The sequence below is a fragment of the Pararhodobacter sp. genome (assembly GCF_034676545.1).
In the GTDB taxonomy this organism is placed as follows: Bacteria; Pseudomonadota; Alphaproteobacteria; order Rhodobacterales; family Rhodobacteraceae; genus Pararhodobacter.
On record NZ_JAUCBZ010000015.1, the window covers coordinates 3,341,194 to 3,397,902 of the forward strand.

Consider the following 56,709-nt stretch of genomic DNA (forward strand, 5'->3'; position numbering starts at 1 on the left):
CGCGTTCCATCGCGACGATGATATTGCGCATCCGCTCCTGCGGCTCGACGTTGATCGCCTGAATCGTCGCGTTTCCGGCAATGCCATCGGGGTTGATGCCATGGGCGACCTGAAATTCCTGCACGGCGCGCTGCACCGCACCGTCATAGCGCGCGGTGGCGACGCGCGGCAGGTAGCCCATCGCGATCAGCCGGTTGCGCAGCGCGATGAAGGCCGGCCCGCCCTCGCCCGGCGCCAGACTGCCCGCTTGAACGCGCGGCCCCCACCCGCCCGCGGCAATCACGGCATCCAGTTCGCGCTTGGCATGGAACAGGCGCGCGTATTCAGGCGCGTCGGGGGCAAGGTTGCGGATGAAACTGACGGGTTCCGAGGCGACAAAATCCCGCATCAATTCCGCCGGATCCGGGCGCGGCAATTCGCGCACGATATCCGAGATGACCGAAGACGGGTCCAGCACGCCGCTGTGGATGTCGCGCGCGTATTGCAGGAAGGTCAGCGAGGCCCGCGCCTCGACGAAACCACGGTCGCGCTCGGTCTGGACAGATTCGAAGGCCGCCAGAAGGCCGGGCAGGTCATACCGCTCGGGCGGCAATCCGTGTTCGGCGGCACGGCTCAGGGCCGAGACCAGGGCCGTGCGGCGCGCGGCATGGTCTGCGCCGGTCCAGACCTCGGAATAGCCGTTTTCGCGGTAAAAGGTCGAAAGCGCACGGCTCTCGCCGACCCCTTCGGCAAGCGCTTGGCGAAAGGCCGGGAACATCTGCGCCTGACTGGCGGTCGGTGCGACCATCATCACCGCGCCGGGCAGCACCGTTGCCACCCCCATCGCCATTGCCATCAACGCCGCGCGCGCCTTGGGACCTGTTCGCGTTGCCCTGTTCATTCCGACCTCCTCAAAACCCGTTCTTCGTATCCGTCGCGCGAAACCGCACTCTGGTTCACATACTTGTGCACATCTCGCAGGTTTGGCGTCGACTCACAATTGCGCGACCCTCCGATTCTGTTGCGCAAGGGTCGCAAAACGCGCGCGCCTCGGTTCCCCGGCCTCCGGTACCCGCATCACAACCCCACAGACACCGCAGAACCCGACGATTCGTCGCGCATTTCGCAAGTTTCCGGCGCCTAAACCGCTGAAAACAAAAATGGTTCCCCCGTGTTAAGGCAATTTCAGCAAAAACCCGCCTATTTTGGGGCACGATCCGCCAATTGCCCGAGAACAGACTTGGGCTGCGCACCCGATTGTGGCATGAACGCATCAGAAGATAACTATCTTCGTGAATCACTTGCCTTGATGGTGCCAGCCCGACCGGGCCGACCTCCAGAAGGGAGCGCTTCATGAAGCAAAGCCAAAATGGCACGACTAGAAATTGTGATGGGACAGGATCAGTAATGACCTCTTCGGAAAATTCCGGGTTCACTCGGCGCGGGCTGCTGGGTGTGTTTGCTGCGACAACATTGATTGCCGCTCCCACAATGTCAAAGGCGTTCGGCTTCAATCGCGGTGCTGGTGATATTCGACGCCTTCAGATGTATTCTGGCCGCACCGGCGAGACCATCGACACGATCTACTGGGTAGAAGGCGACTACATACCCGAGGCCCTCGACGAAATTAACCATTTCTTCCGCGATTGGCGCAATGACCATGTCCATCGCATCGACACCCGGACGCTTGATATCATGGCGGCCGCACATAACCTGCTCGAGTCCGATGAGCCCTATATGCTGCTCTCGGGCTACCGCTCTCCGGAAACCAACGCCATGCTGCGCCGCCGCTCCAGCGGTGTCGCCCGCAACTCGCGGCACATGGTTGGCCAGGCCGCCGACCTGCGCCTGCGCACCCGGTCGGTCAACCAGATCGCCCGCGCGGCAATGGCCTGCAATGCCGGCGGCGTCGGTCGCTACTCGCGCTCGAACTTCACACATATGGATTGCGGCCCGGTTCGCAGCTGGGGCGGCTGACCGCCCTGCAAGACCGGACGTTTCGGCCTTGAGACCCCGCACCCTTGACGGTTGCGGGGTTTTCATTTGTGCCGCACGGCTCTAGTGCGACAATATCGGCGCCACACCCTTGTGAAGCGCCCGCCGCACACCCTATCTTTGCGCAAATTCCAAGGACTTCCGCAATGCCCAGTTTTGACACCGCTCTCTTGCTGACCGCTGGCGCCATCATCGCGCTGCTGGTGCTGTCGGCGTTTTTCTCCGGCAGTGAAACCGCCCTGACCGCCTCGTCGCGGGCGAAATTGCGGGCGCAGGCGGATAAAGGGTCCAAGGGGGCGGAACGCGCGCTGGCCCTGACCGAAGATGGCGAGCGGCTGATCGGCTCTGTTCTGCTGGGCAACAACCTCGTCAACATTCTGGCCACCTCGCTGGCGACCGCCCTGTTCACACGGTTCTTTGGTGATTCCGGCGTGGCGCTGGCGACCCTGGTGATGACCCTGCTGGTGCTGATCTTTGCCGAAGTGCTGCCGAAAACCTACGCCATCACCAACCCGGAAACCGCCGCCTCCCGCGTGGCCACCCCGATCCGCCTGATCGTCCTGATCTTTGCGCCGATGGTTTCGGCCGTGCGCCTGCTGGTGCGCGGGATTTTGGGGCTGTTTGGCGTGCGCACCGACCCCGACAGCGCAATCCTCTCGTATCACGAGGAAATCGCGGGGGCGCTGGCGCTGGGTCACTCCGAGGGCACCGTCGACAAGGAAGACCGCGACCGCCTGCTGGGGGCCCTGGATCTGGCGCATCGCACCGTCGAGGAAATCATGTTGCACCGCTCGCAACTGCAAACCGTCGATGTGGACGCGCCGATTGCCGAGATCATCGCGCAAAGCGTGAATTCGACGCATTCACGCCTGCCCGCCTGGAAAGACGAACCGGAAAACATCGTCGGTGTGATCCATTCGCGCGACCTCATGCGCGAGGTGCACCGGCTGGTGACCGCCGGGGGCGGCTCGTTTGATGCCATCGAAAAGCTCGACATCATGTCCGTGGCCCGCTCACCCTATTTTGTGCCCGAAACCACGCCGCTTGATGAGCAAATGCGCCAGTTCCTGCAACAGCGCCGTCATTTCGCGCTGGTCATTGATGAATATGGCGCGCTTCTCGGCCTGATCACGCTCGAAGATATCCTCGAGGAAATCGTCGGCGAGATTGTCGATGAACACGACGTGCCCACTGAAAACCCGATCACCCGGCTGGAAAACGGCGCCATCGAGATCGAGGGCGCGATGACGATCCGCGATCTCAACCGCGCGATGGACTGGTCGCTGCCCGATGACGAGGCCAACACCGTCGCCGGACTGGTGATCCACGAGGCGCAGATGATCCCCGAGGCTGGCCAGGTTTTCCAGTTCCACGGGTTCCGGTTTTCCGTCGTGCATCGCGCCGAAAACCGCATCACCCGGTTGCGCATCCGCCCGATGTGACCGCTTGAGCGACGGTGCGTGCAAGCACACACCCTACGATGCGCCGTGTAGGGTGCGTGCTTGCACGCACCGGCCGCCGTGTAGGGTGCGTGCTTGCACGCACCGGCCCCAAAGTCACAGCGGTGGAATATCCCCCTCGGCCCGGCGCGCATGGAAATCCGCCTCGAACCCGGCGAAATCCCCGGCGGCAATCGCGTCGCGCATGCCCTGCATAAGCGTCTGATAATAATGCAGGTTATGCCAGGTCAGCAGCATCGAGCCGATGATCTCATCGGCGCGCACCACATGATGCAGATAGGCGCGCGAGTAGTTCTGGCAGGCCGGACACCCGCAGCCCTCTTGCAGAGGGCGCGGGTCGTCCTTGTGGCGCGCGTTGCGCAGATTGATCGCCCCGCGATCCGTCCAGCCCTGCCCCGTACGCCCCGAGCGCGACGGCAAAACGCAGTCCATCATGTCGATGCCCCGCTTGACCGCGCCGACAATATCATCGGGCTTGCCGACCCCCATCAGATAGCGCGGCTTGTCGGCGGGCAGGAACCCGGGCGCATAATCGAGCACGCCGAACATCGCCTCCTGCCCCTCGCCCACCGCCAGCCCGCCAACCGCGTAGCCCTCGAACCCGATCTCGACCAGCGCCCGCGCCGATTCCTCGCGCAGCTCGGGCGTGACGCCACCCTGCATGATCCCGAACAGCGCATGCCCCGGACGATCGCCAAACGCCTCGCGCGAGCGCCGCGCCCAGCGCATCGACAGCCGCATCGACTCTGCCACGACCTTCTCCTCGGCGGGCAAGGCCGGGCATTCATCGAACGCCATCACGATATCCGACCCCAGCAGCCGCTGGATTTCCATCGACCGCTCGGGCGTCACCACATGTTTCGAGCCGTCGATATGGCTGGAGAAGGTCACGCCCTCCTCGGTCAATTTGCGCAAACTGGCCAGGGACATCACCTGAAACCCACCCGAATCCGTCAGGATCGGCCTGCTCCCAGTGCATGAACCGATGCAAGCCGCCCAGCGCCGCGATCCGCTCTGCCGTGGGCCGCAGCATCAGGTGATAGGTGTTGCCCAGCAGGATATCCGCCCCGGTCGCTCGCACGCTTTCGGGCATCATCGCCTTGACCGTGCCCGCCGTGCCGACCGGCATGAAGGCCGGCGTGCGCACCGCGCCGCGTGGCGTGTGAATGACGCCGGTGCGCGCCGCGCCATCGGTGGCGTTCAACGTAAAGGAAAACCGCGTGCTCATGCCTGACCCCTGTTCTGACCGCCCCCTTTACCGCGCCACAACAAGCCTTGCCAAGCCTTGCAAAGCCTCACCGCACGCGCAACACTCGCGTCAAAGGAGCCCCCGATGACCGACCTGCTCTTGAAAACCCTCTCCGACGGCGTTCTGACCCTGACCCTCGGCAATGGCCGCGCCCATGCGCTGTCACACCGGCTGATCAACGCGCTACACACCGCAATCACCCAGGCCGCGCGCGATCCGCAAACCCGCGTCATCGTCATCGAGGGGCCGGGGCATATCTTTTGCGCCGGGCATGACCTCAAGGAAATCGCCCGCCACCGCGCCGACCCCGATCACGGCCGCGCCTATCTCACCGCCCTGTTCGAGGATTGCGCCACCTTGATGCTGGCCATCACCCATTGCCGCACGCCGACCATAGCCATGGTGGACGGCATCGCCACGGCGGCGGGGCTGCAATTGGTCGCCGCCTGCGATCTGGCCTATGCCTCGGATCGTGCGACATTTTGTCTGCCGGGCGTCAACAATGGCGGATTTTGCACCACGCCCGCGGTGGCCGTCTCGCGCGCGATCGGCCGCAAACACCTGATGGACCTCCTGCTGACCGGCCAGACGCGCGATGCGGCCTGGGCCTTGCGCGCAGGCCTCGTGAACGAAGTGCTTCCCGCCAACACATTGCGCGACCACGTTTTTTCCACGGCACACACCCTCGCTGGCCGCAATCCCGGCCCGATTGCCGATGGCAAAACCTGCACCATCGCGCATCTGGATCAGGATCTGGCGACCGCCTATGCGATGGCCACCACCACCATGATCGGGCATTTCATGGACCCAGGGCGGCTCGAGCACGAACGCAAGTCCCGGTTTACCGACCTTTGACAGAAAACCCAGCCACGCCCCTTTACGCACCGGCCACTTAATCTTATATCTTCACTCAGGAATAAGAGAAACCGAGGAGCGCATGGACGCCTCAACGCAACAGAACCCGGCCGAGGGCACGCCCCTCATTGCGCCATCAACGACAGATCATCCGCTCTACGAGAGCGTGGTCGAGGCCTGTCGCTCGGTCTATGACCCTGAAATCCCGGTGAACATCTATGATCTGGGGTTGGTCTATACGATCACGCTCGATGAGGAGAACGCCGTGAAAATCGTCATGACGCTCACCGCGCCGGGGTGTCCGGTGGCGGGCGAGATGCCCGGCTGGCTGGCCGATGCGGTCAATTCGGTGGCGGGCGTCAAGGATGTCGATGTTGAAATGACCTTTGACCCGCAATGGGGCATGGACATGATGTCGGATGAGGCGCGCCTCGAATTAGGATTCATGTAAAGATCATGTTCGGTATTCCCGGAAAATCCCCCATCACCCTGACCCCCGCCGCCGAGCGTCACGTTACCCGGCTCATGGGGAAACAAGGCAAGATGGGCCTGCGAATCGGCGTCAAGAAGGGCGGCTGCGCAGGGATGGAATACACGATGGAATTTGCCGATCAGATTGATCCACACGAGGAAGTCATCGAACAGGGCGACGCGCGCGTGCTCATTGCCCCGATGGCGCAAATGTTCCTGTTCGGCACCATCATCGACTATGAATCCGGGTTGTTGGAATCCGGGTTCAAGTTCAAGAACCCCAACGTCTCGGACGCGTGTGGTTGCGGCGAATCGATCAAATTCGAGGATGTCGAGACGTTGAAGGCCCGCATGGAAGGCGCCAAGGCCGCCGAGTAAGCGCGTCAGCGCCGCGCGGTCTTGCGCCATCGCCAGAGCAGGACCGCCAGGATAGCCGCCGCGATGATCATCAGGGCGGGGTAGCCCCCCACCATCGACAGGCCCGCGCCCGCCGCGACCGAGAGCACGGTAATCGGCAAAATTCCGACGGCTGTTGTCCACACAAAGCGGCCCCAGCGCACATCGGCAAGCCCGGCGGCGTAATTCACCAGATTGAACGAGACAATGGGCAAGAGCCGCACGGCGATCATGCCGGGCCAGTCGCCGGTTGTCACAAACCGATCAAAGCGCGACAGGTGCCGGGCCGTTCGGCTGCCCGCCAGGGCGACCCGCCCAAAGCGGCGCGCGACCCAAAACGCCAAGACCGCGCCGATCATCGCCCCGATCCAGATCACCACCACGCCCGGCACCAGCCCCATCGTGGCCCCAGCGGTAACCGCGATCAATTCGGCAGGCACGGGGACCACGTTATGCAGGATCATCAGGCCGATCAGTGCCACGCCGATCCACGGCCCCCAGCTTTCCAGGCGCCAGAACAGGGCTTGCCACGCCGTTTGCGACGGCCCCCAGATCCACAGCGCCACAAGCCCGAAGGCCGCAAGGCCCGCGCCCGCGATCATCAGCCAACGTCCGATCATCCGCGCGCCCTCCCAGTCATGGCAGCGGCCCTGCGTGTTTCGGGTCGCAAGCCGGGTCACATGGGCTGACATGGCTAACAAATTGTTAATCCTGCAAGCCAAGCCATTGAAATTGCTCTGTCCCCCGGGTGTCCCACGGGGGGACAACCGGGGGGACAACCGGGGGATCGTTTTCGGTCAGTCCTGTCCCGGCAGGATCCGGACCCCGCCCTTCGACGCCGACGAGGCCAGCAAGGCATAGGCTTTCAAAGCCGTCGAAACCTCCCGTTTGCGCACCTCTTTCGGCATCCACGGCAGCGGCCCTTTTTCCGCCCGCCGCGCCGCCAGAACCGCGTCATCGACCGCCAGATGAATCGTCCGGTTCGGAATGTCGATCTCGATCCGGTCGCCCGTTTCGACCAACCCGATCACCCCGCCTTCCTCGGCTTCCGGGCTGACATGCCCGATCGACAGCCCCGACGTCCCGCCCGAGAACCGCCCATCCGTCAGCAAGGCGCAGGATTTCCCCAGCCCCTTCGATTTCAGATAGCTGGTCGGATACAGCATTTCCTGCATCCCCGGCCCGCCGCGCGGCCCCTCATAGCGGATCACCACGACCTCGCCCTCGCTCACCTTGCCGGTCAAGATCCCGCTGACCGCCGCATCCTGGCTCTCATAAACCTTGGCCGTGCCGGTGAAGGTCAGGTTCGCCTCATCAACCCCCGCCGTTTTCACGATGCAACCGTTTTGCGCGATATTGCCGAACAACACCGCCAACCCGCCATCCTTCGAGAAGGCGTGCTCGACCGAACGGATCACCCCGTTCTGCCGGTCGCTGTCCAGTTCCTTGTACAGATTATCCGTGCTGAACGCCTGCGTGGTCCGAACCCCACCCGGCGCCGCCCGATAAAACGCATTGACCGCCGGATCGTTCGACTGCGTGATGTCCCACTTCGCGATTGCCTCGGCCATGGTTTCCGAATGCACCGTCCGCACATCCGAATGCAGCAACCCGCCACGCTGCATCTCGCCCAGAATACTCATGATCCCGCCCGCACGGTGGATATCCTCCATATGCACGTTCACCACCGACGGCGCGACCTTGCACAGCACCGGAACCTTGCGGCTGAGGCGGTCGATGTCGTCCATCGTGAAATCAACCTTGCCCTCATACGCGATCGCCAGCAGGTGCAACACCGTGTTGGTCGACCCCCCCATCGCGATATCGAGGCTCATCGCATTCTCGAACGCATCGAAATTGGCGATCTCACGCGGCAGGTAGCCGGGCTTTTCGTCCTCGTAATGCGCCTTGGTGATCTCGACGATCCGCCGCCCCGCCCCCAGAAACAACGCTTTGCGCTGCGCATGCGTCGCCAGAACCGAGCCATTGCCCGGCAGCGCCAGACCCAAGGCCTCGGCCAGACAGTTCATCGAGTTGGCCGTGAACATGCCCGAGCACGAGCCGCAGGTCGGGCAGGCGTTCTCCTCGATATGCTGGACCTGCTCGTCGGTGAACTTGTCATCCGCCGCCGCCACCATCGCATCCACGAGGTCGATCTTGGTCATTTCCAGATCGTCAATCGTAACCTTGCCGGCCTCCATCGGGCCACCCGAGACAAAGATCGTCGGGATGTTCAGCCGCATCGCCGCCATCATCATGCCCGGCGTGATCTTGTCACAGTTCGAGATACAGACCATCGCATCGGCGCAATGGGCGTTGACCATGTATTCCACGCTATCGGCGATCAACTCACGCGAGGGCAGCGAATAGAGCATCCCGTCGTGACCCATCGCAATCCCGTCGTCCACGGCAATCGTGTTGAATTCCTTGGCAACACCGCCCGCCGCTTCGATTTCGCGGGCGACCATCTGGCCCAGATCCTTGAGGTGCACATGCCCCGGCACAAATTGCGTGAAGCTGTTGACCACGGCGATGATCGGCTTGCCAAAGTCACTGTCGGTCATCCCGGTCGCGCGCCAAAGGCCACGCGCCCCGGCCATATTGCGCCCATGGGTGGATCGCCTGGAGCGGTAATGCGGCATGATCGTCTTCCTTGTGACTGGTCGTGAGATATGGGTGTTTTCGCCCAAGGAGATAGCCTGAAACAACCCCCAAGAACAGGGTCGGCAATGAAGCCGGGGCGAAAAAACACAGGCGACGCTCACCAATAGCAGGCTTTGCGTCTGGCGGGGCAATCGGGTTATCACTGTGCAAACCAAGGAGCGCCTCATGACGATCACCAAACTCGCCGCCGGAAACTGGAAGATGAACGGCACGTCCAAGCATCTTTCCGAAGCAAAAACCCTTGCCGCGATGCATCCGGCCTCGTCGGTCGAGGTGCTCCTCTGCCCGCCCGCCACCTTGCTGGCCTCGATGGCACGGATTGTCCTGGGCAGCGCCGTGCAACTGGGCGGTCAGGATTGCCACGCCAAAGCCAAGGGCGCGCATACCGGCGACATCGCCGCCGAGATGCTGTTCGACGCGGGTGCGGGCTATGTGATCCTTGGCCATTCAGAGCGCCGGGCGGATCATGGGGAAACCTCGGCCGATGTGGCCGCCAAGGTCGAGGCCGCATGGGATTCCGGATTGGTGGCCATCGTGTGCCTGGGCGAAACCGAGGCCCAGCGCGACGCGGACGAAACGCTGGCGGTGATCGGCGCGCAATTGGCGCAATCCCTGCCCGCAGGGGCAAATGCCGAGAATACCGTGATCGCCTATGAACCCGTCTGGGCGATTGGCACCGGGCGCACCCCCAGCGAGGCACAGATCGCCGAGGTTCATGCCTTCCTGCGCGAACACGCCCCCGATGCGGGGGTCCGGCTGCTCTATGGCGGATCCGTAAATCCCGACAATGCCGCGTCGATCTTTGCCATTGCCAATGTCGATGGGGCGCTGGTCGGCGGTGCGTCGCTGAAAGCTGCCGATTTCACGCGCATCATCAGCGCGCTGGAGTCCAGCAGCCCAGGTTGAATTTGAGTATTTTTGGCAAGATGAAACGCGTTCCGGGGCAAGACGCATTCCTGTGACTTTCCACGCGGTTGTGAACGCATGCGCGTTGCAAGCGCGGCCTCTCGCCAGCAGGCAAATGCCCGTTTCCGACAAGACGCGATACATTGTTATCGGTCTATCGCGTCTTTGTTCCGCAAAATATCCTGGGGGTGAGCCGCGCAGCGGCGAGGGGGCAAAGCCCCCTCACCCACCCGACATCCTCAGCAAGGCTCAGTCCAATGCCCCGGCACTGCGCAGCGCCTCCGCGAAGGCCCGCGTATCGACGGCCAGATGCGAACTGGACATCTGCGGGAATGGCGGTTGTGCATCAAAGAACTGGCTGTCGACCGCGATCAGCCGCCATTCTCCGTCGCGCAGGATCATGATCGGCGAACCGCTATCACCGCGCGTCGTATCGCAGGTGTGGATGAACGAGCCGTCGTTATAGGCCTGCAAGACCTGACAATCGACGTGTCCCGACAGGTTGCTGCCAGTGTCCCAGCTATAGCCTGCCTGACTGACCAGAAACCGGCCCGTGCGGATCTCGGCGAGGTCGGTTTTGGTCAGCACATAGGGCCGCACAAAGCCGACTTGCGTGCCGAGGTCGCGGTCGAGCGTCAGGATCGCCCAGTCATTGCCATTGCCACCCCCCGGAGGCGCGCTGTTCTCGGTATAATCGGGCGCCACCACGGAACTGATGATCGACGCGCTCCCCAGATCCGTGTCGCCGCGCGCGCCGGCACGGAAGCTGAGCGCCTTGGACGGCTGCCCGCCCTCTCCTTCCATGCAATGCGCTGCGGTCGCCACAAGCCTCGGGCCGATCAGGATCCCGGTGCATGACCCATCGCCCAGCGACAGCAGTCCCACCGCGCGCCAGGGCATTTGCGTCACATCGACCAATTCGCGGTCATCGTTGCCAAAGAAGTGGTCGCGCGCCTCGACGGGGCGTTGGCGGCCGACGCAATCGGCGGTGTCGGTGTTCGGACGGCAGGTGCCGCGCCCAGTGCCCGGCTCTTCGCAGGTGCCGTTGAACGCGGTTTGGCAACTGTTCGAGCGGTTGCGCAGGAACGACACGGCGCGGCAATCATTGACATCGGTGCCCGAGGTGCACACCCCGGTGCCAATGCCGGGCTCGTCGCATTCGTTGTCATTGGCAAAGCGGCAGGTGTTGTCGCCGCCAATCGCCATGGCCCGGCAATCGCTGGCGTCGGTGCCCGGCGAGCAGGCCCCGGTGCCGCCGAAATTCGGATCATCGCACTCCAGATCATTCGCCCAGCGGCAGGTGTCGCTGCCCAATTGCGCGCGCACGGTGTCGGGAACCGCGGCCATCAGGCGTTGCCAAGCCGCGGCCTCGGCGCGGCAATCATTGGCGTCGGTGCCACTTTCGCAGGCCCCGGTGCCCGCATATCGGGCCTCGTCGCATTCATTGTCATTCGCCCAGCGGCAGGTGTTGGCCTGTGCCAGCGCCATCTGCGGCACGGCCAGAATGGTGGCCGCCGCCACCAACAGGGCCGAGAGCCGAAGTTTTGGAAGGGTCATCGCGGAAGCCTCCGAAAGGGTCGAAACCAAGTTCTGCCCCCGGCCAATGACCGGGGACAGCAACAGTTCAGGTCGCGCGCTCAGTGTTCACGGTCCATGACCCAAAGCGGCGCCGCGATAGTGACACCCAGCGTCGCCATGCCGCCGGTTCCGCTGTAGGTTCCGGCAAACACGGCGTAATCACCCGCCGGAGCATTTGGAATCATCACCCCGGGGTTCAACTGTTCGAAGTCGTCATTGCAATAAAGCTGCCCATCCGGCCCCGAAATCACCAGCGTGCCGTCGGCCTCGCTGACCATGTAGACCATCAGTTGCGGCAAGCCAGGCTGTGCGGTGATCACCAGATCGGGCTGCGACGGCGTGATGAATCCGGCGCATCCCTGACCAATGCCAAAGGCCTCGGTCTGGCTGGGTTGGATGTCGAAGATGATGCGCGGATCAATCCGCGTCCCGGGGCCGAACTCGATCTGCCCCACCGCGGGCGCGGCGGTCGCATTCAACGACGCGGGCGCGATCATGCCATCGGCCTGGGTAGCCTGCCAGTTGGGCGAACCCATCGAGGCATAGAGGTTATAAGTGCCCATCGCGCCGGGGTTATAGGCGCCGACAAAGATCAGGTAATCGCCGGGCTGCGCGCTTTCAAAGCTCAGGCCGGGGTTCAGTTGCATGTTGTCGTCGTTGCATAGCCAAGTCCCATCGGGCGCACGCACCGCCATCACCAGATCGGTTTGCGAGCGCGCATAAAGGCTGATCATCGGCTGCGTATCATCCAGCGTCAGGACAAAATCGGGCGCCGAGATGTCAGTGAAGCCGGGGCAATAGCCGCCGGTCGGCAACAACTCCATCGAGTCATTCGCGACAACCGGACCCGTGGCCAGCAATTGGCCCTGCCCCGCCGCATCAATATCAAAGACCCCGCTGCCCGCGCGCGGCGTGGCGTTCAGGTCCAGAACCGCGTTCGAGAATGCCGGGCCGCCTTCGGAGGCGAACAGGTCGAAACGGCCCGTGCCGCCTTGTGAATACCCGCCAACGAAAATCTGATAGTCGCCAGCCTCGGCCCGGTCGATGGTTACGGCGGGATTGAGGTCATACATATCATCGTTGCAGAGCACGCTGCCATCGGGGCGCACGACGGCCATGGTCAGGTCACGCTCGGACATGGCAAACACGCTGAAGCGGTCGCTGGCCTGATCCAGCGTCAACACGGCATCGGCGGCGTCGAACTGGCTGTAACCGGGGCAATAGTCGGGGCTGAGCGGGCGCATCTCGGATTGCGCCATCAATGTCGCACCCATCGCCAATTCCTGCCGCCCGGTGTCTGCCGTGGCGCTGAACACGAACCGTCCCGTGCGCGGGTCGCCAAGCTCTGCCACGTTCAGGCCAAACAGCTCCAGGGGTGAAACGGGCAAGTCCGAGGCGATCAGGCGCGCGTCGATGCTGCTGCCTTCGGCCCCACCGAGCCAGATCATATAGCGGCCAGGCTCAACCCCGGCCAGGTTTGACACCGCGAGGCCCTGACTGTCGGCCAAGGCGCAGCGGTATAGCCCGTCTGGCGTGCCCAGCACCATGCTGACAAGCCCGTCGCCGGCCCCGGTAAAGGCCAGGGTTTCCATGCGGGCCGTGACCTCGAAGATCGTACCCGCGGCCTCGGGCAACACATGGCCCTGACAGCCGCGCACAAAGGTCGAAGCCGGGTCGGTCGCCTGTCCGAACACATGGGCGGACACACGCACCGGGGAATAGCCGTCTGCGGATGGACCGACTTCAATCGCGAAACCACTGGTTTGTGCCGTGGCGGCAAACGACAGTACAGGCAATAGCAATGCCGCAACAGCGGTCGTCGATTTAAAACGAATTGGGGTAAATCGGGTCATCGTGTCTTCCTCTCACGCGCAAAAATCACTTGCTGACTGACAGTGCATTAGCGCAGCCCCATGCGTCAATTGCCTTGAAACATGCCTCACCAAACGGTGCGCAAGGGATGGAAGCGGCCGACACCTTGCTGTAAGCACAGGCAAAACCAGCTTTTGGCAAGACAGGGACGCCCCCGACATGGCCCGTATACTTATCACCTCTGCGTTACCATACATCAACGGTATCAAGCACTTGGGCAATCTTATCGGCTCGCAATTGCCGGCGGATCTGTTCGCGCGCTACATGCGGGCGCGCGGCCATGAAGTCATGTTCATCTGCGCCACCGACGAGCATGGTACGCCCGCTGAACTGGCCGCCGCCAAAGCCAAGATGCCGGTGGCCGAGTATTGTGCGGAGATGCACGAGGTTCAGGCGGAGCTGGCGCGCGGGTTCGGGCTGTCGTTTGATCATTTCGGTCGCTCCTCCAGCCGGCAAAACCACGCCCTGACCCAGCATTTCGCCGGCCGCCTGAAAGCGGCAGGGCTGATTTCCGAGGTCGAGGAAAAACAGGTCTATTCCCACGCGGATGGCCGGTTTCTGCCGGATCGTTACATCGAGGGCACCTGCCCCAATTGCGGCTATGAACGCGCCCGCGGCGATCAATGCGAGGAGTGCACCAAGCAGCTGGACCCCACCGACCTGATCAACCCGCGCTCGGCCATCTCGGGCTCGACCGATCTGGAGGTGCGCGAGACCAAGCACCTGTTCCTGCGCCAGTCCGCGATGCGCGACCGGCTGGATGCGTGGATCGACGAGAAAAAGGACTGGCCGATCCTGACCACCTCGATTGCCAAGAAATGGCTTCACGACGGCGACGGGTTGCAGGATCGGGGCATCACCCGCGATCTGGATTGGGGGGTCGCGGTCAAGGATGGCGACGAGGAATGGCCCGGCATGGAGGGCAAGGTTTTCTATGTCTGGTTCGATGCGCCCATCGAATACATCGCCGCGACCGCCGAATGGGCCGACAAGAACGGCCTCGACGACGCTGCCTGGAGGCGTTGGTGGCGCGAGGATGAGGGGGCCAGCGATGTGCGCTATGTCCAGTTCATGGGCAAGGACAACGTGCCCTTCCACACGCTCAGTTTCCCCGCGACCCTGATGGGTTCTGGCGAGCCGTGGAAGCTGGTCGATTACATCAAGTCGTTCAACTACCTGAATTATGACGGCGGCCAGTTCAGCACGTCGCAAGGGCGTGGCGTGTTCATGGATCAGGCGCTGTCGATTCTGCCGTCGGATTATTGGCGCTGGTGGTTGCTGTCGCATGCCCCCGAGAACAACGATTCCGAGTTCACCTGGGAGAATTTCCAGACCTCGGTGAACAAGGATCTGGCGGATGTGCTGGGCAATCTGGTCAGCCGCGTCACCAAGTTCTGCCGCTCGAAATTCGGCGAGGTGGTGCCCGAGGGCGGCGTCTTTGGCCCGCGTGAGGCGCAGTTGATCGGGGATTTGAGCGCCCGTATCCGCGAATACGAGACCCTGATGGAGTCCATGGAGGTCCGCAAATCCGCCACCGAGTTGCGCGCGATCTGGGCCTTGGGCAACGAATACCTGCAAGAGGTCGCGCCGTGGTCCACCATCAAGAGCGACCCGGAGCAAGCCGCCGCGCAGGTGCGCTTGGCGTTGAACCTGATCCGGCTTTATGCAGTGCTCTCCAAGCCCTTCGTCCCCGATGCCTCGGCATCCATGATGGCGTCCCTGGGCTGTGAGGCATGGGATTGGCCCGATGATGTTGCCGCCGCCTTGGCGACCTTTGCGCCCGGCCATGCCTTTGCCACGCCCGAGGTTTTATTCGCCAAAATCACCGACGAACAGCGCGAAGACTGGGCAGACCGCTTTTCCGGGACTCGCGGCTGACTTGCGTTTTCCTTGACCCGAATCGCACAGTATCAGACCCTGCCCCCCCGCCCGGTTCACGAGGCGGGGGGTTGTATTTGGGGATATATCATGCGATTTAGTAAAATAATTCAGGGACTTGCCCTAACGTCAAGCCTTGCGGTCTGCACCGCATTTCCGGCCTTGGCACAAATAGATCTGACAGCCTTGAGCACGCAAACCCGCGCCTATGACACCGTCATCAACTGGCAAGAGCGCCCCTATCGCCCGGCGGGCGTGGTCGAATATGTCCGGGTTCCCGGCTCTTTGATCCTGGATGTGCGCATGGTGTTTGATGGCCCCTGGTCCGACGACGTCTCGCGCGTGTCGGTCAGCAGCCGCGATATTCGTCTGGTGCTGGCCGATGGCACGGAATTGGCGGCGGTCGGCGGCTATCCGAATTGGGGGCAGGCGACGTTGCAATCGCGCAGCCTGTCGGGCAGCCGTCCGCGAGATTTTCCCGACGACGACCGTGATCTCTATTGGAATGGCTTGTTCGTGATCCCCAAGGGCACTGCATCGGTAACGCTGCGGTTTGGCGGCGACGTGCGCTATGAAGGCGACGTCACGGTGCCAGCCCCAAGCGCCGAAGCCGATGCCGCAAGTTTTGCGCAGTTCCGCCCCACCGCCGTGCGCCGTTTTCGGGTCGTCGAACTGGAGGATGGGCGCGACGATGACGCCGTCAGCTCATCCATTGCCGCACCGCCCGGCATGGTCCTGGCGGAAATCGAGGTCGACGTACAAGGGCTGGTATCGAACCAGGTTGACGGCGAGGACCGGTTCACATGGCACACGCACAACTTCCGGCTGGTCGATGATGCGGGCGCAACCATGGGGCTGGTCGGAGAGCGCTTCATGCGTCGCATCCTCGATTCGCAATTCAGCGGCACCAATGTCGGCAGTTCCGCAGATCGCACGATGCTCTGGGTGGTGCCGGAATCGCTGACCGAGGCGCGCTTGTTGTTCGGCGAGACCGAGGTCGCGCGGGTGGCGTTGGGCACGGCGGCAATCACGGAAACCGACTGATCCGCCGTCAAAGACAAACGGTCGCGCCGATGGTCCCTTGCGCCCGGCGCGATCGGCGCTAGGCTGGTGGCATGTTTACCATCGAGCACGAGTTTGACGCCACAGTGATCACCATCATCGACGAGGGCGAGGCGCCCTTGAACGAGGATATCGTGATCGAAAGCCATGAAGACGGGGCGACGATCTCGCAGGTCGATCCCGACACCGATGAGGTCATGTTCGTGCATTTTTCCATGCGCCAGTTGCACGAATTGCGCGCCGCCCTCGACCTGCCCGAGGGGGTCTATCGGTTGCGTGAGCGGCAAACACCGGGCGACCCTCAGTCCAGCTGAAACAGCTTGTCACGCGACGTGGCACCGCGCTTCAGGGTCAGACGCGTCGGAGCCACGCCCAGCGCCTTGGCCAGTAGTTTGCGAATCGCGTCATTGGCCTTGCCGTTGTCGGGCGGGTCCGTGACCCAGACGCGGATCGGATCGCCAGTTTGGATTGCATTGCGCCGGGCTTTTGGCGTGGCGCGGACGGCAAATGTCGCGCCGTCAACAGCAAGACCGGACAGGTCCGGCAGGGTCATTGTGCGAGGGCGCGCGCCATCATCGCCCGATCCACGTTTCCACCCGAGGCCACGGCAATCACCGGCTCGCTGCCCGGCCGGAACAGTGCCGCCGCCAGCGCCACCGCGCCACCCGGCTCCAGCACGAGTTTCAAGCGATCATGCGCCAGACCCATCGCCCTGAGCGCCTCATCCTCGGTCACCACCTGCCCCGGCCCGCAAAGCCGCGCGATCACCGGCCACGTCAGATCGCCCGGCTGCGGCGTGACGATTGCGTCGCAAATCGAGCCTGACAACCGGGTGTTGCGCTGAAGGGAGCCAGCCTTGAGCGAGCGGGCCACGTCGTCAAACCCCTCGGGCTCGCACGGATGAACCGTGAACCCCGGCGCGCGGGCTTCAAGCGCCAGCGCGATCCCCGAGGTCAAACCGCCACCGCCGCAGGGCACCAGCACGCGCCCTTGGGTAACGCCAACCTCGGCCGCCTGCTCGGCGATCTCCAGCCCGGCGGTGCCCTGCCCGGCGATCACCTCGGCCATGTCGAACGGCTTGATCAGGGTCAGCCCGCGTTCAGTCGCCACGCGGTCGCCAATCGCATCGCGGTCCTCGGTCGCGCGGTCATAAAGCACCACTTCGGCACCCAAAGCGCGCGTGTTGTCGATCTTGTTCGCGGGCGCATCCGAGGGCATGATGATGACCGCTGGCAACCCCTGCAAACGCGCCGACAACGCCACGCCCTGCGCGTGATTGCCCGACGAAAACGCCACCACCCCCGACGGTTTCAGCGCTGAAATCGCATTCCACGCGCCGCGAAACTTGAAGGAACCGGTGTGTTGCAGGCATTCGGCCTTCACGAACACCCGGCGGCCGGCCAGATCATCCAGAAACGGCGAGGACAACAAGGGCGTGCGCCGTGCGTGGCCGCTGAGCCGTTGCGCCGCCGCCTCGATCATGGCGATGGAGGTCATATCAACAGCCCCAGGAACCGGTTGATGGCGCTGAGGGATTCGGGCTCATCGAGAAACGGGATATGGCCACGGTCTGGGACTTCTTCATAGATCATCTCGGGGATGCGTTCGGCCATTTCATCGGCGGTGACTTGCGTCAACAGGTCAGAATTCGCCCCCCGGATCAGCGCCAAGGGCTTGCCCTTGCAGGACTCGAACATCGGCCACAGATCGACCTGCGGGCCCTCCATCGCCGCGAGGAACGCGGTGCGCAAGGCCGGGTCATAATTCAGGTCAAGGCCTTGATCGGTCTCGACGAAATGCGTCTTGGCTTCCTGCATCCAGCGGCTCGGCGGGGCATCAAAGCCCTCCATCGCATGTTCCAGCGCCACGGCGGCGGCGGCAAAGGTCCGCGCGTTGGGGCGGCGGCCGATATAGTCCTTGATCCGGTCCAGCCCCAGGTCGTCGATCACCGGACCGACGTCGTTCAGGATCAGCCCGCGCACCCGGTCCGGCACCACCGCGCACAGATACATGCCGATCAGACCACCGCGCGAGGTGCCAAGAATCGCCGCGCTTTCCAGCCCAAGGTGGTCCAACAGGGCCAGCGCATCGGCCCCCTCCTGCACGATGGTATAGGTCTCGGCCCCGGTCCAGTCAGACTTGCCGCGACCGCGATAATCCATGCGGATCAAGCGCAGCGGCGGCAGATGCGGTGCGAGATAGTCGAAGTCATGGCCATTGCGGGTCAACCCGGCAAGGCACAGCAACGGGATTCCGTTGCCTTCGTCGGTGTAGTGGATTTCGGGCGCCATCGGCAGCGTTGAAATAGGGCATTGTCACGGGCCTTTTTTGGGTTTCGACACTAGACCATGTGGCGCAAGGCTGGGCAATGCCCGGTCACAGCAATCCGCGCGCCACCAGATCGGTTTCGAGACCGTCGGGGCCAAGAAAGTGATGCGCCGCCATTCCCACTGCACGCGCACCTTCAACATTGGCGGCACTGTCGTCGATAAACAGGCAGTCGGCGGCACTCAGGGCGTTGCGCGACAGCAGCAACTGGTAGATTTCCGGTTGCGGTTTGAGGCGTTTCTCATGCGCCGAGACGATGATATCCTCGAACACCTCGGCAAGCCGCGGATGGATTTGCAGCGCGACGGGCCATGTGTCGGCGGCGAAATTTGTGATTGCAAAGAGCCGGTGCCCGCGTGCTTTCAACCGATCCAGCAAGCGCCAGGTTCCGTCAATCGGCTCTCGGATCGTATCGGCAAACCGTCGCGGATACTGCGCCAACGGCTGCACCTGACCCGGATGGGCGACGTCGAGTGCTGCCCAGCCGTCGGCAAAACTGCGCCCACCGTCTTGTTGCAGGTTCCAGTCGAAAAACCCGACCGCGTGTAAATACGCCATTCCGGCGGCCGGATCCGGATACTCTGCGGCGACGGCCTTTTCGGGTCGCCACCGGATCAGCACATTTCCGATATCGAATACGATGTTCATGCAGGATTTCGCCCTATTACTTTCACTTTTTCAATCGCCTGACATTAAGCGCAGGAAATGATGACATGTCGGGTCAGATCGTTGCATTAACCCCGCCGCCGTCAAGCAGCACGTTCTGGCCGACGATGAACCCGGCATGTTGGCTGCACAGAAAGGCGCAGGTCGCGCCGAACTCGGCAGCCGTGCCGTAACGCCCCGCCGGGATGGTGGCGAAGCGGCGCTTGCGGGCCTCGTCGAGGGAGATCCCCTCTTTGGCGGCGACACCGTGATCAAGGGAGTCCGCGCGATCCGTCGCGTGAATGCCCGGCAGCAGGTTGTTGATCGTCACGCCGGTTCCCGCCACCTGCCGCGAGGTGCCCGCGACAAACCCGGTCAAACCGGTGCGCGCGGCATTCGACAACCCCAGAACCGCGTTCGGCGCTTTGACGGCCTGGCTGGTGATGTTGACCACCCGGCCCCAACCGCGTTCCATCATCCCCGGCAACAGCGCCTGCATCAGCGCAATGGGGGTGAGCATGTTGGCATCGAGCGCCTTGATGAAATCATCGCGCGACCAATCCGACCACAGACCGGGGGGCGGACCACCGGCATTGGTCACCAGAATGTCAACCTGACCCGCGGCCTCCAGCACCCGGGCGCGCCCGTCCTCGGTGGTGATATCGGCGGCAACCGCCACGACCGTGACCCCGAAACGCGCGCGGAGTTCGGCGGCCGTGGCCTCCAGTGCCTCGGAGCCCCGCGCGTTCAGCACCAGTTCCACGCCCGCCTCTGCCAAGGCCTCGGCGCAGCCTTTGCCCAACCCCTTGCTTGACGCACAAACCAATGCGCGCTTGCCTTTGATGCCCAGATCCATCTGCACTCTCCCGTGTTTTCCCGGACGTAGCATCCACGCCCAAGGGGAACAACGCAAGCCGCGCGTCAGACAATTGACGCCCGCCGCCGCAGAGCCGTAAGGTGCACCGAGTGCGGGGCGGTCCGAGCCCTGCGTGTCAACACTCAAAGGCCCTCCGTGCGTCCCTCAAAACCCCAAACGGCCCATGCTGTCACGGTCTATGCGGCACCCGATCTGCGCGTTCTGTCAGGCGCCAACGCGGGCGATCCGTTGCCCGCCCCTGATGACAGCGTGTGCGGCGATTATTATCGGTTGGAAAAGGACGCGACCCCGCTGACCGTGGTCCTCGATCTGGCGGCGGGGCCCGGCCAGGGAGACGCCGCCGGGACGCTCGCGCCGGGCTCGCAACTGGGGCAACCGGGCGGCTCTGTGCATCTTTTGGGACGCCTGTCGATGATGGCCCCGGATGGCGACCTGGTCGAGGTTCTGGCGCTATCGCTCGCCGGGGCGGGCTGCGTGGCCTTGCCGCTGTCGCCTCTGCTGGTCAAGCACACTTATACGCTGATCGCGGTGGATCCGACGCCCGGCCCGATCCGGCTGGCCGATATCGTCGCGGGGGCGTTTGGCCGGGGCACCCTGATCGCCTTGGCCAACGGTCGGCAAGTGCCGGTCGAAGAGCTGGTGCCGGGTGATATGGTGATCACCCGCGATCATGCCGTGCAGCCGTTGCGCTGGAAAGGCGCCGTGCGGCTGCGCGCCGAGGGCGGTTTTGCGCCTGTTACGGTGATGTCCGGCGTAATGGGCAACCCGCGCCCGCTGACGGTCAGCCCGCATCACCGGCTGTTCCTGTATCGGCGCGACGCCCGGAAGCTGGCCGGAGCTGCCGAGCTGTTGGTTCAAGCGCGCCATATGGTCGATGGCCAAACCATTGTGCGCCGCGAGGGCGGGTTCGTCGAATATTTCTCGTTGGTGTTCGACGCCCATGAGGTGATCTATGCCGAAGGTGTCCCCTGCGAGAGCCTGATGGTTTGCCCCGCCGTCCTGACCCGGTTGCCCGATGACATGGCCGCACCGCTGCGCGACGCCTTCCCCGGTCTGAGCCAGCGTGAGCATACGGGCGCCGATCTTCAGCCAGAACTCGTATCGCGTTTGCGTGATCGCGCTGGCGCTGGTATCGGTTAGCGGTCTGATCGCGTAGGTTCTCATGTCGCAACCCTCCATCATCGCCGCTACTGACCTTTCCGGGCGATCCGCCCATGTGGCGGGCCGTGCTGCGCGGTTTGCCAAAACCCTGGGGGCGCGGCTGATCCTTGCCCATGTCCGGCAGGACGAGGGACCGGCGCGGTTTGGCCGGGGCCGCGCGAAACTCAGCCCGGCGGATGAGTTGGACGCACTGGCCCAAGCCCATGGTGCGATCCCGCAATTGTTGACCGGTGACCCCGCGAACGCACTGGCCGCCTTGGCCGCGCAGGAAAACGCCGCAGTTCTGGTCCTGGGGTTGCACCGCGAGAGGCGCGTGCTGGACCTCATTCGGCTGACAACGCTGGAGCGCGTCGTGCTCGCGTCCCCCTGCCCGGTGGTCATCGCGCATCAAAAGCCGGATCAGGAATATACGCAGGTGCTGGCCCTGACCGATTTTTCGCCCTCCTCGGCCAGAGCATTGGCGACCGCATCCCTTGTCGCGCCAGACGCGCGGTTCCACGCGGTCCATGCCTTGCGGCTGCCGATCGGGGCGGTGTTCAAACCGGGGAGCGGCGAAACCGAAGCCGCGCTGAAGGCCGCCAACGCCCTGAAAAAGACCTTTCTGGCCTATCCCGGCTTGCCGATCCTGACAGAACCGCCCGAGATCGTTCCCGGCGGCGTGCATCAGATCCTGGCTTTTCGCAGGGCCGAACTCGATGCCGACCTGGTGTGCATCGGCGCAAATTCGCACAAGGATGCCAATGCCTTGGGCAATTATGCGCGGGATCTCATGCGCGCGCCGCCAACGGATTTGCTGGTCGCCAAGTCCGTGTGACGGGCAACTGCCAAACCGGCACGCAGTCCGGATGGGGGAAAAGGGCGGGATCTCTCCCGCCCTTTCCCCTGTTTCTTGGCGCTCTGGCCTCAAGTGGCGGGAAAACTCCGCGACAGCCAATCCAGAACAATCGCTTTGAACTCGGCAGGCTTTTCGGCAAAGCCATAATGCCCGACGCCCGGCAAGACATGGAACTCCGAGTGCCCGACCAGCTCGTGCATTTCCTGCATCCCCGCCGCGGAACATGCGGGGTCAACCTCGCCCGCCAGCATCATCACCGGCTTTTTCAGCGCCTCAAGCGCCGGGCGACCGTTGTATTGGGTCAGCGCATTGAGCGAGGCGCGGAAGGTTTCCGTGCGCATGCTCAGCACCACGTCAAAGACCTTATCGACCAGCGGACCGCTGGCGCCTTTGGCCATCATATGGGTGATCAAGGGCCGCGCGTATTCCTGAACGGTCATGCCACGCTCCAGGGGTGCAAGACGTTCCTCGAGGAACTTTGCGCGGTCCTCGGGCGAGCGGTTGGGCACGCCCATGGACCCTGCCGACAAGATCAAGCCGTTGACCTTGGGTTCGGCGTTGGTCAGCCGCGGGCCGATCAGCGAGCCCATCGAGTGGCCCAACACGACGTTGGTCGCGGTGGCCTCTTTCTGGATCATCGCTTGCGCGGCGTCGCAGAAGGTCTCGATGGTGGCCGGCTCAACCGCCGGGCTTTCGCCATAGCCGGGGGCGTCCCAGTCGATAACGCGGTAGCCCGCCGCCGCCAGACCATCGGCCAGATCGCTGAAATAGCGGCCATCACCATACGCGCCGTGCAACATGAAAATGGTGGTATTGCCGGACCCGCGGGTCCGGTAAACAGGGAGTGTGCTCATCGTATATTCCTCACTTACTGGGATCAGCCTTCCATCGCCACGGGACCGGGGTTCGCCATGCCTTCGCCGGCGATCCGATGACCTTCGACCCAACAGGCGTGTGTTCCCTGACAGATCCGCTCGGGCATTTCGATCACGGCGATTGGTCCGGCGGCGATGTCCTGCGCGTCAAAGATCAACGTCTCGGAGGCATTCTTGATCATGTCGGTGACGATGGTCACGATATAGCCGTCATCCTCGGACGTGGCATTCGGGCGCAGCGCGACCTGTGGCTCGCTGCCATAGCGCTCCGGCCCGTATTCATAGCGCGTATCGGTGCCCTTGAGCAGGTCGTATTTCTTGATGCCCGTGAACAGCCAATCACCCGGCTTGAACAGCGTGCCGTAGGTATAGCGATACGGATAGCCGCAGACCGAGTTGGCGTAGAACGGGAATTCGGTGACTTCGTCATCGAGGAATTCCTCTTTGGTTTCGCCGGTTTTCATGTTGAACGACCAACGGTGCAGGCGCGTCTTGGTGCGGTGCTTGTCGAGGTGGTCCATGATCTTTTCGAACACGTTCTCGATCTTGCCGACCGGTGGCTTGGCCGGATCAACCGAGATACAGCCGTCCATGATCACCCAATCGCCCTCTTCGTAGCAGTTCGAGAGATGCAGAATGTAGCACGGCGAGGCCTCGAACCATTTGATATCCGAGTTCACGCCATGACGCGGGATCACGCCAAAGCGCGCGGGCACGTCGCGGTGGAAGGTCAGCTTGCGCTCGCCACGCGCCAGGGCGGCCTTGTCAAAGAAGAACGGCAGGTCGTGCAGGATCGAATAGTTCTGCGTGACCCCCATGTCATGCGGCCAGCGCGGGCCGTCCAGCTCGATCGGTGTGAAATGCACCAGCTTGTTGTCGGCATTGACGATGCCGTAGCTCATATAGGGGTATTTGTCCGAGAAGTTGAAGAACATCATCTCGCCGGTGTAGACATCGACCTTGAAATGCGACGAGACGCCAACCGGCATCACATCCGCCGCCCAGGACGCATCCGGGCCAAGGTTTTCCAGCGTCATCGGGTCCAGGCGCCACGGCTCGGAGCCTTGGCTCATCACCGCCATCAGCTTGCCCGCGTGGCAATGCACGTCGGTGCCGGCGTTGTCCTTCATCGCGCCCATCGACCCCCAGCCACGACGCTGCTTGGCTTGCGGGGCCAGAATACCCGGCCACAGCGACTTGTTCGCGGCGCGCTCGGCCCACCAGCCGGTTGTTTCAACAAAGCGGTTGCGATAGCTGGCTTTGCCGTCCTCGAAATGCACGGCGTGCAACATGCCGTCACCGTCAAACGGGTGATAGATGCCGATCGAATCGTGCACCTGATTGTGCGTGTTGCGCACATAAATGCCGTGCAGATCCTTCGGGATCTCGCCGCGCACCTTGAGGGTGCTGGTGTCGGCGTTGTATTCGTGGACGTTCGGGGCGAATGGCCCTTTCAGGAACGGATTGTCGGTATCCGCGGGAATGGTCAGCTTGGTTGTGCGGACGATCTCTTTCATGACGGTTCCTCGTTCAGGGTTGTGGTCGATTGGGTGGGTTTGTGACGCGACAGGGTCTTGTGCAGACGCTGGCACCACAGAAGATCTTCGCGGTGCAGCGCCAAATGGCGCCTGACCAGGATGTCGCGTGAGAACTCCCATCTATCAGGGTCCAGATGCCGCTCCGCTGCCGTTTCATGCAGATCGGCTTGCATCTCCTGAAAATACGCGATTTCCGCCTTCAGCCAGCCGATGCGTTCCGCCACCAGCCGCAGCCGGTCTGCCTGGGGAGCGTGCCACAGGGAAAAGGTCTTGCTGACGAAGGAATCGTTCAGAACCGGAGGCGTGGTCGGGCTTGCGATCCAGGCATTGAGGGTTTCGCACCCGGCGTTGGTAAGCTCGAATACGCGTTTGTTCGGTTTCCCGTGCTGGATCACCTCTTGCGAGGCCACCAAGTGCACGGCTTCCATTGTCGACAACGCCTTGTAGATCTGGCTGATCTTCACCGGCCGGAGCCGATGAAGGGTTTTCATCACATCGTAGCCACTGCTGGGCGAGCGTGCGATCACGCCCAGAATTTGATAGCTCAGAGGGTTCAGCCGGATGGTTTCGCCGTGCTCCTCGGAACCTGTGGACGCGATGTTCATGCCCTTATCTCACCGCCCCGGCAGCGCGGCGTTTGCGGACAGTCTTGACGACCGTGAAGGCCAACATAAGCGCCATCGTTGCCACCAGCACCGCCGAGATCGGTCTGGTCACAAAGACGGTGAAGTCATCATTCGCGATCAACAGCGCCCGGCGGAAGCTGGTTTCAATGATCGGCGACAGAACAAAGGCCAGCACAAACCCGGCGACCGAATAGTCGAGCCGTCGCATCAGATAGGCAAAAAGGCCGATCCCGAGCGCAAGCCAGAGGTCAAAGATCTGTGCCCGCGAGGTAAAGACGCCGACAATCGACAAGATCAGAATGCCCGGCACGAGCACGAAATTCGGCGTCACCAATGCGCGCGCGAACCCCTGGCTGAGCAGTTTTCCCATGATGAACATGCCGATGGTTGTCACCACGAAGCCGATGAAGATCCCGTTGATCAACTCTGGATTCTGGCGGATCATCTGGGGTCCGGGCTGAATACCGTGGATGATAAAGGCCCCGGCAATGATCGCGATCCCGGCGGTGCCGGGAATACCCAGCGTCAGGAACGGCAACAGCGCGCCACCGACGACCGCGTTGTTCGCGCTGTCCGGGGCGGCGATGCCTTCGCCGCTGCCATTGCCGAATTTCTCGGGGTTCTTGGACAGGGATTTGGCGGCTGAATACGACAACCAGCCCGCAACGGTCGACCCGACGCCCGGCAAAATACCCAGGCCGGTCCCGATCACGGCGCCGATGGTCGAGGCTTTCAGCCCGCTCAACATCTCACGCATGGTCAGGGTGATCTTCATCTGGCTGGCATCGAAATCAAACCGATGCTTCATGTTGCCTTCCATCATGAAGAAAATCTCGGAAAACGCGAACAAGCCGACGACCAGCGCGATCAGGTTGAGGCCCTCATAGAGCTGCGGAATGTCGAAGGTCAGACGCGGGGTGCCGGCGAACATATCCAGCCCGATGCTCCCGGCGATCAAACCCAAACAAATCGAAATGGCGACTTTGATCGCATCTCGCGCGGCAAACGCAGTCACCGCGACCAAGCCCATCAAGCCCAGCAAAAAGAACTCGGCATCGCCAAGCCGCAAGGCAAAGCGTGCCAGCGGTTGCGCGAACAAGATCAACACGGCGCCGCCAAACAAGCCACCCAGCGTGGAGCCATAAAGCGAGAAGCCCAAGGCGCGCCCGGGGGAGCTTTCTTGCGCCATGGCGCGACCGTCTTGCACAATCGGCGCGGCCATGACCGTGCCGGGAATGCCCAACGCAATCGCCGAGATCGAGCCGCCGTATTCCGCCGCCTGATAGACCGCCAGCAGCATCAAGATCGCGTTCAGGGGTTCCATCGTATAGGTCAGCGGCAGCAACAGCGTGATGGCGATGGTCAAACCAAGCCCCGGCAAAGCGCCAAACAACATGCCGACAAAAAGGCCGACAAGAATACTGCCAGCAGAGCCGAGTAGCGCCATAGTATCAAGATTAGACAGGAATTCCATGTCGTTAGCCCCTCAGAACCGGATGTAGAGAACGTGGGTGAAGAACAGATAGATCAGAAACAGAACAACCGCTGCGCCCGCGATATTGATCAGAACCATCCGCCACGTCAGTTTCTCATCGGCCGCATAGAGGCACAGCAAGCCTGACAGGAAGACGAACGCGAGGGGGAAGAAGTAACCGAAGGCTTGCCAAAGTCCGAACAGCGCAACCATCGCGGCCAGCGTTACGAGGGCTTTGCGCAAACCGCGGATTTCCAGGACCGGACCCGCCGGGCCAGCAATCGTACGAAGCGCGCCAATCGCACAGAGCACGAGGGTGGCGATCGCCAAGCCAATCGGGAAGCCACCGGCGCCGATGGTGCCACCAAAGGGGTTGGGCAGCCCATATGACTGCAAGATCACGACGACGGCTATGCCCGAAAGCAACGCGTACATGAGTAGGTCTGCAAAACGGGTACGCATGGAAAGCGTCCTTTTCATCCGTTGAATCAGGCAAAATAGCACGCCGACCCCACCAGACATGGCGGGATCGGCGCAGGGACAGGCCTTATTCTGTGATCAGGCCCATACGCAGCAATTCGGTACGGTTCGAGGCCGTGACGGTGGTCAGGATCTCTGCGAAGCGCTCCGAGTTTGCAAAAGCGATCGGGAAGTCGACCGTTGCAAAGAGTTCCTGCAGTTCAGGGTCCTGCAAGATCGTCTCGATCGCGTCGCTCAGGATCGTGACGCGGTCAGCCGGGGTTCCTGCCGGTGCCAGGAAGCCTGCAAAGAAGTCGGTGACCGCCGGGATACCCAACTCGGTCGAGGTGGGGACATCGGCATAGACCGGATCGCTTGCGCGTGCCGAGGTCAGGAAGATCAACGGACGGATTTCGCCACCGGTGTGGATGTTGGGCATCTGCATGGTGCCCATGACCTGACCGCCCATCAAGGCTGCGGTCAAAGGTGCGGTGCCTTCAAACGGGATGTGGCGCATTTCGAGGCCCAAAGCGGCTGCGAACTGCTCGGAGACGATGTGCGTGCCGCTGCCGTTACCGCCGGTCGAGGCATAGGTGAACTCGCCTGGATGCGCCGTGACCCATGCAACCAGATCGTCAAGGTTCTGAATTTCCGAATCCGCACGCACGTTGAAGGCAGCCGGAATTTCGATGACCTTGGCCACGGGGGCAAAGCTCTCGGCGGTGTAGGTCGTGCGGCCATACAACGGCTGCAGCGCAATCGGCGAACTGGTCGTGAAGACGAGCGTATAACCGTCGGGATCGGCATTTGCGACCTGCGTCAGGCCAATCGTGCCGCCGCCGCCGGGCGTGTTGACGACAACAACGTTCGGGTTGTTCGGCAGAGCGGCGGTCAGACGCTGCGCCATTGCGCGGGCCAGTGTATCGGTCGCACCACCTGCGCCATAAGGCACAACGATTTCAATGGGGCGCTCTGGGTAACCGTCTGCGAGTGCAACGGTGGTGCTCATGGTCAGTGCGGCAACGCCGACTGCAAGGGCTTTTACTGTGTTCATAATTTCCTCCTGGTATGAACGAGAGTTTCCGATTTCGAGGGTGTTAGCGAACCCGCATACCGCCACTGGCTTCGATGACTTCACCGGTCATGTAACCGGCATGATCCGAGGCCAGGAACAAGATTGGTCCGGCAAGATCCACGGGTTCGCCAATGCGGCCCAGTGGAATACGATTGACAAGATCCTTGTACAGAACGTTGGCGTCCTCGCGGTGAAAGGGTGAATTCACCAAACCGGGCGACGCCGCGTTGACGCGGATGCCGTGGGGTGCCATTTCCTTGGCGAGGGCACGGGTGAACGCATTCACGCCGCCTTTGGACGCGGTGTAAGCCGCCGCGCCGACGATGCCGCCGCTGCGTTCGGTCATCGACGACACGTTGACGATCCGACCCTTGCCGCTGGCCTTGAGCATCGCGAAACAGGCGCGCTGCGTGCGGAACACGCTGCCGAGGTTGCGGTCGATGGTGGCATGCCAGGTCTCGTCGGTGATTTCCCAGATCGGCGCACGCTCTCGCGGGCCGCCGCCAGCGCAGTTGACCAGCACGCTCAGCCCGCCCATCTGCGCCTTGATCTCGGCGGCCATCGCATTCACGGTGTCGGTATCGGTCAGGTCGCCATCAACCACCAAGGCACGACGGCCCATCGCGATGATTTTATCCGCAATCTCTTGGGACGCGTCGCGCTGGTTCAACCCGTGAACCACCACATCCGCGCCATGCTCGGCAAACAGCAACGCCGTTGCCGACCCGATACCCGAGGCACTGCCCGTTACCCAAACAATATCGCCTTTGAAATCAAACATCATACCACCAAGCTGAAGGTTCATTCGTCACATTGGTGACGATCATTTTCTGCCGCACGAAGCGCAGGATGGAATCGGGTCCGGTGCGCGAGCCACCAAGCCCGCTTTCGCCAAACGCCTCTTTCTGGCAAACTGTCGGGTCGCCGATGAAGAAGGGGGTCGCGCCGGCGTCATTGACGTTGATACCGCCCGCATTCATCCGCTTGGCAACCGCCATGGCCTGATCTTGCGGGCCAAACACCGCGCCCGACAGGCCAAAGATCGAGTCATTGGCAAGCCTGACCGCATCATCCACCGTATCAAACGCCATGACCGGCATCAGCGGACCAAAGGTCTCGTCGGTCATCACTGCCATGTCATGGGTGACGTTCGACAACACCGTCGGGCTGACCCACAGCCCGCCGCCGTGATGTTCAATCTCGCCGCCGGTATGGAACACGGCGCCTTTCGCGCGTGCATCCTCAAGATGCAACTCGATGATCTTGGCTTGCGGCGGGAAAATCAGCGGCCCGATCTGGCCGTCGGTCGGGTTTGGATAGGCGAGTTTCAGCTTTTTCGCCTTGGCGACCAACAGCTCCAGGAATTCATCATGGATCGACCGGGCGACGTAAATACGCTCCACCGAGTAGCACTGCTGGCCTGCGCCCAGCGTCGCACCCGTCACGATGGCGCGCGCGGCACGTTCAAGGTCGGACCCCTCAAGCACAATGGCGGCGTCCTTGCCACCCAGTTCGACAAAACACGGGATCAACCGGGCTCCGGCGCGCGCGGCAACCTTGCGTCCGGTGGCTGTCGAGCCGGTGAAACAGATGCCGTCCGCCTGATCGACCAACGCCGCACCAAGGTCTCCGGCACCGCGGATATAGGTCAGGACACCCGCCAATTCCGGAATATCGGCATAGGATTGCTCAAGCGGCGTGATGAAACGCGGGGTCACTTCGCTGGGCTTGATGATCACGGCGCAGCCGGCCAACAAGGCCGGAATGGCATCCATCACCGACAGCGACATCGGGAAATTCCACGGGCTGATCACACCGAGAACCGGAATCGGCGCGTAATTCGAGGTGCTGGTGAAGGCCGGCATTGAGGTGGGCGCGTGGCGCTCGGCCAGCGCCGAGGGCGCGATCGCCGACCAACGGTCGATCCATTTGCCGATGTTCGACGCCTCGCGACGCGATTCCAGCACGCGCCCGGTGTCCTCGCTCACGGCGTCGGTCAGCGGCGCCTGTAGCCCATCAATCTTGTCGCGCCACCTGGCCAGCACCGCGATGCGCTTTTCAACGCCCATCTCCTGCCACGCAACCTGCGCCTTGCGAGCGCGCGCGACAATCGCCTCAAGATCAGCAACCGGTGTCGCCTCGATGGCGTAATTCTGGCTACCAGTGCGCGGGTCTCGCGCATGTAGCATCTGCGATGGGCTGGCAGTGCGGGTCAATGACGGGCTCCCATGAATTTGGTTCGGATAACGAAGCGGATTCGTGTGTTCTGCGTTGAGGTTTTATGTCATCAATGGTATATGTCAAATACTATTATATGACCAAAACCGACCTGAAGCCCCGCCACCGCCCCGCCACGCCGAATGCGTCTGATTTTATATGTTTGAAATACAATATCTTATCAGCCACAAACGCCGCGAACCTGTCGTTTTTGGCACATGTGAAATATTTCTTTGGCTTAGTTCATATATAATTTGTATCATACGTCAACGCGCGGTTACGCACTGAAGCCCTGACTTCTCAACCATCTGGAGACCATCCTACATGACCGATGCCACTTCCCAGGGCTGCCCCGTCGACCATCAAGCTTGGGCTGAGTTTCGGCCGCATGAACACGTCGGAATGGCGGCATTCTTTGAAAAATGCCGTGCCGAAAGCCCCGTGTTCTTCGACTCCGGCACCGGCTACTGGATTGTCACGCGCCGCGACGATGTGCGCGCGGTCTTTTCCGATCCGGACACATATTCTGCGTTGAACGTCCATGACCCGGTACGCCCGTTTCCGCCTGAAGTGGTCGAGATGTTGAAGGACGCAGGCTTCACACGCGATCGCACGCAAGCCAATTGCGACCGCCCACGGCACACGCGCATCCGCAAGGCCTCGCAATCCTTCCTGAATCTGCGGCAGTTCAAGGCCCGCGAAGGGGTCATCGCCGAGATGGTGGCCGAGGCGGTCGCCAAATTGCATGGTCAGTCACGGGTCGATCTGGTGGATGCCCTGACCTATGAATTGCCCGCGCGCGTGCTGTTCCTGTTGCTTGGTGTGCCCGATGTGAACGCACGCAAGATCAAGACCTGGGCCGACAGCCGGTTCAAGATGATCTCGGGCGATGCGCAGGGCGAGGAGTTGATGGAGGCGGCGCGCGAGGCGGTCGATCTGTGGAATTTCTGCGGCGAGTTGATCGAGGCCCGCAAGAAAAAGCCGGGCGACGACTATCCCAGCCACCTGCTGGCGCTGCACGCCGAGGACCCCGAATCCATCACCGCAAACGAGATCCACAACCTGACCTATGGCGTCCTGTTGGCTGGTCACGAGACGACAACCAACGCGATGGGGTCGATCTTGCGCGGGCTGCTGGATGATCGCTCGCAATGGGAACGGTTGGTGGCGGATCCGTCACTGATCAAGAACGCGGTTGAGGAAGGCCTGCGCGCCATGCCGCCGGTGGTGTCCTGGCGTCGGAAAACAACCCGCGCCGTGACCCTGAGCGGCGTCGACATTCCCGAGGGCGCGGGGCTGCTGATGTCGCTGGTTTCCGCCAACCGGGACGAAAACCATTTCGGCGAGGCAGAAACACTTGAAGTTGACCGCGCCGATGCGCGCGATCATGTCAGCTTTGGCTATGGGATCCATTTCTGCCTGGGCGCCAATCTGGCGCGGCTGGAAATCGCGGCCTTGCTGCAGGAGTTGGTGCGGGTGTTCCCGAACATGGCCTTGGTACCCGGCAGCGATCCGGGCTGGCACCGCACGATGCTGGTGCGGGGGCCATCGCGCGTTCTGGTTGACCTGAACGAAGCCTGAGCGGCGCGTCTATGATGCGTCGACGGTGCCTGAGCTGAGTTGATGAAGGAGGCTCAGGCACCAGACCCGCTCGGTTTGAAACATCATCAGGCGGCGGGTTTGCAGGCTGTTGCGATAGAATCGCCAATGCGACGGATCGCGCATCTCCACCGAATACAAGGCCACCATCTCGGCCAGTTCGGACTGCACCTGTGCAATACCCCGATCCATCCAGGCCAGTCTGGCCTTGATCACCGCGCACATCTCCTCGGGTGATTTGAGCCAGCCCGAATAGACCATCGTGAGAAAGTCGTCACGATGATAAGGCACCTCGGGTTCCGTGCCGATCCAGTCGGTCAAAACCTGTCGCCCGGCCTCGGTCACGGAATAGACCTTCTTGTTGGGCCGGCCGGTCTGCGCGATGTCTTCCGCACTGACAAACCCGGCGGCTTCAAGCTTGGCCAACGTCGGATAGACCTGCGACGTTTTCGCGGGTCGGAAATTCTCCAGTTGCTTGACGATATCATAGCCCGAACGCGGGACACGCGCGACGACACCCAACACTTGATATGACAGATTGTTCAACGCATTAGCTGCGTCGCGGGTGGTCGTCTTCATCGATCACGGACTCCGGTGACGGGTGCAAACGAGGCGGAGCGCGATGACCCTGAAAACGCGTATCGCCGTGAGTGCACAAAGGAAAGGGCGACGTTACCGCCGCCCCGCCCAAAAATCAATGTTCTTCCGGGATTTACGCTACGCGCTCGCCCTGCATCCGGTCGCCTTCGACCCAGCAGGCGTGTGTGCCGTTGGTGATCCGTGCCGGCAGGATGATCCGCGCCACAGGTCCGGCATTCACATCGCGCGCATCGAGGATCAGAACCTCGGATTTATTCTCGTTCATGTCGGTCAGGAAGGTCAGCAGATAGCCGTCATCCTCTTCGGTCGCACCGGGACGCAGCGCGATGCACGGCTCGGAGCCAAAGCGGTTGTCGCCGTATTCATAGCGCTGATCGCCGCCGGTTTGCAGGTCGAACTTCTTGACGCCCGACATATGCCAGTTGCCTGGCTTGAACAGCGTGTTGAAGCTGTAGCGATAGGGGCGGCCAACGATATCGTTGGCAACCATCGGGAATTCGGTGACCTCGTCATCCAGCACCGTTTCGCGCGTCTCGCCGGTGACCATGTTGAACGACCAGCGATACATATGCGTGTGCGTGTTGTGCTTGTCGAGGTGGTGACGGATACGCTCGAACGCATCGGCACCCTGCTGGCCGACCTCAGGCTTGCCGGGGCGCTTTTGAATGCAGCCGTCCATATGCACCCAATCACCCTGCTCATAGCAGTTGGCGAGGTGCAGGATAAAGCACGGCTTGGCGGTGAACCATTTGATCGAATTGTTGTCGCCGTGGCGCGGCACCACGCCAAAGCGCGCGGGCTGATCCTTGAAATAGGTCAGCTTGCGGATACCCTTGTTCAGCAATTCGGGGTCGAAGTGATACGGCAGGTCGTGCAGGATCGTGTAACGCTGGGTGATGCCCATGTCATGCGGCCAGCGTGGCCCCGGCAGTTCGATGGGCACGAAGTGCTTGAGTGCGCCATCAGCCCCGATCACGCCGTAATGCATGTAAGGATAGGTCTCGCCGAAGTTGAAGAACATCAATTCGCCAGTCGCGGTATCGACCTTGAAGTGGCTGCACAGGCCGAACGGCTCGATCGCCTTGCCCCAGTCGTGCACGCCTTTGGTGGCCAGCGTGTCGATGTCCAGATGATACGGCTCGCCGCATTGCGACATTGACGCGACCAGCTTGCCCGCGTGGGCCACAACGTCGACGCCGGCGTTGTCCTTCATGGTTTTCATCGCGCCCCAGCCGCGCAGATTGGCTTTGTGCGGCTCCAACATGCCCGGCCACAGCGACTGCCCGCCCGCGCCCGCCTCGGCCAGATAGCCGACGGTGCGGATCAGACGGTTGCGATAGGTGGCATGGCCACCCTCGAAGCGGATCGCGTGCAACATGCCGTCGCCGTCAAACGGGTGATAGACACCCATCGGCGCGTGCATCTGGTTGTGGCTGTTGCGCACATACATGCCATGCAGATCGTCGGGAATCGTGCCGATGACAACCATATCGTCTGTATCTGCGGTGTATTCCACGCCAACCGGCCGGAACAGACCCTGCAGAAACGGGTTGTCGATATCGTCGGGGACGGTGACGTTCAGATGTGCGTGGACTTCCATCATGGCAGCGAATCCTCAGCTGGGTCTGGTTGGGGTTGATGTGCCAAACATATATGTCAAGAATTACATATGTCAGTCAAGTATATTTTCCGGCCACCGGGAGATATCTGTGTTCAGAAACCTGTTTGACTGGCCCGAGGGTTGCGACCATCCTCTGCCATGGTAAATATCTTATATATGTTTTGACTTTCGCTCCCTGGCTCAATAGAGCCGCGGGAACACTCCAAATCGCACGGAAAAGGGTACGCCATGAACTTGCTTTTGATCCCCGGCATCAACAACACGGCACAGACCTTTGCGCCGATGATTGCCGCCATGCCATCGCATATCGACTGTTTCCCGGTGGATTGCGCCGCGCTGCCAAACGTCGATGACATTGCCCGCGCGATCCTTGCCGATGCCCCTGCCCGGTTTGTTGTCGGCGGTCATTCCTTTGGTGGCTATGTCGCCCTTGCGATCCTGGCGCTGGCACCTGAGCGTGTCGCCGGGGTGATCCTGATCAACACCGGCACCGGGTCCGACACCCCAACCGCCGCGGCCGCTCGTGAAGAGCGCGCCTTGCGGGCCGAGGCCGGGGAATACGCGGCCCTCGCCGATGCCGCCTCGGCGCGCGCCTATCACCCGGACAATCTGGGCCGCGAAGACCTGATGGCCGAGCGCGCCGCCGCCCTTCTCGGCTACGGGGCCGAGCGTTATGCCGCCCACAGCCGCGCCAGCGCGATCCGTCCTGATCGCACCGAGCTGCTCAAGAACAGCGGCGTGCCCGTGCTGGTCGTTTCAGCAGACAAGGACGTGGTGATCCCGACCGAGAGGCAACGCGACATGGCGCAAAATCTGGGTGCAGAAAATGTCGTGATCGCACAAGCGGGCCATATGCTTCCGGCCGAACGACCGGTCTTGCTGGCAAACGCGGTGTCCGAGTGGTTGGACCGAGTGAAGCCCTGAGCATCGCTTTCAGGCGGTCTTGAGCGTGTGAGGGATTCCCGCATCTTGCGATGCGTGGAACCCCTTTTTGCAGTCTGCCCTGAGGCCCGGCGTCAGCGCACCACCAAGGGCGTGCGCGCCAGCACTTCACCACTGTCCGACGCCCGATAGCGCAACTCATAGGCCCCGGCCGAGGGTGGTGCGAACAGCTGCACCGGGCTTCCTTGCGAGGCGCGCGTTTCGCGCAGCGCCGGGGCATCATCCGGCGCACCGCTGGGCACGATCTGGATGAAATCCTCATAACGGCCCGGCCCGGTCCATTCGATCAACACCACGCCCCCCGCCACAATATCGCCCTTGACTGTCAACCCCACATCACCTGCGCCGACCGTCACCGGCACGCTGGACAGCGTTCGGCCCGAGCTGGCGATGACATAGCGCAACTCATATTCGCCTGCGTCAGCCGGTGCATTCAGCCGGGCGGGGCTGCCCTGCGAGGTGCGCGCATAGTCGGTATACGTCCCCTCGGCTGCGCCGCGTTCGACGATGGTGATATAGTCGCGCGGATTGTCTGGCCCTTCCCAGACGACCTGAAACTGCCCACCGGGCACAATTGCCTCGGGCGCGGTCAGCGTGGCTGTAACCGCCGTCAGGGTGATGGGAAGACTGGCCAAGGTGCGCCCGGATTGCTGGATCACATAGCGCAACTCATAACGGCCCAGCGCATCCGGCATCGTCACCTGCGCCGGGCTGCCCTGCGAGGTGCGGGCGTAGTCGGTATACGTCCCCTCGGGCGCACCGGCTTCGACCACGGTGATGTAGTCGCGCGGGTTATCAGGCCCTTGCCATTGCACCGCAACCACCGAGCCCGCCGGAATTTCCGAGGGTGCCAAAAGCTGCGCCCCGACGGCCTCGAGCGTGATCGGGCGGCTGGCCAGGGTGCGCCCGGATTGCTGGATCACATAGCGCAGCTCATAGCGACCCAGCGCATCCGGCATCGTCACTTGCGCCGGGCTGCCCTGCGAGGTGCGGGCGTAGTCGGTATAGGTGCCCTCGGGCGCGCCCGCTTCGACCACGGTGATATAGTCGCGCGGGTTGTCAGGCCCCTGCCATTGCACCGCGACCACCGAGCCTGCGGCGACGGTATCCGGGGCGGTCAGGGTGGCGGCAACGGCCTCGAGCGTGATCGGGCGGCTGGCCAAGGTGCGCCCGGATTGCTGGATCACATAGCGCAGCTCATAGCGACCCAGCGCATCCGGCATCGTCACCTGCGCCGGGCTGCCCTGACTGGTGCGGGCGTAGTCGGTATAGGTGCCCTCGGGCGCGCCCGCTTCGACCACGGTGATATAGTCGCGCGGGTTGTCAGGCCCCTGCCATTGCACCGCGACCACCGAGCCTGCGGCGACGGTATCCGGGGCGGTCAGGGTGGCGGCAACGGCCGCCAACGTAACCGTTTGCGAGGCCAGCACCCGGCGGGTTTGCTGATGGATATAGCGCACCTCATAGGTGCCCAGAGCATCCGGCGCGGTCAGTTCGGCCGGGCTGCCCTGACTGGTGCGGGCGTAGTCGCCGGTTTCTGCCTCGGGTGCCCCGGCGGGCACGATGGTGATGGAATCTCGCGGGTCATTCGGACCGCTCCAGACCACGCTGAAGGTTGATCCCGCTGGGATTTCCGCCTCGGTTTGAACGCTGGCCTCTGGCAAGACCTCGGCCAGTTCGATCACCACCTCGCGGTCTTCGTCAAGCGTGGCACTGACGCTGACGGCACCGCTGCGCCCCTCATGCGTGGCGCTGACGCGGTAGTCGCCCGGCTCGATCACCATCGCAAGCCTGTCGCCCGTTGCGGATTGTGAAAGGCTGGTCTCGTTCGCGACATTCAGCAAGGACCAATCCACCCCTGACAAGGGCGCGCCGGTTTGCGCGTCGACGGCGCGCAGGACCAGCGTTGCCATGATCTTGGTCAAGGGCACGTCGATGGTGCCCGCCATTTGGGCGTCGACATTCAGATCCAGCCCGCCCGCGAAACCGGGGGCGGTTGCCGCGATCCGGTACGCGCCGGGGTCAAGCTCCAAGGACATCGTGGCGCTGGAGGCGGTCTGCGCCTCGATCCCCTCGCCCGTCACCTGCCAGACCGCGCTTGGCAGCGGCGCGCCGTTGCGGGCGTCCACCGCGCGCAGGGTCACCGGAAGGGCTGCGGGTTCGATCATCGTAACCTGTTGCAAGGCCTCGGACAATTCCTGCGCATTGCTCGCGGGCACAAACAAGCCACCCGTCGCCTCGGCAATACAGGCAACTTGCGGGCGGTCGGCCTCGGCAATATCGAAACCGACGACATGGGCGGTAAAATTCACCCCCGCGCGGGCAAGCTCACCCGCCAGGGCGCAGGGGTCTGCGTTGCAGGTTTCCAGCCCGTCGGTGACCAAAATCACCGTCGCCGGTTCGTCAATATAGCGCATCGACTCGGCCGCCATCCGCACGGATTGCGTCAGCGGCGTGCGCCCCCTGGGCATCAGCGCGTTGATCCGGTCGCGCGTGGCGGTCAGATCCAGCGGGCCAAGCGGCACGACCTGTTCGATATCGGTGCAATCCCCCTCGCGCCGGTGGCCATAGGCAATAACGCCCAGATTGCGCTCGACCGGCCAACTTTGCAGCATGGTGCCCAGAACGTCGCGGGCAATGATGACCTTGGCCACCCCGTCAATCTGGCCCCACATGCTGCCGGACACGTCATAAACGATCGTGACGTTGCTGGATTGGGCCGTTGCCGGAGCGGCGAGACCGATCAAAGCTGAAAAAAGAACCGTGGCAAGCGTTCGACGCATCGTGATCACCTGTTTTTTTTAAAAAATGGACACGCCTCTCTGAGATATTCAGGCGCAAAGGAAATATTGGCGCAACATCCTCGACCTATCCAGCGGCAGGGCGTTCTTGCGATATACCTTAACGATAGCCGCGCATCGGCAATCGGGCAACCTTTCTGTCAGGCTCGTCACAGACCCTCGCAGCAATCCGCCTGTGCGCAGGGCGTGTCGGTTCGATCGGGCGATACACGAAACCCCTTGGCCGCACCGTTGGGTTCTCGCCCCTTCCAGAAGCTTCCGCGCGCCGGACCATCCGCTTTTCATCATCGAGACGGCTCCAGAAAGACGCGATGGCCCTGCTCAGGCGCTACATCGCACCGAGCGCCATGATATTGACGCCGCCCGACGCCGCCCCGCGTCTGCCGCACCTGTATCCCGCAGTTTTGCGCGCCGGAGTCCGTCGTTTCTGCGTCGGCTTCGCATCCGGGAAAAGCCAGTTGCAGCGTGGCAGTGCGGCGTTCGGTTGTTTCTGGCGACTTGACATTTCGGGCAGACACTTCAAGCTTGAAATTCTTGCGCCGACGGGTTCAAGAACCCTCCCAACGCTCGGCCTGTTCATCGTCCCGGCCCAGCCCAATAGCGAGCCGCCTGATGTCAGAGTCCCCCCTCGATCCACTCAACAAACGCCGTCTCAAGTCGTGGATACGGCTCTTGCGCGTCACACGGCAAACGGAAAGCCGCCTGCGCGAGCGGCTGCGGTTGGAGCATGGCACGACGCTGCCCCGCTTTGACGTCATGGCCGCGCTCTGGCGGTTCCGCGACGGGTTGACCATGTCGGAGCTGAGCCGGGCGCTGCTGGTGTCAAACGGCAATGCCACGGCGATCGTTGACCGGCTTGAGCGCGAAGGTTTGGTGCTGCGCGTGCCGATGGAGACCGACCGACGCATCGTGCAGGTGACCCTGACAGAAGACGGCAAGCAAGCGTTTGAACGCATGGCCGCCGATCACGAAAACGAAGTCGGCAAATTGCTGGGCAATCTGGATGCACAAGATCTGGATCAATTGCGCACCATCTTGCGCAAGGCGCTGTCGCAAGACGGCTGACGCCGCCACGCCCAGCGGCACGCACGGCGTCGTCGCCCAAGTCGTTCAGGGGTGCCGCGCTTGGGCATCCATTCATTTCGAACTTGAAGTATCACTTGCGTGATGTCTCTTTACTGCTAAATTCGTCGCATGCTGCCGCGAAGAACGGCGGCCAGACAACGGGGAATTGTATGATGACTATCCAAAAATCATTGCTTGCCTGCGCTTCGGTGCTGGGTTTGACGTCGGGGGTTGCGCTGGCTGATGCGGTGACCGTCGGCATGATCACCACCTTGTCGGGCGGTGGGGCTGGCCTGGGCGTGGACATCCGCGACGGCTTTCAACTGGCGCTTGATATGGATGGATCGGACGCCATTCATCTTTATGTCGAAGACGACGCGCAGCGGCCGGAGCAGGCCGTGCAGATTGCCGATCGGATGATCCAATCCGAAGGCGCCGATATCCTGACCGGTATCGTGTGGTCGAACCTTGCAATGGCGGTCGTGCCCTCGGTGACCGCGCAGGGCGTCATTTATATCTCGCCGAACGCCGGACCGTCGCCGCTGGCGGGCGCGATGTGCCATGAGAACTATTTTAACGCGGCGTGGCAAAATGACATGCTGCACGAGGCGGCTGGCGCCTATGCGAACACCTTGGGCTATGAAAACACTTTCATCCTGGCCCCGAATTACCCCGCGGGCACCGACGCACTGACCGGTTTCAAACGTCGTTTCGAGGGCGCGCTGGCGGGCGAGATCTACACCCAGCTTGGCCAAACCGATTACGCCAGCGAGATCGCGCAAATCCGCGCCTCGGGGGCAGATAGCGTGTTCATGTTCCTGCCCGGCGGCATGGGCATCAGCTTCATGCGCCAATACGCGCAATCCGGCGTCGATCTGCCGATCATCTCGGCGGCCTTCTCGTTCAGCCAAGATATGCTGCCGGCCACCGGCGAGGCGGCGCTGGGCGTCTACAACGCCGGGCAATGGTCGCCCGACCTTGATAATGAGGCCAACCATGCGTTTGTCGCAGCCTTCCGTGAGGCCTACGGTCGGACACCCTCGATCTACGCCAGCCAAGGCTTTGACACGGCGAACCTGATCCTGTCGGCGATTGCGGTGGCCGATGTCGATGATCGCGAAGCGTTCCGCGAGGCGCTCAGAGCGGCGAACTTCACCTCGGTACGCGGCGATTTTGCCTTTGCCAACAACCAGCACCCGATTCAGGATGTCTATATCCGGCAGGTCGCCGAGGTTGATGGCGAGATCACCAACCGCTTGGTTGGGCTTGCGATCGAGGATTACGTCGACGTTTATGCGGCTGAATGTGCGCTGGAGTGATCACCTCCGGACGGGCGGGGCGCGTCACGATGCCCCGCCTGACTTTCCTGTTTTGTGACTGGACCAACACCCACTGGACCCAAGGGACCAAGTGATGACGCTTGCGCTGATCTTCGAGCAACTTCTCAATGGCGTGCAATTGGGGCTGATGCTGTTCCTCATGTCGGCGGGCTTGACGCTGGTGTTTGGGGTGATGGGCCTGATCAATCTGGCGCATGGGTCTTTGTTCATGGTGGGCGCGTTCTTTTGCGCCGCCGTCGCCGCCAGCAGCGGAAATTTCTGGCTCGGACTTGTGGCGGGCACTGCCGCCGCCGCCGCCGCCGGTGCGCTGATCGAAATCGCCGTTCTGCGCCGTCTTTATAGTCGCGACCATCTGGATCAAGTGCTGGCCACCTATGCGCTGATCCTGATCTTCAGCGAGGGCACCCGGATACTGTTCGGCCCGTTTCCGCTGTACCTTGATGTGCCGGCGGCCCTGAGCGGCACGGTCAATCTGGGCCTGACCCCCTACCCGCTGTATCGCCTGGCGCTGATCGTCTTCGGGCTTGCCGTGGCCATGGGCCTGTGGTTTCTGATCGCCCGCACAAGGCTGGGCATACGCATCCGCGCCGGAGAAAACGACCGCGAGATGATCGCGGCGCTCGGCGTCAATATCCGCGCGCTTTACACGGTGGTCTTCGCCTTGGGTGCGGCCTTGGCCGGCATGGCGGGCGCTTTGCTGGGCGCGATACAATCGGTGCAGGTGGGCATGGGAGAACCCGTGCTGATCCTCGCCTTCGTGGTGATCGTGATCGGCGGCATCGGCAGTATCAAAGGCGCGATGGTTGGTGCGTTGCTGGTCGGCGTCATTGACACGATGGGCCGGTTTTTGCTGCCGCATGTCTTTGCCACCTTTCTCGACGCCAGTGAGGCCAGCAGCATCGGCGCGGCGCTGGCCTCGATCCTGATTTATCTTCTGATGGCGGTGGTTCTGATCCTGCGCCCCAAGGGATTGTTCCCCCTCCATGCCTGATTTCACCAAAGAACATGCGCTGAACGCGCTTCTGGCGCTTGGCCTTCTGATCGTCCCCCTTTGGGCGCATTGGAGCGGCGAGATTTTCACCATCACGCTGTTCACCCGCATTTCGGTCCTGGCCTTGGCCGGGGTGGGTTTGAACATCGCGCTGGGGCTGGGCGGCATGGTGTCCTTTGGCCATGCGGTGTTTTTTGGTGCGGGTGGTTATACCGCCGGAATTCTGGCGCAACACGCGTTCAACGGCACACCGATCCTTGGGCTGTCGGGCTCCAATCAGATGTTGGTCATCTGGCCCATGGCCGTGATCGTCTCGGGCCTGTTGGCAGCGGTGATCGGTGCGTTCAGCCTGCGGACCTCAGGCATTTTCTTCATCATGATCACCCTCGCCTTTGCGCAGATGTTCTACTATTTCGCAATTTCCTGGCCCGCCTATGGTGGCGAGGATGGATTGCCGATTTACATCCGCAATCAATTTCCGGGGCTGAACACCATGCGCCCCTTGGATCTGTTCCTGATCTGCTGGGGCGTTCTGATGGCCGGTCTGGTGCTGTTTGCGGTGCTGCGCGCCTCACGGTTTGGGGCCGCGTTGATGGCGATCCGGCAAAACCCCGACCGCGTGGCCTCGCTGGGGATCAATCCATTCGGCATCAGGCTGGTCGCATTGGTGATCTCGGGCATGGTGACTGGCTTGGCCGGGGCCATGATGGCCGATCTGTCACGATTTGCCAGCCCCTCGGCGATGGCCTGGACCATGTCAGGCGAATTGATCGTGATCATCATTCTGGGCGGCACCGGGCGGCTATTCGGCCCGGTCGCGGGGGCGGCGTTCCTTGTGGGCTTCGAGGTATTCTTTGGTGGTCTCACCGAGCATTGGAAACTGTGGCTTGGCGTGGTCCTGCTGGCGGCGGTTTTGTTCGGCCGTGGCGGCATAATCGGCCTGATCGCGGGGAGGGAGCGTTTTGGCTGATCCCGCAAAACCCGTTCTGGAACTTACAAACCTGTGCAAAAGCTTTGGGGCGCTCAAGGCCACTGACGACGTATCGCTGACCCTGATGCCCGGCGAAATTCATGCGCTGATCGGTCCCAATGGTGCGGGAAAATCCACGCTGATGGCGCAGATTTCCGGACGGCTCATGCCGGACGCGGGCCACATCAGGTTTCAGGGGCGCGACATCACACAGCTCCACGAAGTCAAACGCGCGCAGTTGGGCATGGGGCGCAGCTTTCAGATCTCCTCGCTGATCCCCGAGTATTCGGCGCGGCGCAACGTGATGTTGGCCCTGCAAGCGCGCCAATCCCATTCGTTTCGCTTTCTCAAACCGGTGATGCGGGACCGGGTGCTCAAAGACGGCGCTGATGCGATGCTGGAACGTGTCGGGCTCAAGGGGCGCGCCAGTGTTCCCTCGGCCGAACTCAGCCACGGTGAGCGGCGTCTGCTGGAACTGGCGGTCGCCCTGGCGTTGAAACCCGCGTGTTTCTTGCTTGATGAGCCAATGGCGGGCTTGGGCGCCGAAGGTGCCGGGCAGTTGGTCGCGTTTTTGCGCGACCTGAAAACGCAGGCGCCGATCCTGCTGGTGGAGCATGACATGGATGCCGTGTTTGCCTTGGCCGACCGATTGAGTGTGCTGGTTTACGGGCGCATCATCGCCACCGGCACTGTGGCCGAAATCCGCAACGACCCGCAGGTTCGCGAAGCCTATCTGGGGGATAGCGGATGACCGAGCTTGCGAAACTGGACGGCATAGAAGTGTTTTATGGCGCATCCCAAGCGCTGTACGGCGTCGATCTGACAGTCAAGACGGGGCAAGCGGTGGCCTTGATGGGCCGCAATGGCATGGGCAAATCCACCACCATTCGGGCCTTGTGCCGAGTGCAGCCGGTCGCCGGTGGCCGGGTGTTTTTCGACGGTCAGGACATCACTGCGCTGCCCTCGTTTCGGGCCGCCCGGCTCGGTATCGGCCTGGTGCCCGAGGGGCGGCGTTGTTTCGCCACGCTCAGCGTCGATGAAAACCTGATCGCCGCGGCGCGCCCCGGCCCGTGGACGCTGGAGGCGGTGCGCGATTTCTTCCCCCGTCTGGCCGAGCGCGCAGAGCAACAGGCCGCGACTCTGTCAGGTGGTGAGCAACAAATGCTGGCCATTGGCCGCGCGTTGATGACCAACCCGCGGCTTTTGGTGCTCGATGAAGCAACCGAGGGCCTGGCCCCGGTGATCCGCGCCGAGATTTGGGCCGCGATTGCCGAACTCAAGGCGCAGGGCCTCTCCATCCTGATCGTCGATAAAACCTTGGCCGAATTGAAGCGCATCGCAAATTCCTGCGTGATCCTGGAGCGCGGGCGCACGGTTTGGAGCGGGCCACCGTCCGAGATCACCACGCAGATCGAAAGTCGTTTTCTGGGTGTCTGAGGCCTGACAAATGGTGCGATGCACCGCACGCAATCGGAGCGGCCTTGCAAAGGCGGGGCGTCTCGTGGTTTTGGTTTGTTGCGATCGTGAGGTCCGGGAACGACAAGAAACGCACGGGATCGCGCGCCCGTTCAAGCGCATCGCGCAGGCGGGCCATCTGACGCCCGACACGACCACCCTGCGCCTGACGTCGGCGTCGGCCTGGTTTGCACGGCTGATGCAAGCAACGCAGCTGCATCGCCAGTTTTGTCGCATCGCGCGATTTTGCCGGATGACCGTCCCACGCGAGAATGATCTCGACATTGCACATAGCCCGTCGATGGATCTCAGCAAGAGCCTTGATCTTGAGCGCCGGAAGCTGACCGCGTAAAATCGGCACATATTGGGGTATGATTTTCCGCCACGGCAGAGACTTTGCGGGGGGCAGAATTTCCTGGTCTGCGGCCTGTTGGCCGTTGCTGCGGGCACACGACCGCCCCCTCTGACCGGGATGGCGGTTCTGACCCGCTGACAGGACTGCCCATGCACCCTGCCCGATCTTGCGGCGTGACCGTCTGATTTCGTTCAGGTGCCGTCAGGTCGATCGGGGCGAGACTTGCAATGGCGCCCGCAAAGCTGATCGTCCGTAAACACGGGCGTTCAGCTGATCCCTTCAGGTTCGGATGCCGTGGCGCGGAGCCGCAAATAGCTGCGCTCACCCTCAAACACGAAGCGCAAAAGCAGAACCCCGGCGGCCACCCCGTCCCTGTTGTTGAACGCATCGAGTTGCTCACGCTGGCCTTCGACAATGGTTCGGCGCGCATCGGAATTGCGCATCGTCGCCAGGCGCACCATCTGAACCTGTCCCGAATATCGCTGAATCGAGTGCCGCAATTCCAGATTTGGGACGGCGGCCAGCCAGGCATTGCGAAACACCTCGGAGGCGCGATGAAAGGTCTCGAAATCGCCGGTCTCCATCGCCGAGGATGTGGTGTCGAGTGCGGAACGCATTGCCGCCAACTCGGCATCTGTGCGCGCCTGAGCCGCACTTGCGGCGGCGTGCGGCTCCAGGAGGCGGCGCAGGACAAAGACCTCGAGGATCCTGTCATGCCCCAGGTTTGGCAGGGTAAAGCCGCGACTCGTTCCCTCCAGATACCCTTCGCTGACCAATTGCATCAGGGCCTCGCGCACCGGCATCCGCGACACACCCATTTCTGCGGCAATCACCGTGTCGACCAGTCGATCATCCGGGCTGACCTCGCCGCGCAGGATGCGGCTATGGATATCGGCATAGATTCGTTTGCGATGGCTGAGTTGTGGCATTGGCAGGCTCTCGTTGTCGGGGCATCTGGCTTTTCTTGGCCCAAAGGGCTCCATCAAGAGAATACACTTGGTTTTGAAAACCACCAGAAATTCTTGATTTCATCCAGTATTTGCACGCTGTTGCACGAATTGGTCAATTTTCGATCTCTTTTTTGTTTACAACTGTATACTCTTTGCTACCGTGAGAGGCACCAACACGGAGCGTCGTGGATATCATGCCCCACCTTCTGCCCCAGATCGCCCACATGGCGGCGGCCCTCATCGAGGTTCCTGCGGCTTTCGCGTTCAACCGGCTGTCGCAGGCGGAATTCGTCGGCGGTTGGGCGCTTGGGTCGATGGGAATGACGCCGGTTGGTGGCGGCGTATGGGTCGGGCATTCCCTGTTCGATGGCGCGCCCGCCCATGTTGAAATCCGGCCCGCGCCGGATCTGGGCTTGATCGACTATGCCGTCGGCACCGCCGAAACCCGCCGCCCGCGCATATTCATCAGGGTCACCCCCGGTCCGGTTACCGGGCGCGGCGACGCCGACTGCGTCGTGACGCTGCACGCGCTGCGGTCGGCACAAACCGAAGACGCGCGCTGGACGCAAACCTGCATCGCACATGAGACGGAAATCCTGCTGATCAAGGCGCAGCTTGAGCGCGCTTACGGCGAGGCTCGGGACTGATCGCAATCATTTCGACGCATCATCATTTGCTCGGGCTGGGTCCCGGCAATCCAAGAGGGAGGAAAAACCATGAAATTCACCAGACGCAGTGTGACCGGCGCGCTTGTCGGCGCGGCCCTGTCGTTCGCAACCTTGCCTGCTTATGCGCAGGAAATCACGGTCGGGCTGTCTTTGCCCGAAGCGATGGAGGGGTTCGATTTCGTCAACGGCATGTATCGCACCTTTGCCGAGCAGATCGAGGCCAATTCGAACATGACCGTCAATCTGGTCTATGGCGGTGCCTTGGGTGCGCCGAATGATCGCCTGACACAGATGAGCCGCGGAGTCATCGAGATGACCGACGCCGCTGACGGGAACATTGCCTCGATCTTTCCTGACATCATGGTCCTGAACATGCCCTATCTGTTTCCCGATGAGGCGACCGCCTGGCAAGTGCTGGACGGACCATTCGGGCAGGCGATGGCAGAATCGATCCGTGAACGCACGGGCATCCGCGTGCTGGGCTGGTGGGAATTGGGCGGCTTCAAGCATTTCAGCGCCAACCGGTTGATCGAAAGCCCCGCCGATATGGCGGGCCTGAAAATGCGCGTGCTCGGCCCCCTGGCGACCATCCCCATCGAGGCATTGGGGGCGTCCGCCAGCCCGGTTGCCTTTGGCGAACTGTATACTTCTCTGCGCACCGGTGTCGTGGACGGCCAAGACAACTCGGTTTCGGTGTTCAACCTGGTAAACCTGTACGAAGTACAATCACACCTGATCATGTCCGGCCATGTCTATGCATTTGGTCCATTGGGGATCTCGGATGCGTTCTATTCCAGCCTCAGCGCCGATGATCAGGCCGTGATCGACGCCGCCGCCGCAACGGCAATCGCCTATAACCGCGAGACCTCGCGCGCCGTCGAGGGCTCCGCCATCGCGCGCGCCGAAGAAGCGGGTGTCACGGTCGTCCGGCTCAGCGCGGCGCAGCGCGACGCCTTCCGTCAGGTGATGCAACCCGCCGCGCTTGCCTGGCTTCGCGAGAATATCGACACACCCGATCTGATCGACGACGCCTTGGCCGCGGTCGAGGCCGCGAATTGATATGAAGACCCTGGTCGCCGTGGTCCGCGCGATCGAAACAGGGCTGCGCGCAATCGCAGCCCTGTGCCTCGCGGGAATGTTCGCGCTGATGCTGGCGCAAGTCATCTTGCGGTATACGGCCGTCGGTGTGCCCGCCTTTACCGAAGAAGTCGCACGTTATGCGATGATCTGGATGGCGATGCTGGCCTCTGCCGTTGCCGTCCGTGAAGGGAGCCATATCCGGATTGATTTCGTGCCCGTCATCTTGCGTATGACGGCCCCGCGGTTGGGCATCGCGTTGCAATTCCTGCTGGATGTGCTGTTGCTGGGCATCTTTCTGGTCATTCTTTGGCAAGGGCTTGATGTTGTCGCCTATGCCGCCAGCCAACGCAGTGATGGCCTGCGGATCGCCCTGTCATGGCCTTATGCCATTCTGCCAATTGCATTCGGCTTGTCGGCGCTGTTCGCCCTTGCTCGACTGATCGCCGGGGAGCGCCTTGAATGACCGACACGCTGATTGTCTTGCTGGCCAGCTTCCTTGGGTTGATGATCCTTGGCCTGCCGGTTGCGTGGTCGCTTTTGGCGTCAATGCTGGCGTGGATTGTCTATGGCGAACGCTGGCGCTTTCTGCCGATCGCGGCCGAGCGGATTTATCAGGGTATGGACGTGTTCGTCCTGATGGCGATTCCGCTGTTCATTCTGGCCGGCGAACTGGTCAATGCCGGGCGCATAACCGATCGTCTGATCCATTTCGCCAACGTCATCTTCGGCTGGATGCGAGGCGGCTTGGCGCAGGTCAATATCGGGGCCTCGATCCTGTTTTCCGGCATCACCGGCGTGGCCTTGGGCGATATCGCCGCGCTGGGTCGGGTGTTCATCCCGGCAATGGTCAAGCAGGGCTATACCTCGGCCTATGCCGCCGCTGTCACGGCCTCGTCCTCGATCATCGGGCCAATGGTGCCGCCATCGTTGGTGGCGGTGATTTATGGCTCGATGACGGGGTTGTCGATCGGGGCGCTAATGGCCGCCACGCTCATCCCCGGACTGTTGATCGGCGCGGTGCAAATGGGATTGGTGGCCTTTCAGGCGCGCCGCCACGGGTTCCCCAGAATAGCCATGGAGCGCACGCCCCGCGTGGTCATGGAGGCCAGCGGGGCAGCATTGGTGCCGTTGATGATACCGGTGATCATCCTTGTCGGAATGCTGGGCGGCCTGATGACCCCAACCGAGGCCGGTGCCGTGGCGTCCGCCTATGCGTTGGTGATCGCGATGGGGTTCTACCGCACGCTCTCGTTTCGCGATTTGTATGCGGTGTTTCAGCGTTCCGCGCTGTTCTCCGGGCAATTGCTGATCATCGTCGGCTGTGGTGCGGCCTTCTCTTGGGTCATGGGGATGGAAAACGTCCCGCGCATGGTCGCCGGGCAAATCGCCGGGTGGGAACTGGGCTATTTGGGCACGCTTCTGATCTTCAATGCCATTTTGCTGGTTCTGGGCATGTTCATTGATCCAACCACGGTGATCATCCTGTTTGGTCCGATCCTGTCTGCCGCCGCCGTGCAGGCCGGAATTGACCCCTTGCATTTTGGCGTGGTGGCGATCCTCAACCTGAACATCGGCCTATTGACCCCGCCGTTGGGCGTCTGCCTTTTTGCCGCGGAACGCATCGCGGGGTGCGGACTTTGGGCGCTGATCCGCGCCAATATGTCCTTTCTTCTCATCAATCTCTTTGGATTGCTGCTGATCGCAGCCTTCCCCGCTTTCAGCCTTTGGCTTCCCGGCCTCATGGGCTTCTGAAAAGGACACGACCTGCATGACCGCCACGAACCTATCCCCGCACGCCGGATACTTCTTGTATCACTCGATCGGCATGTACCCCGGCAAAGAGGAGCAACTGGCCGAGGCCATGGCCGAGTTTTCCAAAGTCTGGAGCGCGCCCAACGATGGGCAATGGGGCTATGTGCTGGGCAAACGGCAGGCGTTCATCGATCACTGGCGGCGGCTGATCAATGTGCCAAAGGGCACGCTGACGGCAACCGACAGCGTGACGGATGGGATGCACCGCTTGATGCGGTCACTGCCCGAGGGTATGTTGCGCGGAAAGCGCGTGCTGGTGGCGGCCGATTGCTTTCCGTCGCTTCATTTCCTGCTGACGGGCCTTGCCCCCAAGATGGGGTTCACGCTGGTTACCGTTCCGCTGAGTGCCGGGAAAAGCTGGGTCGAGGCCGATGATTTCATGGCGCATTGGGGTCGCGATGTCGGGCTGGCCCTGATCACCTGGGTCACGTCAACCGCGTCGGCGCGTGTTGATTTGGCGCCGCTGGTGGCGCATGCCCGCGCGATGGGCAGTCTGATCGGCGTGGATATCACCCAGGCGGCGGCTTGCTCCCATTCGACGCGCAGAATCCCAAAGTGGATTTCGTGCTGTCCACAAGCCTGAAATGGATCTGCGGAACGCCCGGCGCAGGCATCTTGTCTATCGACAAATCAATGATCGCCGAGCTTTCGCCCGAGGCCCGCGGCTGGTTCTCGCAAAGCAACCCGTTTTCCTGGGATTTGGACAAGTTCGAATACGCGCCGGATATTCGTCGCTTTGACAGCGGCACTCCGTCGTCCATGGCGGCGGTGGCGTCGTTGCCCGCGTTGATCTGGCAGGCACAACAAGATCAAGCCGAGATGACGGCATGGAATCGACAACTGGTTGACCGCATCATTCGGCGCGCGGATGCTCTGGACTTGCCGCTGCAATCACCACGCGACTTCAACCGGCGCGGTGGCTCGGTGATGCTGCGTTTTCCGGACATGGCCGAGGCGGCGGCGATGGTCGGTGCCTTGGGGGTTGAGGGGTTTTCCGTCGATTTTCGAGGCCAATTGTTGCGCTTGTCGCCCGGAGTCGTGACACGGCCCGAGGCAATCGACGACATTTTCGACATCACGCAAACCATCATCGCCCGTCGACGCAGACGGTTTGCGGGACACAACCCGTCGTACCGCCGTAAAAACACCGGCGACACGACCCCCGCAGATACTGTTCTTGGCGCGTTGGGGGAAATGCTGCTGTCGGGCGCGGTTCGGGTCATTGATTGCTCGGCGGTGCTGCGCCCTTCGACACCGCTCTTGCGGCTGCCCGAGGATTTCGCCGTCAACACTCCGCCAATCGAAATTCACCGCATTTGCGAATACGACAAAGACGGGCCCTGGTGGGCGTGGAACTGGCTGAAATTGGGCGAACACTCAGGCACGCATTTTGATGCCCCTCACCATTGGCTGTCGGGCAAGGAGTACACTGACGGGTTCACCGATACGCTGGATTTGCAGCGGGTGGTGGCGCCGGTCAATGTCATCGACTGCACGCGCGAAGCCACCGAGAACCCCGATTTCCTTCTGACCGCGCGACATGTCAAAGATTGGGAAGCGCAACACGGTGACGTCGGCGCGGGCGAGTGGGTGGTGATGCGCACGGACTGGGATCGCTTCTCGCACGATCCTCGGTTGTTTCTCAACGAGGATCCTGGCCCACAAGAGGGCGGCGCGCATACTCCTGGCCCGTCGCCTGATTGCATCGACTATCTGCTGGGCAAGGGGATTGTCGGCTGGGGTACGCAATGCGTGGGCACGGATGCCGGGATGGCCGCAACCTTCAACCCGCCCTTTCCAGCGCATAATTCGCTTCATCGCGACAATTGCTTTGGTCTCGCCAGCCTGTGCAACCTTGATCAATTGCCGCCCAAGGGCGCGATCTTGATCGCCACGCCGCTCAAGATCGAACAGGGGACCGGCTCTCCGATCCGCGCAATAGCCTTGGTGGCGCGGACCTGACCTGCACGGCCTGAAACAACCCCAACCGGTGCTTTGGGTGCGTGATCCCTTGCGTCGCTGTCAACGCAGGGCGATGGCGCGATCGCGTGCCATTCGTGGGGTGAACGGATCCGCGAGGTCGAACAAGCGCCCGACGGTGCGCTGTGGGTGTTTGAAGACGGACCAAGTGAACGGCGGATCCGCTTGACTCCGTTGCCTCCGACGTGACGCTGCCTGACCGCCTGAGCCGCATCACCGACCCGGAACAAATCAAAACGGCGGACCGCACTGCGATCCGCCGTCGAAACTGTCCCGTTGGCTCAGAGCGCGGCCCTGAACCAGTGCGAATTACTTCGCAGGGGCGGCAACTTTTTTCGCAGCAGCTGCTGCGTCTTTGGTGGCCTTCTGAACAGCGGCCGACGCTTCAGCCGACATGTCCTTGCCAGCAGCCAGCATCAGTTCAACGGTGTCCATCTGAACGCGCTTGGCGATTTCGGCGAAAGCCGACAGGTGCTCGGAGGCCATTTCAACCGAGCTCGATGCGAAGTCGCTGATCGACTTCGAATAGTCAGCAGGGTCTTCCTTGACGGTCGCAACGTCGCCCACTTTGGCCAGGGTCGCTTTGGTCCATTTGGACGAAATGTCGGTCGATTTCTGAGCCGCGTCCAGATAAACCTTGCTCATCTTCTCGCTGAGGGCCGCAGGGCTCTTGAACGCATCTTGCATTGCTTTGGGGTCGACCGAGAAAGCGCCCATGAAGTCTTGCATTGTCTTGGTGAAATCGGTGGTGGCCATGTCAATTCTCCTTGCTCGCAGTCCGATGATCCGGAGCACTGCGTATGCGAGATATCTACATGCTGCAGTGCAGAATATCAAGTATTATTTCTGCGCCGCAGCATTGGCGCATAAGTAATTGATCCATCACCCGGTTTTGTCCCGCAATCGGTCCGAAACATCGGTTGGCGCATTCAAGCTGAGTGGGGATGCCGCGAATCAATCCCGCGCGTTTCGGGCTGCGAATGGCGCGCAATTCCGAACGAAGAACCGGGTAGGCCGGATTTCTTGAGCAACATCTCGTGTGCGCCGGTCGTTGATCTGACGAAATCAAGTCGCCGATCGGCAGAACGCGTCAAGACTTGGCTAGTTGTAACTTGGTTACCTGACATTGGGCCCTTGAACCATGGAACACAGCGTCTCAAGGACCGGGCTTTTTGCCTGTCATGGTCGGAGTGAGAGGATTCGAACCTCCGGCCTCTGCCTCCCGAAGGCAGCGCTCTACCAAGCTGAGCTACACTCCGACCGTGAGCCGGGAATTACCGCGCGAATTCGCGCATTGCAAGTGGCTTTATGCGCAGAAGTGACGCCGCTATTTGTTGCTCTTGATGGGGGTATGAGCGTCGGTGTCATTCGGGGACGTCACAGATTCCATCCGGGTCCGCGCACGCGAAACCGGGCGGTTGGACGAGACATTGCGCCGCGTTTCGCGAAACACGATATACAGCCCCGAGACAATGATCAGCGCCGCACCGACCAGTGTCCACGCATCGGGCGTTTCGGAAAACAACACGACCCCATAGACCGTCGCCCACAGGATTTGCGAGTACTGCATCGGCGCAACGACCGCCGCCTCGGCCAATCGATACGCGGCAATGATCAGCAATGCCGCAACAAAGGCCATCGCCGCGATGACGCCAGTCAAGGCCAGTTCCGCCAGCTCCATGGGCTGATAGACGAACGGCAACGCCAGACCCATGATCACCAGGTTGGCCAGCATCGGATACAGCATCAACACCGCGCTGCGCTCGTCACGACCGATCTTGCGCATGATCACCGATGACAGCGCAATGCCGAAGGCGGCGAAAACCCCTGCCAAATGGCCAAGCGACACCGGCTCGGCACCGGGCCTGAGCACCACAATCACGCCCATCAGACCCAATGCGACCGCCAGCCCCCGATGGAGGCCGACTCGCTCGCCCAGGAGTGGGATCGACAGGATGGTGATGAGAATTGGCGCGGCAAAGAGCATGGTATAGGTCTGCGCCAACGGCAAAACGGTGAAGGCATAGAACGCCGACGCCGTCCCGGCGACAACCGTCACCATGCGTAGCATGGACCACCATGGGTGAACCGCGCGCAAGGTTCCCGGTGTACGGTCGCGCATGAGCATCCCCATGATCAGCGGAAAGCTGAACATGCCGCTAAAGAACATGATCTGGAACACGCTGAACGTTTCACCCAGATATTTCACGATAACATCATGCGTCGAATAGATCCCGAACCCCAGAAGCGCAAACAGCGGCCCCAAAGGACTGGCTGGTAACGAGGCCGCGTTGGAATGGGTCTTGAGGGGCATGACGGGTCCGGTCTGTGTTCAGGGCAAGTATGCCAAGTGTCGGGTTGCGCCTTTCCTAACCAAAAACAAGTGCTTTGCACAGTTCAGTCAGAAAATTGGCGGCGCTGGACGCATGACCGCAAGAGCTGTGTCACCCCAAGGACCGGGACTGCCACTGCAGCGCATTGCCGCAAAGCCCTGCAAAAGACCCGCATCTTGCCCCGTTTCGGGATGCGTCGATCATCGCGGAACACGGCGCGGCGTCTCGTTGACCCAAGATCACGGTCATCCCCGAGGCGGCTCCATCGCGGTTGCGCCCCGCGTTTTGAGCCGCTGATCCCGAGGGCCGCGAAAGCTGCGCGAGAGGCCAAGCTGCGCTCTGGTGACACGGCAGGACGTGACGCGCGCGTGCACAGGCGGGCGTGTACCGCGCCATGTGTCGCGGCGTCAGGCGGCCGCGCCCAGATACCCCTGCATCAAGCTCGCGACGATGTCCTCGGCGGATTCGGAGGTCTTGACCTGCCCGACACCATGCCCGGCCGACCACAGATCGCGCCATTTGCGCGTGTTCTCATCAAGCTTCGTCAGATCAAACGGGCGACCGGAAACGAGCGACTCGGGGTCCACGCCAGCGCGCACAAGGCTGGGGCGCAATTTGTTAGCCAAGGCACCGGTAATCGCATCCGTCGCCATGATATCGCCGAAATCAGAGTTGATCACCATTGCCTTGAAATCCTCGACCGCGAGGCTTTCCCTGGCGGCCAGAAAGCGCGTGCCGAGATATGCGAGGTCCGCACCCATCGCACGCACGGCCCGAATCGCACCACCCGTGCTGATTCCGCCCGCCACGACCACAGGACCGTCGAAAAACTGGCGCACCTCATCGACGAACGCGAAGGGCGACAGGGTTCCCGTGTGGCCCCCTGCCCCGCAGCAGACCAGAATCAGACCATCCGCCCCCGCCGCCGCGGCCTTTCTGGCCAGTGCCGGGGTATTCACATCGGCAAAAACCAACCCGCCATAGGCGTTGACGGCCTCTATCGCGGGCGTCGGGCTGCCAAGCGCGGTGATGATCAGCGGCACCCGCGCCTCGACACAGGCTTGCAGATCGGCGGCAAACCGGGGGTTCGAGCGGTGCGTCACGAGGTTCACCGCGAATGCGGCGCTCTGGGGGGTGTGCTGGTCCTGAAGCTGGCGCATCCAGTCGCGGAAGTCTTCGGTGGTGCGCGCATTCAGCGATGGAAAGGCGGCGACCATGCCACTGGTGCAGGTGGCCGCCACCAGGGCCGGGCCGCTGACCAGAAACATCGGCGCGGCAACCGCCGGAAGCGAGGTGTTGAGGCGGTCCATCAACTCACCGCGCAAGTCGGCGCGACCGTAGCGAATTTGCATGGATTTGTTCCTTTGGCGTGGGCAGGAAACGGAATGATCCGCACAAGCGGATCAACGACAGGGACAGGTGTTCACGACGCCGCAGCCCGCCTGCGCAAGTTGGCCTCGGTGCCGCTTTGAGGCTTAGCTATACGCCCCGAGAAGTTTGAAATCCGACCGGTTCACGCGCTCACCACAGGCAGAGCAGCGGTAATGCGGCACATATTCATGCCCGCAGGTGCGATGATTGAAAACCAGCGGCACCCCGGATTTATCGCCGCACCAGCGATCGCCCCATTTTGCAAGCATGGCAATATAAGTGAACAAATCCAACCCTTTGCGTGTCAGGTGAAACGCCTCGTAGCGTTCGCTGTCCTCAACCGATTTGCGCTTCAGGACGCCCAGCGCCAGAAGTTCCTTGATCCGCATCGACAGGACCAGCGGCGGAATGCGCAAATACGCGACAAGATCGTTGAACCGGCGCACCCCCCGAAACGCGCTGGCGATGATGGCGGGCGACCACATATCGCCGAACATGGCCATGACCTCGGCCAGCCCAGGTATTTCTCGCCGTGCCGGCTTGCGGAATTGGCCCGACGTCGGGAATGCGCATCAATGCGCTGTTCAAGTCCGGCACCGGGCCCTGACTCGGCAAAGGTATTGAAGGGCGAAAGCGGCTGCGCGCAGGTGCTGCAACTGATGATAAGGTCGCAATCCTGGCCGCACACGGTGTGATGAAACCAGGCCTGCGTCGGGCTGCTGTCGCGCGACCACTGGTTCGCCCAGCGAAAGATCGCGGTCAGCGGCTCCCAGAGTGCCAACCCGGCCTCGCCCAGATGATATTCCATCCGTTTGCCACCCGCCTGCGAGGGAAGCTTGCGAAACACGCCCGCCTCGACCAGACGCTCAAGCCGGTTGGAAAGAACCGCTTTGGGCACGCCCAGTTCTTCTTGCCAATCCGTAAACCGATGCGTTCCGTGAAACGCCGCCCGCACGATCAGAAGCGTCCAGCCATCGCCGATGAGCGCAAGCGCGCGAACGACCGAATACTTGGCAACCAGTCCTTGTTCGGTAACTTCGTTCACATTCAAGCCCCTCATCCCGGCGCATGATCACTTGGCAGAATGCCGGACGCTTCTCTCAAATTTGGCGCGCCCATTCATACACCCTGATCAGCGCGGTAGATCAAGAATTGTTGGCAACCACAAGGTCAAAGCCGGGAACAAGATCACCAACGCAAGGCGCACAAAGTCCGACAGCAGGAAGGGGACAATTCCCGCATAGATATCACTCAATTTGCTGTCTGGTAACATCGATTTTATGATCAGCGCATTGATCCCGATAGGCGGAGTAATCATGCCGATCTCGATCACCATGACCATGACAATCCCCCACCAGATGGGATCATACCCCAAATTCAGGATGAGTGGAAAGACAAAGGGCATGGTCAGAACCATCGCCGAGACCGTATCGAACAGCGCACCGAGGATGACATAGATCACCATGAGACCGGCGATGATCATCAACGGATGGACATTCAGGTCGCCGAACCATGTGACAATGTTATCGGGCAGGCGCGACAGCGTCAGCGCATAGCTGAAGACGTTGGCGCCAATCAGGATGACATAGAGCATGGCGCTGGTTGCGGCCGTTGACTGGAGGTTGCGCCAGAATTCGGCGACCGAGACCCTGCCGCGCAACACCGCGATGGCAACAGCCAGAACGGCACCAACAGCGGCGGATTCCGTGACGGTAAAGATCCCCGAGTAAATCCCGCCAGCAACAACCCCGGCCAGAATGAGTGTCGCCCAGCTTTCGCGGACGGCAATTGCCCGCTCACGCCAACTGGAGCGCGCGCCCGCAGGGCCCGCCTCCGGGTAGATCGCAACATAAATGCGAATGGCGAGCATATAGCCGATAACGGCGATGACGGCCGGGATCAGCGCTGCGGTGAACAAGGTCAGGATGAATTGCTCGGACAAGACGGCGTACAGAACAATGATCACCGAGGGCGGGATCAGAATGCCCAGCGTGCCGCCAGCGGCGATGCTTCCGCTTGACAGCGTGGGCGCATAGCCGCGATCCACCATTTCGCCATGTGCAACCTGCGTCATGGTCGAAACCGTCGCAATGGATGACCCGCAAACCGCCCCGAAGCCTGCGCACCCCCCAATCGTTGCAAGCGCCAGGCCGCCGCGGTAATGCCCGAGAAATGCATAGGCAAGCCGGTAGATATCGCGCCCCATGCCGCCAGAGGCGGCGAAACTGCCCATGATCAGAAACAGCGGAATGATCGCCAGTTCAAGGCTTGCAAAGACGGTCGAGGACTCCGCCCCGACAA

General features: G+C 62.1%; 52 protein-coding genes, 1 tRNA gene and 3 pseudogenes (2 of these 56 cut by a window edge). 26 read left to right on the forward strand and 30 right to left on the reverse strand.

The annotated features are described in order from the left end of the window. On the reverse strand, positions 1–880 hold the 5' portion of the coding sequence (locus tag VDQ28_RS19810) for a L,D-transpeptidase family protein (protein ID WP_323037576.1). It extends 731 nt beyond the left edge of the window; 880 of the gene's 1,611 nt are visible here — the first part of the coding sequence; its start codon is at positions 878–880; the stop codon falls past the left edge of the window. Positions 881–1,386: 506 nt separating this feature from the next. On the opposite strand from VDQ28_RS19810, the gene VDQ28_RS19815 reads away from it, so the two are divergent. After that, complete coding sequence (locus VDQ28_RS19815; protein WP_323038165.1) at positions 1,387–1,956, forward strand: YcbK family protein; 570 nt, start codon at positions 1,387–1,389, stop codon at positions 1,954–1,956. 164 nt (positions 1,957–2,120) lie between these two features. Further along, entirely contained in the window at positions 2,121–3,416 is a 1,296-nt protein-coding gene (locus VDQ28_RS19820; protein ID WP_323037577.1) for an HlyC/CorC family transporter, read from the forward strand. A 114-nt stretch (positions 3,417–3,530) separates the two neighbouring features. On the opposite strand, the pseudogene tgt reads toward VDQ28_RS19820, so the two are convergent. After that, positions 3,531–4,662 (reverse strand): annotated as a pseudogene (tgt, locus tag VDQ28_RS19825) (tRNA guanosine(34) transglycosylase Tgt). 105 nt (positions 4,663–4,767) lie between these two features. Here tgt and VDQ28_RS19830 point away from each other — a divergent pair. The 3 genes from VDQ28_RS19830 to VDQ28_RS19840 all read left to right on the forward strand — a co-directional run bounded on the left by VDQ28_RS19830 (position 4,768) and on the right by VDQ28_RS19840 (position 6,387). Continuing rightward, a complete protein-coding gene (locus tag VDQ28_RS19830; RefSeq protein ID WP_323037578.1) occupies positions 4,768–5,538 on the forward strand; it encodes an enoyl-CoA hydratase-related protein in 771 nt (256 codons plus the stop codon). Positions 5,539–5,620: 82 nt separating this feature from the next. Further along, positions 5,621–5,989, forward strand: a complete 369-nt coding sequence (locus VDQ28_RS19835) for an SUF system Fe-S cluster assembly protein (RefSeq protein ID WP_323037579.1) — start codon at positions 5,621–5,623, stop codon at positions 5,987–5,989. Between the two features lie 5 nt (positions 5,990–5,994). Next, on the forward strand, positions 5,995–6,387 hold the full coding sequence (locus tag VDQ28_RS19840) for an iron-sulfur cluster assembly accessory protein (RefSeq protein WP_323037580.1): 393 nt from the start codon (positions 5,995–5,997) through the stop codon (positions 6,385–6,387). Positions 6,388–6,392: 5 nt separating this feature from the next. On the opposite strand, the gene VDQ28_RS19845 is transcribed toward VDQ28_RS19840, so the two are convergent. Together VDQ28_RS19845 and ilvD are read right to left on the reverse strand one after the other, a co-directional pair. Beyond that, entirely contained in the window at positions 6,393–7,025 is a 633-nt protein-coding gene (locus VDQ28_RS19845) for a TVP38/TMEM64 family protein (protein WP_323037581.1), read from the reverse strand. Between the two features lie 177 nt (positions 7,026–7,202). After that, positions 7,203–9,047: a dihydroxy-acid dehydratase gene (ilvD, locus tag VDQ28_RS19850; protein WP_323037582.1), complete on the reverse strand. Its 1,845-nt coding sequence runs from the start codon at positions 9,045–9,047 to the stop codon at positions 7,203–7,205. A gap of 187 nt (positions 9,048–9,234) precedes the next feature. On the opposite strand from ilvD, the gene tpiA reads away from it, so the two are divergent. Further along, positions 9,235–9,975, forward strand: a complete 741-nt coding sequence (gene tpiA, locus VDQ28_RS19855; RefSeq protein ID WP_416349408.1) for a triose-phosphate isomerase — start codon at positions 9,235–9,237, stop codon at positions 9,973–9,975. 249 nt (positions 9,976–10,224) lie between these two features. Here tpiA and VDQ28_RS19860 read toward each other — a convergent pair whose 3' ends face one another. Both VDQ28_RS19860 and VDQ28_RS19865 read right to left on the reverse strand, forming a co-directional pair. Then, entirely contained in the window at positions 10,225–11,532 is a 1,308-nt protein-coding gene (locus tag VDQ28_RS19860; RefSeq protein ID WP_323037583.1) for a trypsin-like serine peptidase, read from the reverse strand. Between the two features lie 80 nt (positions 11,533–11,612). Next, on the reverse strand, positions 11,613–13,406 hold the full coding sequence (locus VDQ28_RS19865) for a hypothetical protein (protein ID WP_323037584.1): 1,794 nt from the start codon (positions 13,404–13,406) through the stop codon (positions 11,613–11,615). 178 nt (positions 13,407–13,584) lie between these two features. On the opposite strand from VDQ28_RS19865, the gene metG reads away from it, so the two are divergent. The 3 genes from metG (at position 13,585) to VDQ28_RS19880 (ending at position 16,679) form a co-directional block, all read left to right on the forward strand. After that, a complete protein-coding gene (gene metG / locus VDQ28_RS19870) occupies positions 13,585–15,303 on the forward strand; it encodes a methionine--tRNA ligase (RefSeq protein ID WP_323037585.1) in 1,719 nt (572 codons plus the stop codon). Between the two features lie 90 nt (positions 15,304–15,393). Beyond that, positions 15,394–16,347, forward strand: a complete 954-nt coding sequence (locus tag VDQ28_RS19875; protein ID WP_323037586.1) for a hypothetical protein — start codon at positions 15,394–15,396, stop codon at positions 16,345–16,347. Positions 16,348–16,418: 71 nt separating this feature from the next. Beyond that, on the forward strand, positions 16,419–16,679 hold the full coding sequence (locus tag VDQ28_RS19880; protein WP_323037587.1) for a hypothetical protein: 261 nt from the start codon (positions 16,419–16,421) through the stop codon (positions 16,677–16,679). Here VDQ28_RS19880 and VDQ28_RS19885 read toward each other — a convergent pair. From VDQ28_RS19885 to VDQ28_RS19905, 5 genes and pseudogenes are all read right to left on the reverse strand, one after another. Continuing rightward, positions 16,667–16,918 (reverse strand): DUF167 domain-containing protein, encoded by a 252-nt coding sequence (locus tag VDQ28_RS19885; RefSeq protein ID WP_323037588.1) that lies wholly within the window; start codon positions 16,916–16,918, stop codon positions 16,667–16,669. The genes VDQ28_RS19880 and VDQ28_RS19885 overlap by 13 nt on opposite strands. Then, the gene (locus tag VDQ28_RS19890; RefSeq protein WP_323037589.1) at positions 16,915–17,862 is read right to left on the reverse strand and encodes a threonine/serine dehydratase; all 948 of its coding nucleotides are present in this window, start codon (positions 17,860–17,862) and stop codon (positions 16,915–16,917) included. The genes VDQ28_RS19885 and VDQ28_RS19890 overlap by 4 nt, the downstream gene beginning before the upstream one ends. Then, positions 17,859–18,678: pseudogene (locus VDQ28_RS19895) on the reverse strand (alpha/beta fold hydrolase). Before VDQ28_RS19895 ends, VDQ28_RS19890 begins: the two are co-directional and overlap by 4 nt. Before the next feature lie 63 nt (positions 18,679–18,741). Beyond that, positions 18,742–19,341 (reverse strand): HAD family phosphatase, encoded by a 600-nt coding sequence (locus VDQ28_RS19900; RefSeq protein WP_323037590.1) that lies wholly within the window; start codon positions 19,339–19,341, stop codon positions 18,742–18,744. A 73-nt stretch (positions 19,342–19,414) separates the two neighbouring features. Further along, positions 19,415–20,194: an SDR family oxidoreductase gene (locus tag VDQ28_RS19905; protein WP_323037591.1), complete on the reverse strand. Its 780-nt coding sequence runs from the start codon at positions 20,192–20,194 to the stop codon at positions 19,415–19,417. 156 nt (positions 20,195–20,350) lie between these two features. Here VDQ28_RS19905 and VDQ28_RS19910 point away from each other — a divergent pair, with 156 nt between their 5' ends. Further along, positions 20,351–21,355: a Hint domain-containing protein gene (locus VDQ28_RS19910; protein WP_323037592.1), complete on the forward strand. Its 1,005-nt coding sequence runs from the start codon at positions 20,351–20,353 to the stop codon at positions 21,353–21,355. A 22-nt stretch (positions 21,356–21,377) separates the two neighbouring features. Then, positions 21,378–22,190 (forward strand): universal stress protein, encoded by an 813-nt coding sequence (locus VDQ28_RS19915; protein ID WP_323037593.1) that lies wholly within the window; start codon positions 21,378–21,380, stop codon positions 22,188–22,190. An 89-nt stretch (positions 22,191–22,279) separates the two neighbouring features. Here the strand turns inward: VDQ28_RS19915 and VDQ28_RS19920 are convergent, their stop codons facing one another. From VDQ28_RS19920 to VDQ28_RS19955, 8 genes are all read right to left on the reverse strand, one after another. Then, positions 22,280–23,065, reverse strand: a complete 786-nt coding sequence (locus VDQ28_RS19920; protein ID WP_323037594.1) for an alpha/beta hydrolase — start codon at positions 23,063–23,065, stop codon at positions 22,280–22,282. Positions 23,066–23,088: 23 nt separating this feature from the next. Then, entirely contained in the window at positions 23,089–24,603 is a 1,515-nt protein-coding gene (locus VDQ28_RS19925; RefSeq protein ID WP_323037595.1) for a carotenoid oxygenase family protein, read from the reverse strand. Beyond that, positions 24,600–25,229 (reverse strand): PadR family transcriptional regulator, encoded by a 630-nt coding sequence (locus VDQ28_RS19930; protein ID WP_323037596.1) that lies wholly within the window; start codon positions 25,227–25,229, stop codon positions 24,600–24,602. The genes VDQ28_RS19925 and VDQ28_RS19930 overlap by 4 nt, the downstream gene beginning before the upstream one ends. Before the next feature lie 4 nt (positions 25,230–25,233). Continuing rightward, complete coding sequence (locus VDQ28_RS19935; RefSeq protein ID WP_323037597.1) at positions 25,234–26,724, reverse strand: tripartite tricarboxylate transporter permease; 1,491 nt, start codon at positions 26,722–26,724, stop codon at positions 25,234–25,236. Between the two features lie 12 nt (positions 26,725–26,736). After that, entirely contained in the window at positions 26,737–27,186 is a 450-nt protein-coding gene (locus VDQ28_RS19940; RefSeq protein ID WP_323037598.1) for a hypothetical protein, read from the reverse strand. 85 nt (positions 27,187–27,271) lie between these two features. Then, positions 27,272–28,237, reverse strand: coding sequence for a tripartite tricarboxylate transporter substrate binding protein (locus tag VDQ28_RS19945; RefSeq protein WP_323037599.1), 966 nt, complete (start codon positions 28,235–28,237; stop codon positions 27,272–27,274). 43 nt (positions 28,238–28,280) lie between these two features. After that, the gene (locus tag VDQ28_RS19950) at positions 28,281–29,039 is read right to left on the reverse strand and encodes an SDR family NAD(P)-dependent oxidoreductase (protein ID WP_323037600.1); all 759 of its coding nucleotides are present in this window, start codon (positions 29,037–29,039) and stop codon (positions 28,281–28,283) included. Next, positions 29,032–30,474 (reverse strand): aldehyde dehydrogenase family protein, encoded by a 1,443-nt coding sequence (locus VDQ28_RS19955; RefSeq protein WP_323037601.1) that lies wholly within the window; start codon positions 30,472–30,474, stop codon positions 29,032–29,034. The genes VDQ28_RS19950 and VDQ28_RS19955 overlap by 8 nt, the downstream gene beginning before the upstream one ends. A gap of 325 nt (positions 30,475–30,799) precedes the next feature. On the opposite strand from VDQ28_RS19955, the gene VDQ28_RS19960 reads away from it, so the two are divergent. Further along, positions 30,800–32,056 carry a cytochrome P450 gene (locus VDQ28_RS19960; RefSeq protein WP_323037602.1) on the forward strand — a complete coding sequence of 419 codons (1,257 nt, stop codon included), beginning with the start codon at positions 30,800–30,802 and terminating at the stop codon, positions 32,054–32,056. 9 nt (positions 32,057–32,065) lie between these two features. Here VDQ28_RS19960 and VDQ28_RS19965 read toward each other — a convergent pair whose 3' ends face one another. Next, entirely contained in the window at positions 32,066–32,653 is a 588-nt protein-coding gene (locus VDQ28_RS19965) for a PadR family transcriptional regulator (RefSeq protein ID WP_323037603.1), read from the reverse strand. Between the two features lie 133 nt (positions 32,654–32,786). Then, positions 32,787–34,277 (reverse strand): carotenoid oxygenase family protein, encoded by a 1,491-nt coding sequence (locus VDQ28_RS19970; protein ID WP_323037604.1) that lies wholly within the window; start codon positions 34,275–34,277, stop codon positions 32,787–32,789. 246 nt (positions 34,278–34,523) lie between these two features. Here VDQ28_RS19970 and VDQ28_RS19975 point away from each other — a divergent pair, with 246 nt between their 5' ends. Then, positions 34,524–35,219 carry an alpha/beta hydrolase gene (locus VDQ28_RS19975; protein WP_323037605.1) on the forward strand — a complete coding sequence of 232 codons (696 nt, stop codon included), beginning with the start codon at positions 34,524–34,526 and terminating at the stop codon, positions 35,217–35,219. Positions 35,220–35,311: 92 nt separating this feature from the next. Here the strand turns inward: VDQ28_RS19975 and VDQ28_RS19980 are convergent, their stop codons facing one another. Continuing rightward, a complete protein-coding gene (locus VDQ28_RS19980) occupies positions 35,312–38,020 on the reverse strand; it encodes a vWA domain-containing protein (RefSeq protein ID WP_323037606.1) in 2,709 nt (902 codons plus the stop codon). Positions 38,021–38,650: 630 nt separating this feature from the next. Between VDQ28_RS19980 and VDQ28_RS19985 the strand changes: the two genes are divergently transcribed. The 7 genes from VDQ28_RS19985 (at position 38,651) to VDQ28_RS20015 (ending at position 44,211) form a co-directional block, all read left to right on the forward strand. Then, the gene (locus VDQ28_RS19985) at positions 38,651–39,103 is read left to right on the forward strand and encodes a MarR family transcriptional regulator (RefSeq protein ID WP_323037607.1); all 453 of its coding nucleotides are present in this window, start codon (positions 38,651–38,653) and stop codon (positions 39,101–39,103) included. Positions 39,104–39,273: 170 nt separating this feature from the next. Continuing rightward, positions 39,274–40,422, forward strand: a complete 1,149-nt coding sequence (locus VDQ28_RS19990) for an ABC transporter substrate-binding protein (protein WP_323037608.1) — start codon at positions 39,274–39,276, stop codon at positions 40,420–40,422. A gap of 94 nt (positions 40,423–40,516) precedes the next feature. After that, complete coding sequence (locus VDQ28_RS19995) at positions 40,517–41,434, forward strand: branched-chain amino acid ABC transporter permease (protein WP_323037609.1); 918 nt, start codon at positions 40,517–40,519, stop codon at positions 41,432–41,434. Continuing rightward, the gene (locus tag VDQ28_RS20000) at positions 41,427–42,404 is read left to right on the forward strand and encodes a branched-chain amino acid ABC transporter permease (RefSeq protein ID WP_323037610.1); all 978 of its coding nucleotides are present in this window, start codon (positions 41,427–41,429) and stop codon (positions 42,402–42,404) included. Before VDQ28_RS19995 ends, VDQ28_RS20000 begins: the two co-directional genes overlap by 8 nt. Next, positions 42,397–43,155: an ABC transporter ATP-binding protein gene (locus tag VDQ28_RS20005; protein ID WP_323037611.1), complete on the forward strand. Its 759-nt coding sequence runs from the start codon at positions 42,397–42,399 to the stop codon at positions 43,153–43,155. Before VDQ28_RS20000 ends, VDQ28_RS20005 begins: the two co-directional genes overlap by 8 nt. Continuing rightward, a complete protein-coding gene (locus VDQ28_RS20010; RefSeq protein WP_323037612.1) occupies positions 43,152–43,841 on the forward strand; it encodes an ABC transporter ATP-binding protein in 690 nt (229 codons plus the stop codon). The genes VDQ28_RS20005 and VDQ28_RS20010 overlap by 4 nt, the downstream gene beginning before the upstream one ends. A 64-nt stretch (positions 43,842–43,905) precedes the next feature. Beyond that, positions 43,906–44,211, forward strand: a complete 306-nt coding sequence (locus tag VDQ28_RS20015) for a hypothetical protein (protein WP_323037613.1) — start codon at positions 43,906–43,908, stop codon at positions 44,209–44,211. 269 nt (positions 44,212–44,480) lie between these two features. On the opposite strand, the gene VDQ28_RS20020 is transcribed toward VDQ28_RS20015, so the two are convergent. Next, entirely contained in the window at positions 44,481–45,143 is a 663-nt protein-coding gene (locus VDQ28_RS20020; RefSeq protein WP_323037614.1) for a GntR family transcriptional regulator, read from the reverse strand. Between the two features lie 215 nt (positions 45,144–45,358). Here VDQ28_RS20020 and VDQ28_RS20025 point away from each other — a divergent pair, with 215 nt between their 5' ends. From VDQ28_RS20025 to VDQ28_RS20050, 6 genes are all read left to right on the forward strand, one after another. Beyond that, entirely contained in the window at positions 45,359–45,811 is a 453-nt protein-coding gene (locus VDQ28_RS20025) for a hypothetical protein (RefSeq protein WP_323037615.1), read from the forward strand. 69 nt (positions 45,812–45,880) lie between these two features. Next, the gene (locus VDQ28_RS20030; protein ID WP_323037616.1) at positions 45,881–46,891 is read left to right on the forward strand and encodes a TRAP transporter substrate-binding protein; all 1,011 of its coding nucleotides are present in this window, start codon (positions 45,881–45,883) and stop codon (positions 46,889–46,891) included. Between the two features lies 1 nt (position 46,892). After that, a complete protein-coding gene (locus VDQ28_RS20035) occupies positions 46,893–47,375 on the forward strand; it encodes a TRAP transporter small permease (protein ID WP_323037617.1) in 483 nt (160 codons plus the stop codon). Beyond that, positions 47,372–48,664 (forward strand): TRAP transporter large permease, encoded by a 1,293-nt coding sequence (locus VDQ28_RS20040; protein ID WP_323037618.1) that lies wholly within the window; start codon positions 47,372–47,374, stop codon positions 48,662–48,664. The genes VDQ28_RS20035 and VDQ28_RS20040 overlap by 4 nt, the downstream gene beginning before the upstream one ends. Before the next feature lie 16 nt (positions 48,665–48,680). Continuing rightward, the gene (locus tag VDQ28_RS20045) at positions 48,681–49,307 is read left to right on the forward strand and encodes a hypothetical protein (RefSeq protein ID WP_323037619.1); all 627 of its coding nucleotides are present in this window, start codon (positions 48,681–48,683) and stop codon (positions 49,305–49,307) included. Continuing rightward, positions 49,250–50,686 carry an aminotransferase class V-fold PLP-dependent enzyme gene (locus VDQ28_RS20050; protein WP_323037620.1) on the forward strand — a complete coding sequence of 479 codons (1,437 nt, stop codon included), beginning with the start codon at positions 49,250–49,252 and terminating at the stop codon, positions 50,684–50,686. The genes VDQ28_RS20045 and VDQ28_RS20050 overlap by 58 nt, the downstream gene beginning before the upstream one ends. Positions 50,687–51,013: 327 nt before the next feature. Here the strand turns inward: VDQ28_RS20050 and VDQ28_RS20055 are convergent, their stop codons facing one another. The 7 genes and pseudogenes from VDQ28_RS20055 to VDQ28_RS20085 form a co-directional block, all read right to left on the reverse strand. Next, a complete protein-coding gene (locus tag VDQ28_RS20055) occupies positions 51,014–51,460 on the reverse strand; it encodes a phasin family protein (RefSeq protein ID WP_323037621.1) in 447 nt (148 codons plus the stop codon). 426 nt (positions 51,461–51,886) lie between these two features. Then, positions 51,887–51,963: transfer RNA gene (locus VDQ28_RS20060), tRNA-Pro, on the reverse strand. A gap of 68 nt (positions 51,964–52,031) precedes the next feature. Then, on the reverse strand, positions 52,032–53,018 hold the full coding sequence (locus tag VDQ28_RS20065) for a DMT family transporter (protein ID WP_323037622.1): 987 nt from the start codon (positions 53,016–53,018) through the stop codon (positions 52,032–52,034). Between the two features lie 426 nt (positions 53,019–53,444). After that, entirely contained in the window at positions 53,445–54,389 is a 945-nt protein-coding gene (locus tag VDQ28_RS20070) for a nitronate monooxygenase (RefSeq protein WP_323037623.1), read from the reverse strand. A 123-nt stretch (positions 54,390–54,512) separates the two neighbouring features. Continuing rightward, positions 54,513–54,911 (reverse strand): helix-turn-helix domain-containing protein, encoded by a 399-nt coding sequence (locus tag VDQ28_RS20075; protein WP_323037624.1) that lies wholly within the window; start codon positions 54,909–54,911, stop codon positions 54,513–54,515. Between the two features lie 281 nt (positions 54,912–55,192). Beyond that, positions 55,193–55,468 (reverse strand): annotated as a pseudogene (locus tag VDQ28_RS22685) (winged helix-turn-helix transcriptional regulator); the annotation flags it as partial. 72 nt (positions 55,469–55,540) lie between these two features. Beyond that, positions 55,541–56,709, reverse strand: partial view of a TRAP transporter large permease gene (locus VDQ28_RS20085; protein WP_323037626.1) — the 3' portion only. The gene runs 142 nt beyond the window's last position; only the last 1,169 of its 1,311 coding nucleotides appear in the window; the start codon falls outside the window, past its right edge; its stop codon occupies positions 55,541–55,543.

Bases quoted from the DNA above. Each gene is read 5' to 3' on its own strand.
- VDQ28_RS19815 (WP_323038165.1), top strand. From the start codon at position 1,387: ATGACCTCTTCGGAAAATTCCGGGTTCACTCGGCGCGGGCTGCTGGGT.
- VDQ28_RS19820 (WP_323037577.1), top strand. From the start codon at position 2,121: ATGCCCAGTTTTGACACCGCTCTCTTGCTGACCGCTGGCGCCATCATC.
- VDQ28_RS19830 (WP_323037578.1), top strand. From the start codon at position 4,768: ATGACCGACCTGCTCTTGAAAACCCTCTCCGACGGCGTTCTGACCCTG.
- VDQ28_RS19835 (WP_323037579.1), top strand. From the start codon at position 5,621: ATGGACGCCTCAACGCAACAGAACCCGGCCGAGGGCACGCCCCTCATT.
- VDQ28_RS19840 (WP_323037580.1), top strand. From the start codon at position 5,995: ATGTTCGGTATTCCCGGAAAATCCCCCATCACCCTGACCCCCGCCGCC.
- VDQ28_RS19845 (WP_323037581.1), bottom strand. From the start codon at position 7,025: ATGATCGGACGTTGGCTGATGATCGCGGGCGCGGGCCTTGCGGCCTTC.
- ilvD (WP_323037582.1), bottom strand. From the start codon at position 9,047: ATGCCGCATTACCGCTCCAGGCGATCCACCCATGGGCGCAATATGGCC.
- tpiA (WP_416349408.1), top strand. From the start codon at position 9,235: ATGACGATCACCAAACTCGCCGCCGGAAACTGGAAGATGAACGGCACG.
- VDQ28_RS19860 (WP_323037583.1), bottom strand. From the start codon at position 11,532: ATGACCCTTCCAAAACTTCGGCTCTCGGCCCTGTTGGTGGCGGCGGCC.
- VDQ28_RS19865 (WP_323037584.1), bottom strand. From the start codon at position 13,406: ATGACCCGATTTACCCCAATTCGTTTTAAATCGACGACCGCTGTTGCG.
- metG (WP_323037585.1), top strand. From the start codon at position 13,585: ATGGCCCGTATACTTATCACCTCTGCGTTACCATACATCAACGGTATC.
- VDQ28_RS19875 (WP_323037586.1), top strand. From the start codon at position 15,394: ATGCGATTTAGTAAAATAATTCAGGGACTTGCCCTAACGTCAAGCCTT.
- VDQ28_RS19880 (WP_323037587.1), top strand. From the start codon at position 16,419: ATGTTTACCATCGAGCACGAGTTTGACGCCACAGTGATCACCATCATC.
- VDQ28_RS19885 (WP_323037588.1), bottom strand. From the start codon at position 16,918: ATGACCCTGCCGGACCTGTCCGGTCTTGCTGTTGACGGCGCGACATTT.
- VDQ28_RS19890 (WP_323037589.1), bottom strand. From the start codon at position 17,862: ATGACCTCCATCGCCATGATCGAGGCGGCGGCGCAACGGCTCAGCGGC.
- VDQ28_RS19900 (WP_323037590.1), bottom strand. From the start codon at position 19,341: ATGAACATCGTATTCGATATCGGAAATGTGCTGATCCGGTGGCGACCC.
- VDQ28_RS19905 (WP_323037591.1), bottom strand. From the start codon at position 20,194: ATGGATCTGGGCATCAAAGGCAAGCGCGCATTGGTTTGTGCGTCAAGC.
- VDQ28_RS19915 (WP_323037593.1), top strand. From the start codon at position 21,378: ATGTCGCAACCCTCCATCATCGCCGCTACTGACCTTTCCGGGCGATCC.
- VDQ28_RS19920 (WP_323037594.1), bottom strand. From the start codon at position 23,065: ATGAGCACACTCCCTGTTTACCGGACCCGCGGGTCCGGCAATACCACC.
- VDQ28_RS19925 (WP_323037595.1), bottom strand. From the start codon at position 24,603: ATGAAAGAGATCGTCCGCACAACCAAGCTGACCATTCCCGCGGATACC.
- VDQ28_RS19930 (WP_323037596.1), bottom strand. From the start codon at position 25,229: ATGAACATCGCGTCCACAGGTTCCGAGGAGCACGGCGAAACCATCCGG.
- VDQ28_RS19935 (WP_323037597.1), bottom strand. From the start codon at position 26,724: ATGGAATTCCTGTCTAATCTTGATACTATGGCGCTACTCGGCTCTGCT.
- VDQ28_RS19940 (WP_323037598.1), bottom strand. From the start codon at position 27,186: ATGCGTACCCGTTTTGCAGACCTACTCATGTACGCGTTGCTTTCGGGC.
- VDQ28_RS19945 (WP_323037599.1), bottom strand. From the start codon at position 28,237: ATGAACACAGTAAAAGCCCTTGCAGTCGGCGTTGCCGCACTGACCATG.
- VDQ28_RS19950 (WP_323037600.1), bottom strand. From the start codon at position 29,039: ATGTTTGATTTCAAAGGCGATATTGTTTGGGTAACGGGCAGTGCCTCG.
- VDQ28_RS19960 (WP_323037602.1), top strand. From the start codon at position 30,800: ATGACCGATGCCACTTCCCAGGGCTGCCCCGTCGACCATCAAGCTTGG.
- VDQ28_RS19965 (WP_323037603.1), bottom strand. From the start codon at position 32,653: ATGAAGACGACCACCCGCGACGCAGCTAATGCGTTGAACAATCTGTCA.
- VDQ28_RS19970 (WP_323037604.1), bottom strand. From the start codon at position 34,277: ATGATGGAAGTCCACGCACATCTGAACGTCACCGTCCCCGACGATATC.
- VDQ28_RS19975 (WP_323037605.1), top strand. From the start codon at position 34,524: ATGAACTTGCTTTTGATCCCCGGCATCAACAACACGGCACAGACCTTT.
- VDQ28_RS19980 (WP_323037606.1), bottom strand. From the start codon at position 38,020: ATGCGTCGAACGCTTGCCACGGTTCTTTTTTCAGCTTTGATCGGTCTC.
- VDQ28_RS19985 (WP_323037607.1), top strand. From the start codon at position 38,651: ATGTCAGAGTCCCCCCTCGATCCACTCAACAAACGCCGTCTCAAGTCG.
- VDQ28_RS19990 (WP_323037608.1), top strand. From the start codon at position 39,274: ATGATGACTATCCAAAAATCATTGCTTGCCTGCGCTTCGGTGCTGGGT.
- VDQ28_RS19995 (WP_323037609.1), top strand. From the start codon at position 40,517: ATGACGCTTGCGCTGATCTTCGAGCAACTTCTCAATGGCGTGCAATTG.
- VDQ28_RS20000 (WP_323037610.1), top strand. From the start codon at position 41,427: ATGCCTGATTTCACCAAAGAACATGCGCTGAACGCGCTTCTGGCGCTT.
- VDQ28_RS20010 (WP_323037612.1), top strand. From the start codon at position 43,152: ATGACCGAGCTTGCGAAACTGGACGGCATAGAAGTGTTTTATGGCGCA.
- VDQ28_RS20020 (WP_323037614.1), bottom strand. From the start codon at position 45,143: ATGCCACAACTCAGCCATCGCAAACGAATCTATGCCGATATCCATAGC.
- VDQ28_RS20025 (WP_323037615.1), top strand. From the start codon at position 45,359: ATGCCCCACCTTCTGCCCCAGATCGCCCACATGGCGGCGGCCCTCATC.
- VDQ28_RS20030 (WP_323037616.1), top strand. From the start codon at position 45,881: ATGAAATTCACCAGACGCAGTGTGACCGGCGCGCTTGTCGGCGCGGCC.
- VDQ28_RS20035 (WP_323037617.1), top strand. From the start codon at position 46,893: ATGAAGACCCTGGTCGCCGTGGTCCGCGCGATCGAAACAGGGCTGCGC.
- VDQ28_RS20040 (WP_323037618.1), top strand. From the start codon at position 47,372: ATGACCGACACGCTGATTGTCTTGCTGGCCAGCTTCCTTGGGTTGATG.
- VDQ28_RS20045 (WP_323037619.1), top strand. From the start codon at position 48,681: ATGACCGCCACGAACCTATCCCCGCACGCCGGATACTTCTTGTATCAC.
- VDQ28_RS20055 (WP_323037621.1), bottom strand. From the start codon at position 51,460: ATGGCCACCACCGATTTCACCAAGACAATGCAAGACTTCATGGGCGCT.
- VDQ28_RS20065 (WP_323037622.1), bottom strand. From the start codon at position 53,018: ATGCCCCTCAAGACCCATTCCAACGCGGCCTCGTTACCAGCCAGTCCT.
- VDQ28_RS20070 (WP_323037623.1), bottom strand. From the start codon at position 54,389: ATGCAAATTCGCTACGGTCGCGCCGACTTGCGCGGTGAGTTGATGGAC.
- VDQ28_RS20075 (WP_323037624.1), bottom strand. From the start codon at position 54,911: ATGGCCATGTTCGGCGATATGTGGTCGCCCGCCATCATCGCCAGCGCG.